This window comes from Pedobacter sp. Leaf170 (assembly GCF_920984665.1).
Classification (GTDB): Bacteria; Bacteroidota; Bacteroidia; order Sphingobacteriales; family Sphingobacteriaceae; genus Pedobacter.
This window is the reverse complement of the sequence record NZ_CAKLBP010000001.1, coordinates 152,858-210,528: the sequence shown is the minus strand read 5'-3', so window position 1 is coordinate 210,528 and position 57,671 is coordinate 152,858. Positions and strand designations below refer to the sequence as shown.

The following is a 57,671-nucleotide window of genomic DNA, read 5'->3' as shown; positions in this document are numbered from 1 at the left end:
TCTACAAAATCATTTTCAGATAGTCTTGAAAATGGTTTTAAATTAATATTGCCTACGCAATAAACAAAGCCATCTAGTTCGTTTGGTAAAAATGAAGCTAAAGCTGATGAAGAATCTAAAACATCCATCTCCAGGTATTTAATGGAATCATGCCAAAGTGTTGAACGATTTCTGCTTACTGCATAAACGTTTGCGCCTTCTAAACTTAAAAAATTAACTAAATCTAATCCGATACCTGAACTAGCGCCAACAACAAGAATATTTTTGTCTTTAAACTTCATAAAAAATTTTCAAATCAATTATGTATTTATAAACTAATATAGCGAAATAAAGTTTATAAATAAACTAAATTTTTATACATTCATTTGTTAAAGGATTTTAAATAGTTTCAGAATTTAAAGATTTAGCGGAACTTATTGGCCATGGCGATGTTCTTTAGATGGGTTTTAGGCTAATCAATCTTAATACTGAGAAGGTTTAGAATTACTGTAAAATATATTGAGTTGAAAAAAATATCAGTTGTAACCATTGTAAAAAACAGGCAGCCAGCGCTAGAAAACGTAATTATTGGACTAAGCCAAAATACTCGACTGCCGAATGAACTCATCGTTATTCACATGAACGAAGAGCCATACAATCTTAAAAATCAGGCTTTTGAAATTGAAGCGATAACAATGTGTGGAAAAGGATTGCCATTGGCTGCGGCTCGAAATTTCGCCATTAAACATGCAACTTTTGAGCACGTTATTTTTCTGGACGCAGATTGTATTCCGGCTGCCGATTTAATAATGCGTTATAGCGAGTTATTTTCTAAGGATATGCTTTTGTGCGGCAGAACTAAGTATTTGCCTAAAAGTGTTATGCAATACCAACAGTTCTGGACAGATTTAAACGAGATTTCTGAACCAGACCCAGTACGAAGTAGTGTTGAGCAATATCCTTATGAACTTTTCTGGTCGCTTAATTTTGCATGTTCCAAAACAGTGTATTCAAAAATCGGAGGTTACGATGAAGGTTACATCGGCTATGGCGCAGAAGATACAGATTTCGCATTTAGTGCCCGTGCCGCTGGTGTGGAAATGCAAACAGTTGATGCTTTTGCTTATCATCAATACCATGCAAGTTATAATCCGCCGCTTAACCATTTAAATGATATTGTTGCTAACGCGATGTATTTTTATCAGAAATGGAAAAAATGGCCTATGGAAGGATGGCTTAAAAGATTTGCCGATATGAAACTGATAAAATGGGAAAATGATAGTATCGAATTGATTAGAAATCCATCAGCTGATGAAATGTTATCAGCGCTTAAATAAATTGAAAAAGTTTTGGTAGCTAACTTTAATGTATTTACCGGCTTTTTCTGCAGCATTTGTATCTATCAAAGGCGCCCAATTTCTTTGGTTTGGCAAAAGATTAAGTAAAATTTTATTCCAGTCTACTTTAAAACACAATTCTGGCAAAACTATCTCTGCTAAACCGAGTTGCTCTACAATCTGCGCCTTTTCTAATTGTTCATCGAAGGGGCGCTTTTCAGGTATAAGTATAAGCCGCTTGTTTAATGCGCCCATTTCCATAACCGTGTTGTGCCCTGCATTTCCAATCACAATGCAGCAACCTCGTAATATAATTCTTGGGTCTAAAACATCACCATGAAAAATTAAGTTTTTACAGTTTATTGCAATGTCTTCTAATTTTCCTAGTACCTGAAAATTCCAATCCGGGCACATATTAGCAATGTGTTTAAGGAGCGCCAAATTAATGCTGGTGCCTCCGCTACCAATTAAAATCCCAACTTTTCTTTCATCATTTATGGATTTATCTGGCTCAGGTTTAAATCTTGATAAACCACCAGCAAAAAACGTTTTGCTGGTTAACCAGGTAGATTCGCTTCCATTCATCTTAACATGATATGGAGCAATTAATCCAAGGGCATTACGATAGGCAATTTCATGCGGCAAATCTGTTCTTTTACCATGCTGGCGAACAATAATAGTTGGCACGCCCGATAAACGAGCCAGCATCACTACCTCCACAGAAACATCAACAATAAGTAAAAGGGGGTAGGTATTGGCAAATAAGTCTGCCATTAAAGCAACCCGGCTTCGCTGGCCATTTATATTTAAGGGCGCATAATGTAATCCATAGATTTCATCTTCCTCTTTAACCTCAGGTTTGTTTTCAAAATCAAACGGTAAATCAACGATGGTTATATGAGTTGGAATGAGCTTCCTTTTTGCAGCCAAGCCGCTACCCATAAAGGTTAAATTGCAATCTTTCAACGTTTCGGCTATAGCTATTGCCCGCATTAAATGCCCCGAACCATGATGATGAACATAAAAGGCAAAGTTATACGGCACGTGGCATAGAATTAGCAATTGTATCCAGTAATAATGCTTCGTAAGCATCTATCATACCTTCAATATTAAGAGATTCTTCAGCCCTTTTTCTAGATTCGATTCTATTTAAAGTGATGGCTTTTTTAATGCACAACGCTAATTCCTCGGGGTCGTTACTTTGTGTTAATGAACCGCAAGAATCATCAATAAGATATGGAAGCGCCCCTTTGGCAATTCCGGCAACTGGTGTGCCACAAGCCAAACTTTCTGCAACAACTAAACCAAATGGTTCTTCCCAGCATGGAGTAATAACAGAGCATTTTGCATTTCCGATAAGTTCATTTAGCTCTTCATGTGTGCAATTGCCAAGCATTTCTACATTATCACTCAGTAATGGTTCAACATAGGTATGGTAGTAATGACTATCTGCGATGGTACCAGCCACTTTAATTTTTACACCGGCAGACTTTGCCGCTTGTATTGCCAAATGTGTGCCCTTATCAGGATGTATTCTTCCAAACCAAATCACATAATCGCCTCTTTGTTCAGGATAAAATTTCCATTGCGTAACATCAACGCCATTCCAGATAACTTCGCAATCGTTAAGATATGGTTGCCAGGCCTTTGCGTTTGAACGTGAAACACTTACATAACGAATTCTACCAGATTTCCGCTCATGCGCCATGGCACGCTTCATCTCAAAAATCGGTGGGGTATGCAATACGGTTATCATGGGTGTTTCGAGGATGGTTGACATGGTAACCGGAACATAATTCAAAGAATTATTGAAGATGATATCATGTCCATTACCATCAATATCTTGCATTAATTCCAGGTAAGCATGGTGTGTGGAAATAAAATCTTCGCTCATTTCATGACTACGAAATCTCGAAAAAGTTTCTCTGTCGTAGTCCAGGTCGCTTAAAATTACCTTTACATTTAACGATGGATCAGATAGTTCGCTTGCATAAAGGGTTACATCATGCCCCCGCATAATAAGCCTTTTGGTAATTTCGTAAGTAAAAGCTTCCAATCCGCCCATGTAAGGTTTGCGGATAGGATGTTTAAGATGTGCTATAATTCCAATGTTCATAATGTAGTTTCCAATATTAGAACTGAATTATAAAGGAATAAGTTTTTAAAAATAATACTCAGTGTTAAGATTGTAGCAAAATCAAATTGTTTTTTTAGTTGTGGCTATAGCTTTTAGCAAAAAAAAAGCCATCGAAATATCGATAGCTTTAAACCAAATATATGATGAATAGGTAAATGTATAATCTAAACAGGCAATGTTGAAGATTGTTTCAAAAAAAAAATTTAATAGCATATAGCTTTAGGAAATTTGCCAAAAAGCTCAAACGATTTAATCATTTATTTGTTAGTTGAAAAAACATCCCATTGGAAAATTCTCGACCAAAAGATCTTGCCGCATTAGTTTATAACAAGCTGAAGCTCAACAAAACATTAAAAGTTTTGCCGGCTATAGAAACGTTGGAACTTTTTTTTGATGTACTTTTTTATTTGAGTATGTGCAAAGAGGAAAGTGATTTGATAAAAGTGACGGTAACCTTTATCGATCCAAACAATCCAGACCCAAATCCTCCGAGAAAAATTGTACCTGAGCGGTGGAGCAGCATAGCCTTTACCAAGCCGATTATGATGAATACTAAATCGCTTGCTAAACTATCTAAAGCAGCCGATCCTACAAGTTCATCTCTAGCCGTATACTTTGATGAAAAAGGCGATTTATTTGTTTGGGGATTGATTGATCAGGCAATGCATTACCAGGATTTTTTAAATTACGAATCTGATACCCATTCAGAACAACCCGGGCTTTTTCAGGTTGCAGTAAGCGATATTGGTACCTTACATGTGCTTTTTGATTATGAGTTACTCGCTACCCTTAAGCAAAATTTATTGGTTAAAAGATACCTTGATGTACTTACAATTGGGCCAATTGCAAAAATTTTAAGAGGCAACGCGACTTTTCTTAAGGCCGAAATTAAGGCATATTTAGAAAAAATGCATCCTGATGAAAACTTTACAGATTGGGAAGAATTTTTAGATAATTTATGGATACAAACCTTTTCGAGGTTGCTGCTTAAAATTCAGAATTACCAGCATGGCGGCGCTATTTTAATCACTTCACCTTCAAAAGACCTTGATGTTAAATATGAAATTCATTACGATCGTTTAACAATGGCGATGATTGCCCATGCAAAATCATCCATAGCAAATTATCTTTCTGAAGAAGCCATACAGCAAGAAATTTCCGGAGGTAAACGTTCAATACATAAAAAATTATATCAACAGGAATGCATTTCTTTTTATGATAAAAAAGGAACATCAGACGAGATAAAAGGTGCTATCAGTTTTATAGCTTCTCAAAGTTGTGTTGATGGTGTGGTATTATTTGATACAAAAATGGTTGCCAATGGATTTGGAGCCGTACTTCGTGCTAAAAAAATGCCCAAAAAGATTTATGTTTCTGCAACTGCTACAGCCACTGCAAAATCTCTGGTATCACACGAGCCAAGGCATTATGGCACCCGCCATCGCTCAATGATTGCTTATTGCTATAATCATCCATCGGCACTCGGAGTGGTTATCTCTCAAGATGGAGAAATAAGGGCTTTTGCTAAAATAGATGAGAAATTAATTATGTGGGAAAACATAAAAACACAACAGTACAGGCGCAACGCTACCCAGAAGAGCATTCATAAAACCAGCCCCTGATAGTTGCTTTATTGTCTGGAACTATATCAAGCTAACTTCAAATTATTACGCAAAGCGATGTACGCCCAAATTAATTTAAAATTTGAATACCTCAGCATTAATTAATTCCCACCAGGATAAAATAATTTTGATTTTTCTTTTTAACTAAAATATCCAAATGTTCTTCAAAATCGACCAGATTGTTCACCTCATTTTTGAAAAATGTTGCGAACACTTCTAAATCTGTTTGTTCATTAAGTTCAATTTCCAGGGTTTCATTACCGCTCCATTTGGCGCTTACAATTTCAGGATAGGTGCCTTTTAAAATGGCCGAAAAGCCTTTTCTGGTAAAAACCTTAGCAATATTGTTGGCAATTTGAGAAGCGAGTGGAATTAGTATTTTACTATCTGTACTCCATTGTAGTGCATGTTCATCTTGCCACATTTTCCCAATAAATTTGTTGCCCAGGTACACATTATAATATTTTCCATTGGATGCCACAAAAGCTTCAATCTCTCTGGAACCTTTTAAAAGCGTAAATACATAACCATTTATGGCAGGCTTGCGAAATTTTTGAAACGCCAGATTTGTTATACGTTTGCGGTTATAAAAAAAAGCAATACCCGATAATGCTAAAATCACACCCGTAGCTAAAAGCAATTGCTTTTCATTCGTTTTAAAATCTTTCTTAAATATTGTAATCATCTTAATTTAAAAAACATCAAATACTAAAATTAGTTTTTTGAATGAACAATTCATTATGCAGTTTTTTTTAAAAATGATGATACCATTCTGCCGCGTATTTATTGCTTTAAATTGTAACAATTTATCAAGAAAGGGTATAAAACCCCAATATTCTGATTAATACGGTATCTCACATTTTATTAAGCGACTTGAATTAAATGCTGTTGTAAAAGAGTAGTTGTGATATTAAGCCCAATAACAACTGCCATTTTAAATGGGTATCAACAAGCATTAAAATTATAAAATATGAAAGCAGCAGTATTCCACAAACCTGGCGATATCCGGGTAGACACAGTACCGGATCCGGAAATTTTAGATCCCAGAGATGTTATTTTAAGGGTTACCGCAACTGCTATTTGCGGTTCAGATCTTCACATTTTGAGCGGTGCAGTTCCGCAGAAAGATCCATTGGTAATGGGGCATGAATTTATGGGGATTGTAGAAGAAACCGGTTCGGCTATTATTAATCTTAAAAAGGGCGATAGGGTTGTAGTGCCATTCCCGATTGCTTGTGGCGAGTGTTTCTTTTGCAAGCATGAAGCCAGCCCCGCATGCGAAAACAGTAACTACAAAAATTATGGTCCAAACGGAGATGTTGCCAGTCAAAAAGGTGGTGCGCTATTTGGCTACACTGATTTATACGGTGGCTATAGTGGTGGTCAGGCGCAATACGTAAGAGTGCCTTATGCAGATATAAGTCCGAGGATTGTTCCTGAACATTTAACAGATGAGCAAGCTCTTTTTCTAACAGATATTTTCCCAACGGGATGGTCGGCGATAGATTGGGCACAACTAAAGGGCGGAGAAGTTGTGGCAATATTTGGCTGCGGCCCGGTTGGTTTAATGGCACAGAAAGCCGCCTGGATTAATGGTGCGAGCAGAGTTATTGCTATCGATCCGTTAGATTACCGATTGGAAAAAGCAAAGGCAGTAAATAATGTAGAAATCTTAAATCCACACAAAGTTGATGTTGTTGAAGCCATAAGAGCTATGACGGGAGGGAGAGGTGCAGATGTTTGTGTAGATGCAGTAGGCTTTGAACCCGAAAGAAATTTTATGGATAAAGTAAAGGCAACTTTTAATTTTGAGAAAGGATCTATGAAAGTATTGGATATGTGCTTTGAAGCCGTTAGGCGAATGGGTACAGTATCTATTGTTGGTGTTTATGGTTCACCTTATGATAATTTCCCTTTGTTCAGGATTTTTGATAAAGGTATAACCATTAAACAAGGGCAGGCTCCTGTAATTAATTACATCGATAAATTAATTGGCTTGGTTAACGATGGTAAAGTGGTTCTTGATGATATAATTACACATACTTTGCCACTGGAAGATGCTGCACATGGTTATAAAATCTTCGATGAAAAAGAAGATGATTGTGTTAAAGTGGTATTAAAACCATAACAGCAATTTAAGCAACATCCCGTCAATAATTTATTGGCGGGTTTGTTATTAATCGCCGGGCTCAGATAAAGCAATTAATATGGCGCCACTTACCATTACCACGCCACCCACAACAAGTTGCCAGGTAAGCTTTTCTTTCAGAAATATAACAGAAAGTACAATTGCAACTACCAGAGATAACCGTTCGATTGGTACAACATAAGATGCAGGACCTGATGAAAGCGCCTTATAGGAGAAGAGTGTTGATAATGTGGTAAAAATTCCTGCTGCTATTAAAAATATCCAGGCATTTTTTTCAATGCTTTTTACTTCACTAAAATTACCTTGAAACAATACAACCATCCAGGTAATGGCCAGAATTAAAACAGCTTGAATAGCAAAAGCTAAGCTCGAATCTACATTTTTTAAACCCGCTTTTGTTAAAACTACAACCAGAGCGGCTGATAAGGCTGCAAGTAATGCCCAGATAATCCACATATTTTTTTGTTTAAGTTATTGATTGAAGTTTTTCGCTTTGCGGAATTTGTTTGGTTGCATTTGCAGCTGATTCACTGTTATCAATTGCTATAAATAGCCCTGTAATAAAAGCTGCAACAATCAGACAAACTAAGAGCCATTCGAAGGAATCGAGTTTTTTCATAATTTTTCAACATTACAACAGCTTAAAAGTTTTTACTTAAATAAAAAGTATAAGGTAATGCCCAGGCATAATGTAATTAGCACAACCATCAAAATAAAAATTAAGACTAGTTTTTCGAATGAATCAATTGGTCTCATATCAAAATAAGCTTTAATACAATAGAAAAGTTTTACGCTCAATTGTTTTTTTATAAATCATAAGTTCTATCCATATTTAAATGACTTTCCTGGTAGTATAGGCAAATGGACATACTGGTTTTTATTTTGTAAAACAGATGTTTAATTATTTAAAAACAGATAGTTTACAGCCTTAAATGAGAATAATAAATGCTTTATTTTTATTTGTGGTTAGGGGTTTTCTGATTGGTTAATAGCATTTTACTCAATTTGTTTAAAAAAAATAAAATTTTAGGTTAATTGGCAAAACAAAATACTGCATAATAAGTTATTACATTTGCTTTGGTTGTTTTAGCATAACGATGAAGGAAAAGATTATAGTGCAAAAAATATAAACCTAACAACCGCTTTTTTTTACCTTAAATGTGAATCCTTGAATGCATTTTTAGACGGGAAGTTTAACTTCTCCGGAGACTCCCTTAAATATAACTTCGATTTGTTGACGCAAGCGCTCAATGCTTCGATTTCTGGCATTATCATAACAGATAATATGCAGCCAGATAATCCCATCGTATTCTGTAATTTGGCTTTCGAACACATGACCGGTTATACCAGAGCAGAAATAATTGGTCACAACTGTCGTTTTTTGCAAGCTCAGGATAGAAACCAAAAGCAAAGAGAAATTCTTGCCAATTGCGTTAAAGAAGGAAAAGAATGTGTAGTAGAAATTCGGAATTATCGCAAAAACGGCGATTTATTTTGGAATGAGCTTTACATGTCGCCGGTTAAAAATGATAAAGGTGAGGTAACACACTTCATCGGTGTTCAAAATGATGTAACTTCCCGAAAAAATGCAGAACATGATCTTCGTCAGCAAAAAACGCTTATGGAGAAACAAGTGCAGGAACGCACCATTGCGCTTAAAGAAAGTGAGGCATTTCTTACCAGTATAATCGAAACCGTTAGAGAGGGATTGCTTGTTTTAGATCCTGAATTTAACGTACTAAGCGCCAACTATCATTTTTTAAAAACATTTAAAGTTAGTATCGAAGAAACTGTAGGTAAGCAACTTTACGAATTGGGAAATAACCAATGGAATATTCCAAAACTGAAAGAACTGCTGATTAAAATTTTACCTACCAATAATCCTGTTGTAGATTTTGAAGTTGAACACGATTTTCCGCATATAGGCAAGAAATTGATGCTACTTAACGCTTATCGGGTAGAACTTGAAGGCCAGTTCAAAGATCAGATATTATTAGCTATAGAAGACATTACCGACCGAAAAGAAATTGAACGTCGTAAAGATGATTTCCTTTCTATAGCAAGCCATGAGTTAAAAACGCCATTAACGACCATAAAAGGATACATACAAGTTTTGGAGCGCATCATTCCAAAAGATGCATCAGAGAAATTTGTAAATACTTTTTCAAAAGTTTCATTATATGTTGAGCGCCTTAACACTTTAATAAGCGAACTGCTCGATGTATCGAAAATACAAACCGGAAACATAGAACTTCACATGTCTGAATTTGATTTTGATCATTTGATACGTGAAACGGTTGATGGCATTCAGGCTACTTTTCCTGGTCATAAAATAATACTTCAAGGAGAAACAAAAGCCAAAGTAATGGGCGATGAATCGCATATCATACAAGTGATTAATAACTTACTCTCAAATGCAATTAAATATTCGCCAGATGCTAAAACAATTGAAGTGAATATTGCAAATGTGAGTGAATATGTTAAGGTTTCTGTAAGAGATTTCGGCATTGGTATTAGTCCGGAAGATACCGCTAAAGTGTTTGAACGCTTTTATCGCGGAAGCGAGATTCAGAAAAAATTCCCGGGTATGGGAATTGGTTTATACATCTGCGATCAGATTGTTAAAAATCATCAGGGTACACTTTGGGTAGAAAGTGAAAAAAATAAGGGTTCTGTATTCAGTTTTACCTTACCAAAACATAGAAAGGATAATGATGCTGAATAAGAAAATTATAATATGTGATGATGATGAAGGCATCTTAGATATGATGGAAATGATTCTGGATGATGAAGGATACCAGATTATAGCCGAATCAAATAGCCTTAATTTACGTTCAATCATAGAAAGGGAATCGCCAGATTTAATTATATTGGATTTATGGATGCCTATGCTATCCGGAGATCAACTATTACGCATGATTAGGGATACTGAGGCATACAAACATTTGCCTGTTCTTGTTATTTCTGCAAGTAGAGATGGCGAAACCATTGCAATGGATGCTGGTGCATCTGGATTTTTAGCCAAACCTTTTGATATTGATGGTTTGTTGGGTAAAATAGAATTGCAGCTTAGTGCAACGAATTGGCAGGCCTGATAATTTTAGGCTAAACAAAGAGGTTGTTATTTTAAGCGAACAAATTTTTAATTTATAGTGTTGAATTATTAAACGATAACAAATGTTATCATGTTTAATGCTGGAGTGTAACCTTATTACTCCGGATAAAATATCAACCTATGAAAGATAATCATGCAATTAAAAATCCGCTAGAACAATACCCTCAACCCCCTTTTTCTAAACAACCACAACCTGTTCCAGGTTTAGCATCCAAAATGGACCCAGTACCAGATCATGGTGAAAAAACTTACGTAGGCAGTAATAGGCTTTTGGGTAGAAAGGCACTCATTACCGGAGGAGACTCTGGTATTGGAAGGGCAGCAGCTATTGCTTATGCCCGCGAAGGTGCTGATGTAGTTATCAATTATTTGCCTCAGGAACAATCTGATGCTGATGAGGTGATAGCCTTAATTGAAGCGGCCGGACGTAAAGGCTATGGTATTGCCGGAGACATTACCTCAAAAACATTTTGTGATGAGCTGGTTAAGCAAGCTTCAGAAAAATTGGGTGGTTTAGATATCCTGGTCAATAATGCAGGGCATCAGCAGGCAGTAGAATCTTTACTCGATATTACTGATGAACAGTTTGATGCAACCATGAAAACTAACATCTATGCACCGTTTTGGATAACAAAAGCGGCTTTGCCAATTCTTCCTGCTGGTTCAGTAATCATTGCAACGAGTTCTGTGCAGGCCTACGACCCATCCGAAAACCTTTTTGATTATGCTCAAACTAAAGCCGCAAATGTAGCTTTTGTTAAGTCTCTTGCAAAACAGTTAGGCCCAAAAGGCATTCGAGTTAATGGTGTGGCACCTGGCCCCGTATGGACACCATTGCAAACCAGCGGTGGGCAACCGCAAGATGCCATTACTGAATTTGGAAAAAAGACACCACTTGGGCGTCCTGGTCAGCCAGCAGAATTGGCCTCAATATATGTACAACTGGCAGACCCGCAGGCTAGTTATGCTAACGGACAAATTTATGGCGCTGCAGGTGGCAGTGGTCATCCATAATTACAATTTCATAAGTAATCAAGAATCATTACAGATTTTGATGAATAAAATTTGTTGTAAAATAGAACAGGCTTCCAAGAAATTGGAAGCCTGTTTATTATTGTTCTACAATGATTTTAACCAATCAGCAACTTGCTCACGGGTTTTACCGGTTTTCTGTTGTAATTTGCCGTAAAGCTCATCTTCTTTACCATCCTCGTACTTCAAATCATCATCAGTTAAATCTGCATAAGCCTGTTTAACTTTTCCTTTAAGTTCATTCCAGGCGCCTTTTAATTCTAATTTGTCCATTGTTTTTGTATTTAGGGTGAATTTATTTTGGTTAATTATTAAATTTTATAAGTATCACTTTGGGATATCTTTCGAAGCATACACGCTGTCTACAACATATCTGCTGAAACCTCGCCAAGGCAGGTTATTTTTATATTCTTTATAGTGCAGTTCATAAAATTTTCCGCTATTACCCATCATCTGCTTTGCTATAGTTTCATCCGATACGGAAAATTCAAATTCATTGTTTTGTAAAGTTCCCGTTTGCCTAGAGCGTATACCACTTTGAATCAGCTTTCCTTCGTTGGTTTTGAAAATGTAACCCTTTTTTACAATGTAGTTGAGCTCGCCGGCTTTTACACCTTCGCCAAAAACAAAAAAGTAATTATAATAGATTAAGCCTCCAATTACCAGAAGAGCTAGAACGGCGATTACGCCTCCAATTTTTTTTCCTTTGGTCATAAACTAAAATTTAAGATTTGGAATTTTATATGCTGCTTTCAGATGGTATTTCCTGAACAATTGTAAGCCTTTTTTTGGAGGCGATAATTGCGCCAAAACCTGCACTTACAGCGCCTAAAATCATTCCAAAGAAAGAGAATAAGGCAAATTTTGAAAGTGCTGATGCCATTTCATCACCAACTTCTCTTGCTTTCGCTTCTGCCTGTACTTTAACTTCTTTAACTTTTTCTTTGGCAGTTTTAATTGTATTTATCCAATTATCTACAATTTGCTCAGACTCAGCTTCACTTTTTCCGGTTCTATTTTTAACAACATTTACCAAAGCTTCTTTATCTGCTGCTTCAAAAGTTGAATCATTTTGCGAGAAAAGTTTTGAAATTAAAGCATCAATTCGCTGTTGCGCTTCCTGTGGGTTTTCTAAAATTTCTTTACCGGTAGATTTCCCTTGTCCGGATGCCTGGTCTATTTTTTTATCCAGATTGCCAGGTTGTAATTCTTTCTTCTCTGTCTGCTTTAATAAAAGTTCAGCTTCCTTTTTCATTTTCCCGAAAGTATTCTCATCTACACCTAACTCGTCTTTAATCATATCTCCGGCTTCAGGTGCAACTGCTTTTATGCCTTCTCCTGCAAGCGAAAATCCTTTAGTAATTACTGTACCAGCACCGCCTATAATTTTTCCGACTGATGATGTAATTAAGTACATGTTAAGGAAAGTAAGCAAGCACCATGTTAATAATCCATGAAGCACTAAATCAGTTTTTTGTATATGATTTGAAAACCATCCTACAACCCATCCGCCACTAAAAACAGATATTAACATGCTTACAATCCACCAAACTAAAGCGCCCATGCCTAATCCACTAAAAGGTTTTGCCTCATCCAGAGGATTAATACTGCCAAAGCCAATGCCAAGGCCTAAAAAGCTTAATAAAAGTTGTACAGCAATGGCGATGAATACGCCTGCAATTATTGCTCCCCATGATAGGCGATTAATAAATCCCAATACAGATTTATCTCCTGTAGTACGAATTTTGTGTTCCATTTTATGATAATTGAGTAGGTAATGATTATTGTGATATTTTCTTAAAAAAGCTGCTCTCAGAGAAAGCAGCTTTTAAAATTTATATTAATTAGTGATGTCTCTTTTAACTTTGCTAGCCGTTCTTTGGCCTGGTAAGTAAATCTGGAACCCGAAAGATAGGTTAAGATTATTTTGAGTAGTTGAACTACCAAAGCCTACCAAACCATTGTATTTTAACAAGGTTTCTAAACCGATATTTGGCGTGATGAAATATGCAAAACCTGGTCCAACGCTTATATTTAAGCCATTCGTGTTGCCACCACCTTTGCTTACGTTAACGCCGCCAATACCTACTGTTGCTTCTCCAAACAGGCGACCGTGACGAAGCACCTCAACATCTTTGCCGGTGTAATAACGACCTAATGCGCCTACACCATAACTGGTTGTTGTGTTAGAGTTTTTTGCAGTTTCTAAGCCGAAGTTTACGTAACCACCTAAGGCCACATTATCTTGAATAAACCAGGCAGCTTTTGGGGTTATGTCCACACTGAAAATTTTAGGATCATCTAATCCTAGATTAATATTGGTCAGGTTTCCACCCACCATTACGTTGCCTTTTTGTATCTGGGCATTGGCTGCAAGAATTGTTGTTGCAGAAATGATAACTGTTGCTAAAAATTTTTTCATGATTGATGTTTTATTGATTAATATAAAGTGAATTCTACACGGCGATTTTCTTGTCTACCTGCCGCTGTTTTATTTGTAGAAATTGGTTGGTCTGGTCCGTAACCGGTTGCTTCAACTCTCGATGCATTTACACCTTGTGATACCAGATATGATTTTACAGATTCTGCTCTTTCTTTCGATAAACGTAGATTCAATTCTCTACCACCAGTATTATCTGTGTGGCCAGCCAATTTAAGACTGAAGTTTTTCTCGATTAATAGCGTTGCAACTCTGTTTAATGTTGTATAAGATTTAGCACGGATTGTAGATTTACCCAAATCAAATTCCAGATTGGAAATTGCATCTCTAACAATTTTACGGTCTGCCTCAGTTACAACAGTGGTTTCTTTAACAATGGTTTGCGTAATGGTTAATGGGCAGCCAGAACCATCTACAATAGTTGCAGCCGGTGTTCCAGCACATTTATCAAACTTATTTGCTACACCATCATTATCGTCATCGGCAAGGTCTTTAGCATATTGTTCGCGGTCTCTTGCTGCATTTTGTTCGGCTGTAGATAATGCATTTCTCAACTCAGCACTTTCTGCAGCACTTTGTTTACGCAAATCTGCAACGGCACTGTAGTTTTGCAGCTGAGAATTTTCTTTATTTCCAAGAGAAAACTCAAGTCCTGCGTGTGCGTAAGAGAATCTACTTTCCTGATAAACATTTTTAACAGTTGGCGAAGATTTAATAAAATTGATATCATAACCTAAATCGATATTGATACCTTTTGCTACGCCAAATTTAAATCCAACGCCTGTTGGGATAAACCAGCCTTCTCTGTCTGTAAAAACATCTACGTTAGCAAATTTTGAATCTGATGACATGTAACCTGCACCAGCTTTTAAATAGGGGATAAGCACGGCATTTTCTGTGTTTAAACTAAAGTTTGCAATGTTTAATACGGCAGTTAATGAACCCGACCAATTAATTTTATTTATTTGTTCAATAGTGCTTGTTGTGTTTAGTGTTTTGATTTCTCCGCGAAGAAAATCTGCCTGAAGCCCTAAGGCTGGTAAAATTTGCTTTTTAATAAAGCCGCCGTATCCAATACTTTTAAATTCGTTGGCTTTAACGCTTCCACCACCTAAAAAAGTGTTTTGGCTTAATATGCCACCATGAGCACCAATACTCCATGTTCTTAAAGATTGCTTGCCAAATCTGCCTGCTGCGTTAGGCTCATCTTGAGCAAACAACTGCGTTGAAAGACTCAATAGGCTAATCGCCATCATTGATTTCGTAAAATTCATATTCATTTTATTTATCTGTTTTTAATTAATTATTTAATCTAAAACTTAAAGCTTGTATGCCTTATAAATAAAAATTGCCAATTAAATAGTCCGCATCTAGCAGGATTCAATCGCCTTTTTTATTTTTGAATTACTGTTGCAAAAGATTACTCATCAAAGTTTTCAGTTTTGATAAGCCATCGCATTGCTAAATAATTACAACCAAAGAAAAGGAGATGAATTTTGCTACAGAAATCGGTTCGACAGAAAGCCCAAACCATCCGACAGAAGGTCGATTTTAATCGTTAAGAAAAAAACTAAATTAGCTTAAAGCCAGGATTTGAAATGAGATCTAAATTGCGGTCTGTATTGGCTGGATACCGGAATAACCGCTTTTCCGATTTTAACGGTGTAGTTTTGGATGGCATCAATTTTATCTAATGCTACAATAAAAGACCGATGAATACGCATGAAACGACTGGCCGGTAAAAGACTTTCCATTGTTTTCATGGTAGATAAAGCGGTAATCATTTTGCCTTCTTTTGTATAAATCTTAATGTAATCTTTTTGACTCTCGCCATAAAGAATTTCACTAAAAGGAACCCGAATAAGTTCATGTTCTACTTTAAGAAAAACAAATTCTTCTGTATCGTGCTTTTGAGCAATTGCAGATGAATGATTTTTAGCTTTGAAAGCAGCCTTAAAAAAATCTTCGTAAGTAAAAGGCTTTAACAGATAATCGATAGCATCAACTTTATAACCTTCGGATGCATAATCTCCGGAGCCGCTGATAAAGATTATTCGTGGCATATCTCTTCCATATTGGTCGTAAAGAGATTTGGCGAAACTCATTCCATCAATACCAGGCAGATTAATATCTAATATGATTAAATCTATACCTAATTTACCAATTAAATCAATGGTTTCTACCGGATTACTGTGGACAGATATCAGCTCAAGAAAAGAGGTTTCCCGAACAAAATCAGCTACATAATTACTAACTTCCTGATCATCATCAATAATTATACAATTTAACTTTGTCTTCATTGTATAGCCAGACTAGATGAAATTATTCGGATTGGTTCGTAAATGAGCATTAAGGGATTTATTACGCCTCAAAGGTAACTTTATCTTTGGAAATTAAAAATCATAATGCCTGTTTTACGGATTTCTATATATAGATTAATGATGGAATAATTACATATTAAATTTAAAGCCGATATAATTTTTCTAATAGGATTAGCTCCGGAATCTATTTATAAGGAATAGAAAAACTGACTGTACAGCCTTGTCCTTCATCACTCTGTAATTCGATACGGCCACCTTGCTGATTAATTAGTTGACGGCAAAGATATAAACCTAAGCCTGTGCCCGGCTTTTTACCACCAGCCTGATAAAAAGGTGTAAATAATTTTCCTTGCTTGCTTTTAGCTATTCCTGAGCCGGTATCTTTAACAATTACACTTAACAGCGGATGGTTATCTTCTTGCTGAATCTTTGCCAATAAGTTAATAGAACCCTTATCTGTATATTTTATGGCGTTACTTAAAAGATTAATAAGCACTTGCTTAAGTCGTAAACTATCTCCCTGAACCTGCAATATATCGTTTCCTTCAAATTTGAAATTAAATTCAAGATTTTTTCGCTCTGCCATAAAGCGCATGGCTTCTACAGAATCGTTGATAGCTTCGTATGGAGAAAAGATTGAGATGTTAGCTTCATCCGGATTCTGCTCCAATTTGCTCACATCAAGTACATTGTTAACTGTTTCTAATAACAACGATGAAGCTAAATTAATCGAAGTAACTTTGCTCGCCTGGTCCTCTTGTAGTTGTGTTCTTTTAAGCATAAAAACAGCACCGTTTATGGCCATGAGTTTGTTTCGTATTTCATGACTCATAATTGCTAATATTTCCGAACGTTGGCCAGCTAATCTAACCGCTCTCAAATTTTCTCTGATGTATCTTCTTTCTGCTAATGCAGCTTTGCGAATATAAACAAGCAATAAAATGATAAACAACAATACGAAAGCTGTTGCAACTGCGGTGTAAATATTTAAATCTTTTGAAGTTGATTTATATTCTTCGAGAATTTTTTCACGACTTTGTTCAAAAGCCATTTTATCTATGGCCTGTAAATCCAGTAACACTTGTCGTAATTGCGTTAAAAGGCTCAGGTTAGCCAGAATTAATTCCTGATTTGAATTCATCAAGCGGCTGTATTGTTGGCCAAGCTGCTTCACCAAAGCCGGATCTTGCTCGTAAATTTTATTCTGCTCCTTTTTAGTTCGGATGGTAACCACTTTTACTTCTGATTTATTCTGCACAGCATCTTTGAGCCGATCTATAAGACCTCTGTTTGCAGATTCTTTACGCACAGATACGGCCGTATCTGCAGGTATAGTGGCAGTAGGATTAGTAGCATAATCTCTTATCGTGTTAACAGTTGTTTTATCGAGTAAAAATGTAAACCTTTTTTGCAGATCGAACAATTGCTGAGAAACTTTTAACTTTTGTTGTAATGCATAAGCGATTTGCGCTTTATTTTGCGAAGTATCTTTATTATCGGTGGGTTTGTAATGTTTTATAATTGCGCCCATTTTGGAAAAAATAGAGTCAAGCTGTTGCTTGTAAGCAATTAACTCCTCTTCATTTCCATTAGAACTGGCTTGCCTGAAGCTGTTTTCTGATACATTTAAATCAAATAACAATTCGCTTATCTCAGGCTGGTGACTGGTGCTGCTTAACTGTTCGCTAAGTCGGTTTAATTTAACATTTATCGTATGACGTAAGATGTATGAACCGCCAGCGATGATAAATGTGAAAACCAGAAAGATGATAAGTAATTTTCTAATTATTCGAGTAAAACTATTTGATTTTCGGTAGTCAACCATACGATATTGTGCTTCATTTAATTAGCCTTTGTAACAATTATCTATCAAAAATAGTTTGTTAAAATGATGTTTTAATTGATTAGCCGAATTTCCCGTTTTGCATCAATATTTTTATTTGCAAAACCTTTACCTTTTGATTATGTCTCTATTATAAACAATGGTTATGGATAACAAGAGAAGTGAAAAATCAGAAAAGGAAATAGTTAAAGATTTAGGTGAGGTTGGTAATAATGCTGATAAACAGTATGATGCGGAAGAATTAGATGAAACTATTGGGGATTTGGGTGAACAAATTAAAGGTAGTGATGCAGACAGCGACCAATCTTTGGCAAATGATGTAAAGGAAACAAGAAAGCAAGAGCAAGTTAAAGGCAGTGATGCAGGTAAAGGTTAAGTTTTATGATTTTTTGATTAACTAAATTAATACAGTGAATTCTAAATTTATACTAAAAAACAAATTATACTTTCGTTTTCACCGTTCATCAAATTCAAATCAACATTACTAAAATCTCTACTATATTTACCAAATGGAAAATACGGTACTGATTATAGATGACGAACCAAAAATACTTGGGCTATTATCTAGAATTATCGAACTGGAAGGCTTTAAAGTTCTTCAGGCCGAAAATGGTAAGGCAGGTCTTAAAATAATTAGTACCAAAGATGTTCAGGTAGTAATTAGCGATGTGAAACTGCCAGATTATAACGGTGTTGAATTGGTTGCGGCCATTAAAGAAATCAAACCATTTATAGAAGTTATAAATCTTACCGCTTTTGGAACCATTTCTGATGGAGTACAAGCCATGCGAAACGGTGCATTTGATTACATTGTGAAGGGTGATGATAACGATAAAATTATTCCGCTACTTTACAAAGCAATGGATAAAGTGAAACTTCAAATCAAGGTAGCTGATTTAGAAAAAAAGGTAGGTTTGAGCCTTAGTTTTGATAATATTATTGGTAGTTCTCCGGCAATTCTGCATTCAATTTCCATGGCAAAAAAGGTTGCCCTTACCGATGCTACCGTATTATTGCTCGGCGAAACAGGTACGGGAAAAGAAGTTTTTGCACAAGCCATACATCAAGAAAGTACAAGAAAAAATAAGCCATTTGTTGCCTTGAATTGCAGTGGCTTTAATCCTGAACTTCTGGAAAGTGAACTCTTTGGCTACCGTCAAGGCGCTTTTACCGGTGCATCGAAAGATAAAAAAGGTTTATTAGAGGAAGCCAACGATGGCACGCTTTTTCTAGATGAAATAGGCGAGATGAACGTGGATTTGCAGGCAAAACTTTTACGGGTACTTGAAAGCCAGACTTTTATAAAAGTTGGTGATACGAAAACGAGTAAGGTTAATGTTAGAATCATCGCTGCAACCAACAGAGATTTAAAGGAAGAGGCTGAAAGTGGGCGGTTTCGTTCAGATTTATATTATCGTTTATCTGTTTTCCTGATTCAGTTACCTTCACTTTTAGAAAGAAAAACAGACATTTTTCCGCTTGCGAAACACTATTTAGAAGAGTTTTCATTAAAGGTTAATCGTTCTGATATGGAAATGGATCAGGCTTTCATTAACCTGTTAACAAATTACAGCTGGAAAGGTAACATCAGAGAGTTGAAAAATGTAATTGAACGTGCCGTTATTCTTTCAGATAGCAGCTTAATTACGGCAGACCTTTTGCCATTCGAGTTTCATGAAAATCCTGCCCAACCTAATGGCATGCGTATGGAAGCCATCGAAAAACAACATATTAAAAAAGTATTGGCTTACACCGGCGGCAATAAAACAGAAACATCAAGGCTGCTCGGTATTGGCCTAACAACACTTTACCGCAAACTCGAAGAATACGGCATTAGCTAAATTTTTTCCAAAATGAAAATCAACCCTTCCAAAATGGAAGGGTTTTTTTATGCCTAAATTTTTGGTATGTGCATTTTATCTATTCAATAAATTGATTTATAGGTGTTTATGTTTTATTGGCTTTTTGTGGTATGTGAGTTGAACCATGGCATGAAAAAACAATACAGCTATGCTAATACTTCTTTTTATTCTTCTGATTGTGCTCTGGTGGGCCTCTTATAAATCAATTAACTGGTTCGATAAAATCTAAAAATTATGATCGCCTTATTTCTAATCGCTATTGCCGTATTCATTTACATGGTTTACGTGCTAATTAACCCCGAAAAATTTTAACATCTCTTATATTAACAATTCAAAAAAATGAACACAGAATTACTTGGAATAATCGCAACCTACCTACTTACAGTGGTAATTGCTATTCCGCTTGGCCGGTACCTGGCTAAGGTATTTGCAGGTGAAAAAGTCTGGACAGACTTTTTAAAGCCTTTAGAATCTGGTATTTATAAATTGTCAGGTATCAATCCAAAAGAAGAAATGGACTGGAAACAGCATTTAAAAGCTTTGATGATGATTAACCTGGTTTGGCTGGTTTATGGTTTCTTCGTATTGATTTTTCAAGACAAACTTCCTTGGAATCCAGACGGAAATCCGGGAATGTCTCCTGATTTATCTTTTAATACCATCATTAGTTTTGTAGTGAATTGTAATTTGCAACACTATTCTGGCGAAACTGGTGTAAGTTATCTATCACAACATTATGTTTTGATGTTTTTGCAATTTGTAAGTTGTGCTACAGGTATTGCCGCTGCGGTTGTATTGTTTAAGGCCTTTAGAGATAAAACCGCCACTAAACTGGGTAATTTTTGGGAATTCTTTGTAAAATCAATCACCAGATTGTTGCTGCCAATGTCTCTTATTATAGCAATTATCTTAGCTTTTAATGGTACACCGGCAAGTTATGAAGGCAAAGACCAGTTTATTTCATTGCAAGGCGATACCGTCCATGTATCAAGAGGTCCGGCTGCACAGTTTATTGCCATAAAACACCTTGGAACAAATGGTGGAGGCTGGTTCGGTGCCAATTCTGCGCATCCGTTTGAGAATCCAAATTATGTAACAAACACAGTTGAGTTGGTTGCCCAGGTAATTATTCCAATTGCAATGGTTATCGCCTTTGGTATTTTTATTAGAAGAAGAAAACTTGCCTGGACAATTTTTGGAGTTATGACTATCGGAATGTTGCTCTTGCTTGTACCAACCATAAGCTCGGAGTTAGGTGGTAATCCAGCTTTAGCAAAAATGGGTATAGGCCAATCAACCGGAGCAATGGAAGGTAAAGAAGTTAGGTTTGGACCAGCTATTTCTGCCTACTGGAGTACCGTAACAACAATTATTTCTACAGGTTCTGTAAATAGTATGCATGATTCTACAATGCCACTTACCGGACTTTGGCAACTCCTTGCCATGATGATAAATTCGTTTTATGGCGGTTGCGGTGTAGGTTTATTAAATTATTTTATCTATCTAATTATTGCAGTATTTATATCGGGTTTAATGGTTGGTAGAACTCCCGAGTTTCTTGGCCATAAAGTAGAGGCAAGAGAGATTAAGATTGCAGCCGTTATTACACTATTAAGCCCCTTTTTAATATTAGCCGGAACAGCTATTGCGAGTTATACCTTTAATAATTATGGCGATGCTACATGGTCGGTACAACCCAAAAACTGGCTAAATAATCCTGGTTTCCATGGTTTTTCTGAAATGCTTTACGAAGTAACCTCATCAAACGCAAATAATGGTTCTGGCTTTGAAGGCTTAGGAGATAACAATGTTTTTTGGAACGTGCTTACCGGAATTATTTTAATGTTTGGTCGATTTTTACCGATAATAGGTCCGATAGCAATTGCAGGGCTTTTAGGCGCTAAGAAATTCATACCAGAATCTGCCGGAACGTTAAAAACAGACACCAAAACCTTTGCGCTAATGACTTTCGCCGTGATTTTGGTATTAAACGCACTTTCTTATTTCCCGGCGTTGGCTTTAGGTCCGATAGCTGAATATTTTACCATCATCAAATAATAAATGTAAGATGTAAAGGGATTGCTAAAGATTTTAAAAAACATCAACACATCCCACAAAACATCAAACGCTACATAAATAAAATGGAATCTAACACTAAATTATTCGATTCTGCCTTGGTGCAGACCGCAATAAAACAATCTTTTATAAAATTAGACCCTCGGGTAATGGTTCGCAATCCGGTAATGTTTACGGTAGAAATTGGAACCTTGGTAATGGCTTATGTCACTATTTACTCCATTAGTAATCCGGGTCAGGGCTCTGCAGTTTATAACTTTGTAATTTTTCTTATCCTCTTGCTAACGGTTTTGTTTGCAAACTTTGCAGAGGCAATTGCCGAAGCCAGAGGTAAAGCACAGGCAGATAGTTTACGTAAAACGAGGTCGGAAACACCTGCTAAAGTTTTATTGCAGAACGGTACTGTTGAAATTAGATCTTCTAATCAACTACAAAAAGGCGATGTATTTTTATGCGAACCTGGTGACATTATCCCTACAGATGGTGAAATTATTGAAGGCATTGCTACCATCGATGAATCTGCAATTACAGGAGAATCTGCTCCGGTTATCCGAGAATCTGGTGGTGATAAATCTTCTGTAACAGGTGGCACTAAAGTACTTTCTGACGAAATAAAAGTAAAAGTGAGCACCGCTCCGGGCGAAAGTTTTTTAGATAAAATGATTGCCTTAGTTGAAGGTGCTTCCCGCCAGAAAACACCGAATGAAATTGCATTAACCATTTTACTTGCAAGTTTTACTTTGGTGTTTATTATTGTTTGCGTTACGCTGAAACCATTTGCAGATTACGCCAACACACCAATTACAATTGCTGCGCTGATTTCATTATTTGTTTGCCTTATTCCAACAACAATCGGGGGCTTGTTATCAGCCATTGGAATTGCCGGAATGGATAGAGCTTTGAGGGCAAACGTAATTACAAAATCTGGTAAGGCAGTAGAAACCGCAGGCGATATTGATGTTTTACTTTTGGATAAAACCGGAACGATAACTATTGGAAATCGTAAAGCAACTAATTTCTATCCTACGGCTGGAGTTGTGATTAAAGATTTTACAAATGCCTGCATATTAAGTTCATTAGCGGATGAAACACCAGAAGGAAAATCCATCATCGAACTTGCAGCCGAACAAGGTTACAAATCTTCTGGTACCCCAGCCAATTCAACATTTATCAAGTTCACTGCAGAAACCCGTTCTAGCGGTTTGGATACTGTTGACGGCAGAAGAATTAGAAAAGGTGCTTTCGATTCTATACGCAACATTGTCGAAAAAGCTGGTCATATTTTCCCTTCGGATATTGAAAACCATGTTAAAAATATTGCTACTAATGGCGGAACGCCTTTAGTGGTGTGTGAGAACGAGCAGGCATTAGGGGTGATAGAACTTCAGGATATTATAAAACCTGGCATAAGCGAGCGATTTGAACGCCTTAGAAAAATGGGTGTAAAAACGGTAATGGTTACGGGTGATAATCCTTTAACCGCCAAATATATTGCCGAAAAAGCCGGTGTTGATGATTTTATTGCCGAAGCCAAACCTGAAGATAAAATGAATTACATTAAAGATGAGCAGGCTTTGGGTAAGTTGGTTGCCATGATGGGAGATGGTACAAATGACGCACCTGCACTAGCGCAGGCAGATGTTGGTGTAGCCATGAACAGCGGAACACAGGCAGCCAAAGAAGCCGGTAACATGGTCGATTTGGATAACGACCCAACAAAACTGATAGAGATTGTAGAAATTGGAAAGCAACTTTTAATTACCCGAGGAACCTTAACAACTTTTTCTATCGCTAATGATGTTGCCAAGTATTTTGCAATCGTTCCTGCTTTATTTATCGCATCTATTCCGGCGCTTCAAAGCTTAAACATTATGGGCTTGCATACGCCAGAATCAGCCATTCTTTCTGCAGTGATTTTTAACGCAATTATTATCCCAATCCTGATTCCACTTGCTTTAAAAGGTGTTGCTTACAAGCCGATTGGCGCAACAGCTCTTTTACGTAGAAACCTATTTATTTACGGGATAGGAGGTGTGGTTGCACCATTTATCGGCATTAAAATAATTGATTTATTAGTTGGCCTTTTTGTATAGGCTTTAAAGAAAAATATCATGAAAAAATACATCATTCAATCCATTCGCTTAACTGCTATATTAATCGTTCTGTTATGCGTTGTTTATCCAATTAGTGTGGCATTTGTAGCTAAGTTTTCAAAAGGAAACGGTGGAGGAGAAAAAATTACCAGAAACGGTAAAACTGTCGGTTACGCTTTATTAGGTCAGTCGTTTAACAAGCCTGAATATTTTTGGGGCAGGCCATCAGCTAATGGCTACAACGCTGCAGGTTCAGGTGGTTCCAACAAAGGTCCTTCTAATCCAGATTACTTAAAAGAAGTTCAATCACGCATCGATACACTTTTAGAATACAATCCTTCAATTAAAAAATCTCAAATTCCTGCAGATATGGTTACCGCCTCAGGAAGTGGTTTAGACCCAAATATATCTGAACAAGGTGCTGCAATTCAGGTAGCCAGGGTGGCAAGCGTAAGAAAAATAAGCATTGAAAAAGTAAAAGAATTAGTTGCAATGAATACGCAAAAACCATTAATGGGACTATTCGGACCATCATCAGTTGATGTACTGAAACTAAATCTGGCATTAGATAAACTATAATATTCAAGGCACTGCAAGCCTAACCGAAAAATCGGTATAGGTTCGGCCGCACAACTACCTTAAATAAAATATATCGGGCAAGGCCCAAAAAAATAAAAACATGAAAATAATTTTAATATTTGCCGCTACATTATCAGCAAGCATGTACGTACATGCTCAGGAAACGCCAAAAATAAAAGTTTCAGGTTATCTTGAAACTTACTACGGATATGATTTTAACAAACCTGCCGACCATAATCGTCCAGGATTTATCTATTCACATAACCGTGCAAATGAAGTAAACCTGAATTTAGGTTTCATCAAAGCCGCTTACGATAGTGGAAACATCAGAGCAAATCTTGCCGTAATGGCGGGTACTTATGCTAATGCTAACCTGTCTGCAGAACCTGGTGTGCTTAAAAATATTTTTGAAGCGAATGCGGGTGTAAAACTCTCTAAAACCGCTAATCTATGGATTGATGCTGGTATTTTTTCCTCGCATATCGGCTTTGAGAGTGCCATTTCTAAAGATTGCTGGGTGCTTACCAGAAATATTTCATCAGAAAACACTCCCTATTATGAGTCAGGTGCCAAAATAACTTATGGTACCGAAGATGGCAAATTTACAGCTACAGCGCTGTATTTAAATGGATGGCAAAGAATAACCAGAATAAATGGTAACAATAAACCTGCAGGTGGTTTACAATTAACCTGGAAACCGAGTTCAAAAATTACCCTAAACTATAGCAACTATTTAGGAACCGAAGGTGCCGATTCTGTATTGGTAAATAGGTTTTATCATAATTTATATGGAGTTTTTCAGCTAACAGAGCAGTTAGGTTTAACGGTTGGCTTTGATTATGGAACGCAACAGAAACAAAAAGATAGCAACGAACATAACGAAGTGATTTCTCCGGTAGCCATTGTACAATATAAGTTTGCACCAAAATGGGCTGCCGCCGGAAGATTTGAATATTATGATGATAAAAACGGAATGTTGATTGCCACAGGTTCACCAAATGGTTTTAAAACCAAAGGTTATTCATTAAATGTCGATTATGCTCCAATCAGCAATGCTGTGTTAAGATTAGAAGGCAAGGTTTACGATAGCAAGGATAAAATTTTTATGCGTGATGTAGCGGCAGTAAATGCTAATGCAAGTTTAACGGCAAGTATTGCAGTTTCATTTTAAAAAGAATATTATCGGTCAATGATGGAAGAGCAGCAAAAAGACGATTCGGTTAAGTATTTCCTAAATCTGGTTAAAAAATCCAGAAGGGGAAAGCTTAAAATCTACATTGGCATGAGTGCCGGTGTGGGTAAAACCTATCGTATGCTGCAAGAAGCTCAGGCTTTACTTCGTAATGGAATTGATGTTTGCATCGGTTATGTGGAAACGCATAACCGTGTAGAAACCCATGCACTTTTGAATGAACTTCCAATTATCGAGCGGCGCAAAATATTTTATCGCGGTAAAGAGATGGAAGAAATGGATCTGAAAGCTATTGTAAATCGTCATCCAGAAATTGTAATTGTTGACGAACTGGCGCATACAAATATTGAGGGAAGCAAAAACGCAAAGCGATGGCAGGATGTTTTCGATTTACTGGAAGCCGGAATAAGTGTAATTTCGGCGGTTAACATTCAGCATTTAGAAAGCATTAACGAAGAAGTAGAAAGAATTACCGGCATTAGCATAACAGAGCGTATTCCTGATAAAATATTAGAGTTAGCCGATGAAATTGTAAATATTGATTTAACTGCTGATGAACTTGTAAATCGCCTTAAAGAAGGTAAAATTTACGATAAAAGTAAAATAGAAAGCGCACTTAAAAATTTCTTTCAGGCTGATAGGATTTTGCAACTGCGAGAATTAGCTTTAAAAGAAGTGGTGCATCAGGTTGAGCGTAAGATACTTACTGAAATACCAAAATCGGTTAAATTAAGGCCAGAACGCTTTTTGGCCTGTATTTCATCAAATGCCGAAACTGCCGGTGTTGTGATACGGAAAACGGCGAGATTGGCTTCTTATTACCGCTCGCCATGGATTGTGCTTTACGTACAAAGTGATAACGAAAGTTTAGAACGGATAAAACTGGATAAACAACGCCACTTAATTAATCACTTTAAATTAGCAACTGAGCTTGGGGCAGAAGTAATCAAAATAAAAAGTAACCAGGTTACCCAAACCATTATGGATATAGCTGCAGAGAAAGACGTAACAACCATTTGTATCGGGAAGCCGCATTTAAATATTTTCCAGGTAATATTGCGCACAGCAGTATTTAACGGACTTTTAAAAAACCTTGCAAAGAAGGATATCGATTTGGTTATCCTTTCCTAATTTAGCACTAATATAACAGCCAACATGAAAATCAAAACGAAACTCCGCCTTGGCTTCGGCTTCCTCTTTTTTATCGTTCTATCTTTCGGTTTAACAGCCCTTTTTTTTCTGAATGAATTATCTGATAAATCTAAACTCATTTTGAAGGATAACTACGAGAGTTTAAAATACGTTACCCAAATGCGCAATGTGCTCGATGCAAATGAATTCCCATTATCAAAAGAAGCGCAAAAAACTTTCGAATCCAGTTTATCAAAAGAAGAAAAAAATATAACTGAAAAAGGAGAAAAAAAGGCTGTAGAACAATTAGGCGAAAGCTACAGGAAGCTAGTTGAAAATGGCGCTGTATTAAATAAATCAAGTTATTTAAAAGATGTACGTGCCCAGTTGCAAACCATTGAAGCACTTAACATGACCGCTATTTTTAATAAAAATGAACAAGCCAATGCAGCCTCAGGAAGAGCGAATATTTATATTGCTGTCGCTGCCTCCGTATGTTTTTTGGTTTTGTTTACTTTCATTGTTAATTTTCCAGGTTTCGTAGCCAATCCACTAGCCGAGTTTAGCAAAGCCATTCGCGAAATTGCCAACAAAAATTACAAGCAACGCCTTCATTTTGATAATAATGATGAATTTACAGCTTTGGCATCGTCATTTAATGCAATGGCAAGCAAACTTAACGACTGGGAAAATAGCAACCTTTCAAAGTTAAAAAGCGAGAAATTACGCATAGAAGCCATTATTGCGCAAATGCAAGATGCGATTATAGGCCTGAATGAGAAAGGAGAGGTATTGTTTTTAAATACCCTGGCTTCAAAAATTATGAATCTCGATGCAACCCAAACAATCGGACAAAATGTTTCCTCCTTGGAGAAAAAAAATGAATTGCTTAAAAGAATCGTCAATCCTCAGCAAGATAATAAGCCTTTAAAAATTTATGCTGATGAGCGTGAATCATATTTCCAGCTGGAAAGTCGTGAAATTATTATCCCAAATTTAGAATTTAATAATGACGATACCCTTCTTGAATCCACCAAATCGGCCGGTAGTGTGTACGTTTTGAAAAACATTACGCAATTTAAGGAGTTAGATGAAGCTAAAACTAATTTTATTGCCACGGTTTCTCATGAGCTTAAAACGCCATTATCCTCTATAAAAATGAGTTTAAAATTATTGAAAGATAACCGCGTTGGCGATATGAATGATGAGCAGAAAGCCTTAATAGAACATATTGGAGAAGATTCTGAAAGGCTTTTAAAAATCACCAGCGAACTATTGGATTTATCTCAGGTAGAAACCGGAAACCTAAAGTTGAATTTTGCTTCAACAAAGCCGATTGATATTGTAAATTATGCGATTGATGCTGTACGTTTTCAAGCCAATCAAAAAAACATTCTATTAGAAATCAATTGTATAGAAACTTTACCTCAAGTTTTGGTCGATATGCAAAAAACGGCCTGGGTATTAGTTAATTTTCTGTCAAATGCCCTCCGCTACAGTGCAGAAAAATCAACCATCAAACTAGATGTTTTCTTAATTAATGATGAAATCAGATTTTCTGTAAAAGATTTTGGTAAAGGGATTGATGAACGCTACCAGAAAAGACTTTTCGATCGTTATTTTCAAGTACCAACGGATGGGCAGAATAAATCAGGCTCGGGCTTAGGTTTAGCCATTTCAAAAGACTTTATAGAAGCAGAAAAAGGCAAAATCTGGTTAGAAAGTGCTATAGGTGAAGGAAGCACTTTCTATTTTTCTTTGCCAAAAGCATAAAGCTTAAAAAATACATATCTGCTAACATTTGCCAGGATTTTTTGCTTTTGACTGGCATTTGTTTAATTTTATAGCCTTGAAGAAATTCCTACACATATTGCTCCTTGGTTTTTACTTGTTTTCTACAACAGAGTTGCAAGAAATAGCGAAAGTTCCGGTATTGTTTCAGCATTTTTTTGAGCATAAGGGTTTGGATAGCAATGTTACATTTTTAGGCTATTTGGAACACCATTACAGCAATATACCACATACAGATAATGATGAAGAAAGAGATAATCAACTCCCTTTCAAAAACCATAATTTCTGCACGGCTAATTTTTTAAGTCCGGCTTTGCCAACATCTTCTGGCATAACTTTTAAAAAAGTTTATCAGGTTATTCCACAGCTTAAAGTTATTTTAAATAACGATATCCTCTTATATTCGGCCTATGCCGGAAAAATTTGGCAACCGCCAAAGTCTTCAATCCTTTCTTAATTTTAGCTTTTTGGTCGTTTAGGTTTTAATGTTTTTATTTCATATTTTGTTATTAACTATATAATAATCAGAGATAAAAATCAATTTTAATTATCTAGATCCAACCAACAAACCACGCATTTTTAGAAACGATTAGATCCTAGTTTTTCATGTTAAATAAAATTATTGAGTTTTCCATCAGGAATAAACTCATTATTGGGCTTTTTACCATCAGCCTTATTATATACGGAGGTTTTGAATTAACAAAATTGCCAATTGATGCCGTACCAGACATCACTAATAACCAGGTACAAATTATTACTACTGCTCCATCTTATGGCGCAACAGATATCGAACGATTAGTAACTTTTCCGGTTGAGCAGGCCAATAGTAACATTGCAGGCATTAAGGAAATTAGAAGTTACAGCCGTTTTGGTTTATCATTAGTTACGCTTGTTTTTAATGATGATGTTGATGTGTATTGGGCTCGCCAACAAGTTGCAGAAAGGCTTCTTGTAGTTCAGGAACAAATTCCTCAGGGCATTGGTAAACCCGAAATGGGACCAATTTCTACCGGTTTAGGAGAAATTTATCAGTATGCTGTAAAACCTAAAAAAGGTTATGAGCATCGATACGATATTACCGAACTGCGTACCATTCAGGATTGGATTGTAAGGCGCCAGCTTTTGGGCGTAAAAGGCGTTGCAGAGGTTAGCAGTTTTGGCGGCAAGCTTAAGCAATACCAGGTTACCGTAAATCCGAACAAACTTTTGGCACATAAAGTTACCATTACTGATGTTTTTAATGCTTTAGAAAGTAATAACCAAAATACAGGTGGCGCCTATATCGAAAAACAATCAACAGTTCAATACATCAAAACAGAAGGATTAATTGGAAACAAGGCTGACATAGAAAGTATAGTTGTAAAAAATAATCCCGAAGGAACGCCTTTATTAATTCGTGATGTTGCAAACGTAGAAATTGGTTTTGCAACCAGGTACGGTGCTTTAACTTTTAATAACGAAGGCGAAGTTTCTGGGGCAATCGTAATGATGCTTAAAGGTGCCAACAGTAATGTGGTGGTTAAAGACATCAAAGAAAAGATTAAACAAATCAGCCAAAGTTTGCCCGAAGGGGTGGAGATAGTACCTTTCTTAGACCGAACCAGTATGGTAAATAATGCCATTAGTACCGTAGAAACCAATCTTTTAGAAGGCGCATTGATTGTGATTTTTGTTTTGGTTGTTTTCCTGGGCAATTTAAGGGCAGGTTTAATTGTTGCTTCTGTAATTCCGCTATCAATGCTTTTTGCCATAATTATGATGAATATTTTTGGCGTAAGTGGAAACCTGATGAGTTTAGGTGCGCTTGATTTTGGCTTAATTGTAGATGGTGCTGTAATTATAGTAGAGGCCGTTATGCATCAGCTTGCGCATAGTAAAAAGTTTGCAGGCGTATCCAATTTAAAACAAAATGAAATGGATGCTGAAGTGAAAAGCGCATCATCAAAAATGATGAATAGTGCCGTTTTCGGACAAATTATTATCCTTATCGTTTATCTCCCAATATTTAGCTTGCAGGGCATTGAAGGTAAAATGTTTAAACCAATGGCGCAAACTGTAGCTTTTGCACTATTAGGTGCTTTCATTTTATCTTTAACCTACATACCCATGATAAGCAGTTTGCTTTTGAGTAAGAAAATTAAAACCAAAGCAAACATTGCTGATAAAGGAATGGAGAAAATAGAAAATAAGTACAGCATCTGGCTGAATAAAATTTTAGCTTTTCCTAAAACAGTTATTGCAGTAGTGGTTGTACTTTTTACCATTTCAATTTTCATACTGACTAATTTAGGTGGCGAATTTATCCCATCAATTGAGGAAGGTGATTACGCTGTAGAAACAAGGGTTTTATCGGGTAGTAGTTTAAGTACATCAATAGAAAACATTCAGAAAGTAGCTGGGATTTTAAAATCTCGTTTTCCGGAGGTAAAAAATATTGTAACCAAGATAGGAAGTAGTGAAGTGCCTACAGAGCCATTACCGATGGATATGGGTGACATGATTATAAACCTGAAACCGAAGAAAGAATGGACCTCGGCAGATAATTTTAAGGATTTAACAGAGAAAATGAGTGAAGCCGCGAGCGAAATTCCGGGCGTTACCACCAGTTTTCAGTTTCCGGTGCAAATGAGGTTTAATGAATTGATGACAGGTGCAAGGCAAGATGTGGTTTGTAAAATTTATGGAGAAGATTTTGATACGCTTGCACATTATTCAAAACAAATAGGCAATCTGCTCAGAAATATTGAGGGTACTTCTGATATTTATGTTGAACAAATTTCCGGAACACCACAAATCGTTATCCAATACAATCGTGATGTTATTGCTCAATACGGTTTAAATATTTCTGACATTAACAGAAATGTAAACACTGCTTTTGCAGGCCAAAGTACGGGTTTGGTTTTTGAAGGCGAGAAACGTTTCGATTTGGTTGTAAAACTTCAAAACGACCAAAGGAGAAGCATATCAGATGTTCAGCGCCTGCTTATTCCTACACCTCGGGGTAATCAGATTCCATTGAGTCAGTTAGCCAATGTTTCTTTGGTTAACAGCCCAAGCCAAATACAACGGGAAGATACGAAACGCCGCATATTGGTTGGTTTTAATGTGAAAGGAAGAGATGTAGAAAGCATTGTAAACGAATTGCAGGAAAAAGTAAAGGCCAAAATTAAATTGCCAACTGGTTATATAATGAGTTATGGCGGCTCGTTCCAAAACTTAAACGAGGCCAAATCTCGTTTATCGATAGCTGTACCGGTTTCACTCATTTTAATCTTCCTGTTACTTTATTTTGCATTTGGTTCTATAAAATACGGACTGTTAATTTACACCGCTATACCATTATCAGCCATTGGCGGAATTTTCTTACTGGCATTGAGAGGTTTGCCTTTTAGTATAAGTGCCGGTGTAGGTTTTATTGCACTATTTGGTATTGCCGTGCTCAACGGAATTGTACTGGTAGCAGAATTTAACAACATAAAAAAAACAGGAGAAACCGATATGAAAAAAGTTGTTTTGAAGGGAACAAAAACACGTTTAAGACCAGTATTAATGACTGCTTTTGTAGCATCATTAGGTTTTTTGCCCATGGCACTTAGTAATGGGGCCGGGGCAGCCGTTCAAAGGCCATTAGCCACCGTTGTTATTGGCGGCTTAATCATTGCTACTTTCTTAACCTTATTTGTGTTGCCAATACTTTATGTAGCTTTTGAAAAAGGTATTAAGTTAAATAAAAAAGTTATTCAGGTTTCTTCTGTTATCATAATTTGCATTTTTTCTGTATCGGCTAATGCCCAACAATCCATTACACTACCACAAGCTTTAGATAGTTTGTACCGAAATAATTTAAGTTTAAAAAGCGCTCAGCTGCGGACAACACACAGCCAGGCGCTTACAAAAACCGCTACAACTATTGCTCCTTTAAGCATTAATGGAGAATATGGCAAGTACAATAGCGATTTTACGGATAATAAAATTAGTGTTGTTCAGGGCTTTAATTTGCCTTCGGTTTATGCCCGGCAAAAAGATAAGCTTTTGGCAGAGTGGAAGACTACGGTTTTACAGCAAGATTTAAATAAAGCTGAATTAACCCGATTATGTACCCGGATATTTTACGATTTATTAGTGCTGAAAGAGGTTAAAAAAACCTACAAACAGGCAGATAGTAATTATAAAAAACTGCAGGAGCTGGCAAATTTGCGTTTAAAAACGGGCGAGAGTAACCTGTTGGAGAAAGCTAATGCTGATAATCAATTGATGCAAATTTCGACAAAACTTATGCAGCTTGGGGTAGAAGAAAATTTATTGCAACAGCAATTTTCATTTTTGTTAAACAGCAATCTTATTTTTTCGCCAAAGGCGGATAAACTGAAATCTAACTTGCAATTTGTAGATACATTGGCATTGAAAAATCATCCTGAAATTAAAATTCGTTTACAGGAAGAGCAGACTGCCAATGCGGGTACAAGAGTGGAGCAATCAAAACTTTTGCCTGAAATAAATTTGGGTTATAACTCTACAACATTGCAGGATGGTATAAAATACGGAACAGACAATCGCTTCCAATCAATGCAGGTTGGTTTAAACATTCCATTACTCGGCGGTGCTCAACGCAATCGTGTAAAATCGGCGAAGGTTTACGAAGAGTTTGCCCGGGCAGAAACAAACTTAAAAACCCGGCAATTATCTACCCAGTTAAAGGCTACCTATCAGCAATATCAGCAGCAATTAATTATTGTAGATGAATTAGAAACTAAAGGTTTGGCAACAGCCCGAGATATTAATAAAACTTTGGCCAGTCAGTTTAAAAACGGTGCGATTAATTACTTAGAATACACCTTGTTAAATAACGAAACAATTAGCATTAAAAGCCAATATTTTGAGGCAATTAAACAGTTAAATACAACAATTATTGAATTAAATTATTTGTTAGGACAATAAAAATGAGATTTCAAAAATATATAGTGATGTTAGCGATTTGCGCTACTTACGCCTGTAATAGTAAAACGGAGAAAGCAGAAGTTAAGGAGCTTGCTCAAGAAGATGAAGTTAGCCTAACTGCTGCACAATCGGCTAATATAGGCTTGCAATTAGCAGAACCACAGTGGGGCGAAACCAGCGAAGTTTTAAAATTACAGGGTAAAATAGATGTACCGCCTCAAAACCTAATTTCGATTAGTGTGCCTTTAGGCGGATACCTGAAAACTACTAAACTTTTACCTGGCATGCACGTAACAAAAGGGCAAATTATAGCCATTATGGAAGACCCGCAATACATACAATTGCAACAAGATTATTTAAGTGTAAACAATAAACTGTATTATGCCGAAAAAGAGCTATCGCGACAAAAAGAGCTTAATTTAAACAAAGCGAATAGTGATAAAATATTGCAGTCGGCTGAAATTGAATACAAAAATTTTAAAGTTGAACAGACAGCCTTGTTAGAAAAACTCAAGCTGATAAATGTAAGTCCGGCGAGTTTAAAGAGCGGTAAAATTTCTAAAGCAATAAATATCTATTCACCTATAGATGGTTACGTTAGCAAGGTTAATGTTAACATTGGTAAATACGTTACACCATCTGATGTGTTGTTTGAATTAATAAATCCAAGCGATATTCATTTAAACCTTACTGTTTTTGAAAAAGACTTAAGTAAAATTAGCATGGGGCAAAAAGTAATAACTTTTAACAATGTTAAACCTGAAGGCAAATATGAAGCTGAGGTTATTTTAATTGGGCATAACGTGGCTGAAGGCGGCAGCAGCGAAGTGCATTGCCATTTCGAAAAATACGATAGAAGTCTTGTACCGGGTATGTATATGAATGCTGAATTGAAATTTAAAAATCAGAAAGTGCAATTACTGCCAGAAGAGGCTATTGTTAGTTTTGAGAATAAGGATTTCGTTTTTGAGCAATTAACAAAAGATAAATATAAAATGCTTGCCGTTAATACTGGCGAAACACTTGATGGAAAAACATCGATTCATGGTGATTTGACCGGCAAGAAAATTGTAACAAAGGGAGCTTATTCCCTATTAATGAAGCTCAAAAATACCAGCGATGAAGAATAATTTATCTTGATTTTTATAAAAGCCTTTCAGTTTTATCTCGGCAGAGCATATTACTGAAAAGCTTTAATATAGTTATTTTGATTTTCTGATAATCAAATGACCTGTTTTTTAAAACAAAAGCACCTCTGATTTCCTTTATAAGCCGGTTTAGCATTATATTTGCAACCTCTAATGATGCAAAGGTTAAGAAACAATTTCTTTAAAAGTGCTTTTGGTTTTATGCTTTTAAGCATATTGGCCTTCAAAGTTATCGCCTTTGCAATTTCATGTTTCTCTGATAATGCTAATACGCTTGCCATTGAGAAATCAACACAAGAGAATAAAGATAAAGAGGAAGAAACATTTGAAAAAAATAAGAAAAAACTTGTTTTACATGAGTTTTTGTCATTTTCTAATCAATCTATTTCAGTTTCAAATTTCTTATCTCTAAAAATTTACTCATTAAGAATAAAAATTGGTTTAAAACCATTAAAAACAGTTCCTACACCGCCTCCCAACTATTTCTGCTAATTATTATCCATTAGATTAGTTTGCTTTTCAGCATTGTATAAATTGATCTGCCTTTAGAATGGAATTTTTCGTATATATACGTAATTTATGTATTTAATCTTAAAATCTTGAGGTTAAAAATCTCGTAATCGATTATCAATATCATTTAAATGAAAAATCATCAAATTGCCGTCCCACCAACGCCTTGGCAAAGATTGGTTCGGATGCTTCATCTGGAGCGTAAAACCATCAATTACATATTAGTTTATGCCATGTTAATTGGTTTAATTGGCCTGTCGTTACCTCTTGGTACAAGTGCTGTTTTTAACCTTTTATCTAACGGAGCGATGTACAGTTCCACTTATATTCTCATTGCTGTTATTTTGGCCGGTATTGTAATTGGCGGAACATTACTCATTGGTCAGCTTACTTTGGTAGAGTTTTTAGAGCAAAAAATATTTACCAAAGCAGCTTTGGAATTTGCTTTTCGTTTACCACGAATTAAGAAAAGAGCATTGGAAGGTGAAAACCCATCAGAACTGGTTAACCGATTTTTTGATATCCTTACCATCCAGAAAGGATTAACAAAATTATTGGTAGATATTGTAGCGGCTGCCGTACAAATATTCTTCAGCGTAATTCTTTTATCTTTTTATCACCCTGTGTTTATGGTATTTGGAACCTTTGTACTTTTTGTTATCATCCTTATTTTATTTTTATACTGGCGCCAGGGTGTGCGTACAAGTATAGAAGAATCTGGTTATAAATATGAAGTTGTAGGTTATCTGGAAGAAATAGCGAGCGATTTAGATACTTATCGCAATAATAGTGCAAAGCGTAAAGAGATTGTTAACCGTACTGATGAAATAACTGCAAATTACATCGAAGCACGAAATCAACACTTTGGTGTTTTAAGAAAGTTTTTTATAACGGCTGTGGCAATGCGTACCGTTTTAATGGGTGCATTATTGCTTTTAGGTTCTTATTTTGTTTTCGAACGCCAAATGACGTTTGGGCAATTCGTTGCTGCAGAGGTTATTATTGTTCAGATTAGTTATGCTATTGAAAAATTGATGACCAATCTGAATACTGTGTTTGATATGGTTACCGGCAGCGAAAAATTGGCGGTTGTAACTGATTTAGAATTAGAGGAAGGAGATATAAACCATGGCTAGAATAAGTGATAATCTTTCTCAGATTAAAGATTGGGAAGAACTTTCTGTACACGCAAACAGTAAAATTATAGATGCTAAAGGCCCACAAAGATTAGGAAAAATAATGCTGTTCATCCTTGTTTTTTTTGTGATATTGCTTTTCCTTCCTTATCGTCAAACTATCCCTGGTAAGGGTACTGTAACCGCATTACGGCCTGAAGACAGACCACAAACGGTACAAAATCAAATCGGCGGAAGAATAGAACATTGGGCAGTAATAGAAGGTCAGGAAGTTGAAAAAGGAGATACCATTCTTGTAATTTCCGAAACCAGTCAATCTTACTTTGACCCTGAATTACCTACTCGCTTAAACGAACAACTCGCTGCAAAACGCGGCAGTGAAACAGCAGCAGTTCAGAAAATTGATGCAACTAAATCGCAAATGGACGCCATGACCGATGGATTGCATTTGCAGATGAAAGCTGCTGAGAATAAGGTTCTTCAGGCAGAAAATTATGTGCGTATTGATAGTGCAGAATTATTTGCGGTGCAGAAATTTTACGAAACGGCAAAAGTTCGTTTGGAGCGTTATGAAGTAGGTTATAGAAATGGATTATTTTCTTTAACGGATATTGAAACCCGTAGACTAAAATTACAAGAGGATTATGCTAAAGTTATCAGTCAGCAAAATAAACTGAGCAATGCAAAGCAAAACCTTTTAAATGCTAAAATTGATTTAGGCAACATCAGGGCTAAATATCAGGAATCTATTTCTAAAGCAGAATCTGATTTGAGTTCGGCAATTTCCAGCAAAGCTAGTGCACAAGGTGAAATTGCGAAGTTGAGAAATGATATTGCAAACATCAGTGTAAGACGCGGATTATACGTTGTAAGAGCGCCACAAAGTGGATTTGTGGTTAGAACACTAAAAGCAGGTATAGGGGAAAACATTAAGGAAGGCGAATCTATTGCAACGCTTCAACCAAAATCGCCTATGGTTGCTGTAGAATTATACATAAGTGCAATGGATGTTCCTTTAATATTGGATACGAGCGATGTGCGGTTGCAATTTGAAGGTTGGCCGTCTGTTCAATTTTCTGGTTGGCCATCAGTAGCCGTTGGTACTTTTGCCGGTAAGGTTTATTCTATAGATAAAGTAAGTAGTGCTGGTGGTAATTATCGCTTGTTGGTAAGCCAAACCAAGCCAGTTCCTGCTAATGATGACCCATGGCCGCCACAATTAAGACAAGGTTCTGGTGTTTTTGGACGAATAATTTTAAGGGCAGTGCCTTTATGGTACGAAATCTGGCGACAGCTGAATGGTTTCCCGCCGAGTTTAGAGAAGGAACCTGCGGAGAGTAAGGAAAAAAAATTATGACGGAGGTTATCAAATGAAAATGTATTTAAAGAAATTTTTATTAGCTAATGCTCTAATAATGTTGCTGTTTGCCGATGTAAATGTTGCACAAACAAAGCCAGCAGTTAGTTTAGATACCGCTAAAGTTTTTGCCTTAGATGATTTGCAACTGTTGGTTTTTAGATATCATCCAATAATTAAGCAAGCTGCCTTATTAAGTGAATCTGCGAAGGCAAATGTTTTACAATCCCTTGGTTATTTCGATCCGGAGCTTAAATCAGGCTTTGGGAGAAAGCTTTTTGGAAATACCGAATATTACAATAAATGGAATAACGAACTTAAAATTCCGCTTTGGCTTGCCGGAGCTGATTTAAAAGTTGGTTATGACCGTAACGTAGGTACATACGTAAATCCAGAAACCCGAACTAATGGCGATGGCTTAACTGCTATTGGTTTAAGTATCCCGCTAGGGCAGGGTTTAATTATTGATGCCCGTCGGAATACTTTAAGGCAATCAAAAATTATGGTTCAATATGCCGAAGCAGAGCAATTGAAACAAATTAATAGTGTTTGGTATACAATTGTAAAGGATTATTGGAACTGGTATTATGCTTACAAACAGTATCAACTGGTAAATGAAGGCTTAGATTTGGCGCAGCTCAGGTTCAAAGCATTAAGTGCCCAAACCGTACTAGGAGATAAGCCAACAATTGATTCTGTCGAGGCGTATATCACCGTTCAGGAAAGAATTATCCAAAAGGAAAAGACGGCAATAGAGTTGCAAAATGCCAGGCTTGTTTTGTCAAACCATTTATGGAATGAAGCTGGAAATCCTTTAGAATTACCTGTAGATGCTGTACCACAGAATGTTTCAACGTTGGTTACTCGTCCAAACCCTTTAATTCTGGATACATTACTTGGCCAGGCGGCTAATCAGCATCCCGAACTTGTTAAACTTCGAAGTAAAGGCGCACAGCTTGCTGTAGAGCAAAGTTACCGGCGAGAATTACTCAAGCCTAAATTAAATGTAATCGGGAATTTAATTTCCAGCCGGACCAATTTTAATAGTAATATACCAGGATATTACGATTTTAACTGGAGTAACTACAAGCTTGGTGTTGAGTTTGCATTTCCGCTCTTTTTACGTTCTGAGCGTGGTAAATTGCGTGAAGTTAAAATAAAACAACAAGAGCTTAATTATGATTTGCAGCAATTTGGACGGGAGATAAGAAATAATATTATGGCTTCATATAACGACTTATCTGCTTATTCAGCGCAGCTGAACGTTCAGATAGAGAGTATCAAAAATCAGCAGATTTTAGTTAATGGCGAAAGCCAGAAATTTAACTTAGGCGAAAGCACTTTATTTTTAATAAACAGTAGGGAAACTAAGTTGATTGATATGAAAATAAAGCAGGAAAGTATGGTTGCTGGTTATCAAAAAACCCTGGCCGAATTGTATTATAAAGCCGGAACGCGGCAATTTGCTCAATAAAATTAAACTTTATAAAATCCTTTCGGCAATGTCGGAAGGATTTTTTTTTGAGTTTAAGATTTACAATCCATTTTAATTTTTATGGAGCACAACCAAAAATGAAGCTTATTTTAAAGTCAAAAAAAAAGGTGCTATATGGCTATAGCACCTTAGAATTTTAATTATTAACTATTTGATTATTTTAAATCAAACCTGTCTAAATTCATTACTTTGTTCCAAACCTTCACAAAATCTGTTACAAATTTTGATTTTGCATCGGCACTTCCATAAACTTCTGCAATGGCTCTAAGTTCTGAGTTCGAACCAAATACCAAATCTGCTCGGGTTGCAGTCCATTTTGGTTGCCCGGTTTTACGGTTGGTGCCAATATACAACTCATTATCTTCTGAGGTCGATTTCCATTGAGTATTCATATCAAGCAAATTGACAAAGAAATCATTTGTAAGCTGACCAGGCGTTTCTGTAAAAACTCCGTTTTTAGAACCATCTGCATTGATGTCTAAAACACGTAAACCTCCTAAAAGCACAGTTAACTCTGGTGCGGTTAATGTCAAAAGTTGCGCCTTATCTATCAAAAATTCTTCTGTAGATACCTGAGATTTGGTATTTCTAAAATTTCTAAACCCATCAACATGCGGCTCCAGATAACTAAAAGATTCTACATCTGTTTGGTCTTGCGATGCATCCATACGGCCGGCTGCAAATGGTATATTTACGGAATGACCAGCGTGACTGGCAGCTTGCTCAACGCCAAATGTTCCTGCTAAGACAATTAAATCAGCTACAGAAATTTTCTTGCCATCAAAAGCAGCACTGTTAAATTCTTGCTGAATGCTTTCCAGCTTGCTTAAAACGGTTTGCAGTTGAGCTGGATTATTAACTTTCCAATCTTTTTGAGGCAACAAACGAATTCTAGCGCCGTTAGCACCACCACGTTTATCAGAACCGCGGAATGTTGAAGCAGAAGCCCAAGCTGTTGAAACCAGTTGGCTAATGCTTAATCCTGATTCTGCAATTTTAGATTTTAAAGTATTGATATCATTTTCATCAACTAGCGGATGATTTACTGCTGGAATTACATCTTGCCATAGTAAATCTTCTTGAGGCACATCCGTACCTTGATAACGTGCCTTCGGACCCATATCGCGATGCGTAAGTTTAAACCATGCTCGCGAAAAGGCATCAGCGAAAGCTTCAGGATTTTCTAAAAATTTTCTTGAGATTTTCTCATAAGCCGGGTCAAATCTTAAAGAAAGATCCGTAGTTAACATGGTTGGCTTATGCTTTTTAGTAGCATCAAAAGCATCAGGAATAATAGAATCTGCATCTTTTGCAACCCATTGATGTGCACCTGCCGGGCTTTTGGTTAATTCCCACTCAAAACCAAATAAGTTTTCGAAAAAGTTATTACTCCATTGTGTTGGAGTAGTTGTCCAGGTTACTTCCAAGCCACTGGTTATTGTATCGGCACCAACACCAGAACCATATTTGTTGTTCCAGCCAAATCCTTGCGATGCAATATCTGCTGCCTCTGGTTCTTTTCCAACATTATCTGCCGAAGCCGCACCATGCGTTTTACCAAAGGTATGCCCGCCTGCAATTAAAGCAACTGTTTCTTCATCATCCATAGCCATTCTGCCGAAAGTATCACGAATATCTTTTGCAGCTAAAATTGGGTCAGGGTTTCCGTCTGGTCCTTCTGGGTTTACATATATTAAACCCATTTGAACTGCTGCAAGTGGTTTTTCGAGGTTGCGGGAATGTACATCGCCATCGGCATCATCATCAGTAACTACTACGCCATGATTTTTAGGCGCACCATCAGAACCATGTGCATAACGAACATCGCCACCTAACCATGTAGTTTCCGAACCCCAGTAAACCGATTCGTCTGCTTCCCAAACATCGGCTCTGCCACCTGCAAATCCAAAGGTTTTAAAACCCATTGATTCTAAGGCGATATTTCCGGCTAAAATCATTAAATCGGCCCATGATATTTTCTGTCCGTATTTTTGTTTAATCGGCCAAAGTAATCTACGTGCTTTATCTAAACTAACATTATCGGGCCAACTATTTAATGGTGCAAATCTTTGCAAACCAGCACCGGCGCCGCCGCGTCCATCGCCTACACGATAAGTACCTGCACTGTGCCAAGCCATACGGATAAACAGACCACCGTAATGACCAAAATCTGCCGGCCACCAATCCTGCGAATCCGTCATTAATTCATGTAAATCATTTTTAACAGCTTGTAAATCAAGGCTGTTAAAAGCTTCTACATAATTAAAATTTTCATCCATTGGATTGGAAAGGGATGACTGCTGGCGAAGGATGTTTAATTTTAATTGATTTGGCCACCAGTTATGGTTTCTGGTGCCGCCACCGCCAATATTTTGTTTCATAGAACCATTGTGAAATGGGCATTGGCTGATGTCGTTAGAATCTTTTTCCATATTTTGATTTTTATGTTTTGTTAAATAAAGCCGAGGGATAATCAATCAGCTTTTATAAAATTAGGGTATTCATCGCACTAATCACAATCAATTAATTCTATATATCAATAGTTAAAAGCTATTAACGCTCTTAGTTTATTCTTAAGCGGTTCTATACATTAAGCAAACCATCAAATTAAATAATATCTAATTTAGTTTGATGCATTTTAGCTTTATAGATTATTTTATCAACAAAGTTTTTAGCAATAACTTCCTTAAAAGCTGCGTATGTTTTTCTGTTCTGCTTTGCATCTTCAGCGATTTTGTATTTGAGTTCCTGGTATTCTTTACAATCCAATTCATCAGCCCTCAATTGATTTCTAAATAGTAAATGTTTTTTCAATTCTTTACTGTCTTTTGGGCATACATATAGATGATGAGCGATACCATCAAGTATTTTATCATTAGTGTTAAGATTTCTTTTAAATACTTCTCTATCCACAATGCCTTGATTTCCGTTGTGATAATAACCTATTTTCTCTAACCGCTTTTTATTTGTTCGAATTCTATTTCCTCCCCAAATACTATATCGATATCTATAATTGGTTTAGCTGCCAAATTTATTATTGCAGTACTACCAATGTGTTCGATGGCAATATTTAAACCATTTAAGGCTTGTATGAGCACATTGCTAATTTTATTGAAATCATCAGGCCATGTTTTTTGATATTTTACAATTATCATTTTGTTCAATATGAGTATTCTTTAAACTAGTGCCTTCATCAACTTCATTATAACTTCATAATTCTGTACTTATTTCGTACCAGTATTAAATCAACAGGGTACGTTAATTTAAAGCCGATTTTAAACTTTAAACAGAATTGTCTTAAAAATTGAATACTCCTGAATTTAATCATTAAAAGTTAAATCAGATAAACTATTCGACAAAAAAAGATGAAAAGAAGTGTTTTGTGTTTGGGCGTTTGCGCCTTGCTTTACGTTACCGGTTGCACATCAAAAAAAGAAGAAAAGGAAGAGGTTGTTACCTACACAGCTACTTCGCCAGTTACCATGGATACATCCTTTACAAAGGAATATGTATCACAAATCAGGTCTGTAAGAAATATTGAAATTCGGGCACAAGAAAAAGGCTATTTGCAAAATATTTATGTAGATGAAGGTCAGCGTGTTAAAGCTGGTCAGTTATTGTTTAGGATTATGCCCAGAATGGCGCAGGCAGAATTACTGAAAGCCCAGGCAGAAACCAAAGCAGCAGAAATTGAACTGGAAAATACCAAATTGCTTTCTGATAAAAATGTGGTATCAAAAAACGAATTGGCAATGGCAAAAGCGAAATTGCAACAAGCCAATGCCGAAACATCTGTAGCTAAATTTCATTTATCAAACACAGAAATCCGTGCACCTTTTGATGGTACGATAGACCGTATCCCTTTAAAATTAGGAAGTTTGGTTGATGAAGGCGCACTGTTAACCAGCCTGTCAGATAACAGCAATATATACGCGTACTTCAATGTTTCAGAACCCGAATATTTAAATTATCAAACTACAGATAAGGGAAAAGAGCAACAAGAAGTTAGCCTTTTATTGGCGAATAATCAGCCTTTAAGTTCTAAAGGAAAGGTAGAAGTTATCGAAAGTGAGTTTGATTCTGAAACCGGGAACATTGCTTTCAGGGCTAAATTTCCAAATCCAAATCAATTACTAAAAAATGGCGAGACTGGTAAAATTCAAATGGTTGTGCCTTTAAAAAATGCTTTAATTATCCCTCAAAAAGCAACATACGAATTACAAGATAAGCGATTTGTATTTGTAATTGATGGTAAAAATGTAGTAAGGTCTAAGGAAATCAGCATTGGTGGCGAGCTTCCGGATATATACATCGTATCAAAAGGTCTTACTGCCGGAGACAAAATTTTGCTTGAAGGCGTACAAAAAGTTAAAGACGATGATAAAGTGAAATATACTTTCGTTGCCCCGAAAGAGGTTTTAAAACAATTGCAACTAAAAGCTGAATAATTCTCTCAAAACAAGATCATCATGTTTAGTAAATTTATTAAAAGACCAGTATTATCGATAGTTATATCGCTGGTTATCGTATTTATAGGGGTTTTAGCCTTGGTTGGCCTGCCTGTAACGCAACTTCCGAATATTTCGCCGCCAATGGTAAATATTACGGCAGAATATCCTGGCGCTAACAACGAATTGCTAATAAAAGCAGTTGTTATTCCTTTAGAAAGAGCTTTAAATGGTATTCCTGGAATGAAGTATATGACTTCTGATGCAGGTAATGATGGTGAAGCATCTGTACAGCTTGTTTTTAATTTAGGCACCGACCCTGATCAAGCTACTATTAACGTTCAGAATCGCGTTGCAGCGGTTACTAACAAATTGCCGCCATTAGTCATTCGTGAAGGTATAAAAATAAGTCGCGAGCAGCCGAATATGCTGATGTACATCAACGTGTACAGTAAAGACCCGCACATGAATGAAAATTTCCTTTACAATTATTCGGATATCAATCTACTTCCGGAATTGAAAAGGGTAGATGGTGTAGGTTTTGCAGATATTTTGGGTAACCGAGAATATGCCATGCGTATCTGGTTAAAGCCCGATAAAATGTTGGCTTACAAAATTTCTTCTGAAGAAGTTCTTGAATCTCTAAATAATCAAAGTTTAGAGGCATCTCCAGGTAAAACCGGAGAAAGTTCTGGTAAACGCTCAGCATCTTTTGAATATGTGTTAAAGTACTCAGGACGTTTTACAACTGAAGATGGCTACAAAAATATTGTTTTAAGAGCAAGTCCGAATGGTGAATTATTAAGATTGAAAGATGTTGCCGATGTAGAATTTGGCAGCTCGATGTATGATTTATATTCTCACCTAAATGGCAAACCATCTGCGGCGATAGTTTTAAAGCAATCTTATGGCAGTAATGCACAGGATGTAATTAAGAATGTAAAAGCCAGGATGGAAGAAATTAAAGCTTCTTCTTTTCCCAAAGGGATGGATTATGAAATAAGTTATGATGTTTCTAAGTTCTTGGATGCCTCAATTGAAAAGGTAGTTCATACACTTGTTGAAGCCTTTATTTTAGTGGGTTTAGTGGTATTTATTTTCTTAGGAGATTGGAGATCTACCTTAATTCCTGCAATTGCAGTTCCGGTATCATTAATCGGATCGTTCATCTTTATGCAGTTTTTTGGCATCACGCTTAATTTAATTACACTCTTTGCTTTAGTTTTAGCAATCGGTATCGTAGTAGATGATGCGATTGTGGTAATTGAAGCCGTGCATGCTAAAATGGAAGCCGACCGGCAACTTTCCGTTTTAAAGGCTACACAACTAGCTTTGGGTGAAATTGGCGGTGCAATTGTTGCAATTACCTTTTTAATGGCATCGGTATTTATTCCGGTAGCATTTATGTCGGGTCCGGTTGGTGTATTTTATCGGCAGTTCTCTATAACAATGGCTACTTCAATCATTTTATCTGGTGTGGTTGCACTTACATTAACACCGGCTTTATGTGCCATCATGCTTAAAAAACACAGCGGGCATCACAAGAAAAAAGCCTTAATAGATAAAGCTTTGGATGGCTTTAATGCATGGTTTTTTAGGTTAACTGGTCGTTATCAAAGGGTAATGGATAAAGTGATTACTCGTAGATTGTTATTATTTGGAATATTGGGCGCATTTTGTGTGGGTACTTATTTTTTAAGTAATAGCGTTCCGTCAGGTTTTATCCCAAATGAAGACCAGGGGATGATTTACGCGATTATTCAAACGCCTCCAGGCTCAACTTTGGAAAGAACAAATCAGATTTCTGAAAAACTCGAGAAAATTTGTGAGGATATTGAGGGTGTAAAATCTGTTTCAGCATTGGCTGGATATGAAGTGCTTACAGAAGGCACAGGTTCAAACTCCGGAACTTGTTTAATTAACCTTAAAGACTGGAAAGACCGTAAAAATTCTGCTCAGGACGTAATCAAAGAGCTAGAAGAAAAATCTAAAGATTTGCCAGGTGCAACTGTAGAATTTTTCCAACCGCCTGCAGTACCAGGATATGGAGCCGCTGGTGGTTTCGAGCTACGTTTGGTAGATAAGGCTGGTAACAACGATTATGTTCAGATGGAAAAAGTGAGTAAAGATTTTGTGAAAGAGTTGAATAAGCGGCCAGAACTGCAATCTGTATTTACATTTTACAGCGCAAGTTTTCCGCAATACATGGTGAATATTGATAACGATAAAGCACAGCAAAAAGGTGTTACACCAGAAAAAGCTTTAGAAACTTTATCAGATTTAATTGGCAGTAATTACGAAACCAACTTCATTAAATTCGGCAGGCAATACAAAGTTATTGTGCAGGCTTTGCCACAATACCGGGCGCTACCGCAAGATGTTATGAAATTGTACGTGAAAAATAACAAAGACCAAATGGTGCCATTTTCATCTTTTATGACGATGGATAAAGTTTACGGACTTTCGGAAATTACCCGTCATAATATGTATAACTCTGCAGAGATAAACGGTTCTCAGGCAATAGGCTATAGTTCTGGAGAAGCTTTAAAAGCAGTTGAAGAAGTGGCAAAGAAATCTTTACCCCGAGGTTATGGCATCGATTGGGCAGGTATTTCAAAAGACCAGGCCACCAGAGGAAATGAGGCAATTTACATTTTCTTAATCTGTTTAGGCTTCGTATATCTGGTGCTATCCGCTCAATACGAAAGTTTTATATTGCCTTTGGCTGTAATTGTTTCCCTTCCGGCGGGTATTTTCGGAGCATTTTTATTCCTTCAGCTTTTTGGTTTAGAGAATAATATTTATGCGCAGGTTTCCATGGTTATGCTAATCGGCTTACTTGGTAAAAACGCCGTTTTAATTGTGGAGTTTGCTGCATTGAAACATGCGGAAGGAAAAACAATACTGGCCGCTGCAATGGAAGGTGCAATTGTAAGGTTCCGACCTATTTTAATGACATCATTTGCCTTTATTGCAGGTTTGATACCATTGGTTTTTGCAACTGGCCCGGGTGCAATTGGTAACCGCACAATTGGAACTGCAGCTGCAGGAGGTATGTTGTTCGGAACTGTATTCGGGGTTATTGTAATTCCTGGATTGTATTACGTTTTTGGAACAATTGCCGACAAACGCAAGCTTATCAAAATTGAAGAAGAACATCCGTTAACCGAAGATTTAGAAAACAATGTTTAATAATAAATATAAAATAGTTGGGTTGGCTTTTATTTGCGCTATTTATAGCGCATGTAAGGTGCCAGATTTTGCTCAACGCGATGAAAATAAAAATGTGCCTTTGAGCTTTAATAATTCGCAAGATACTTTGAGTAGCGGTAAAGTGCAATGGCGCCAGTTTTTTACCGACCCAAATTTGGTGAGTTTAATTGATACGGCGTTAAAAAATAATCAGGAGCTAAACATTACACTACAGGAAATAGAAATCGCTAAAAACGAAATTAATGCTAAAAAAGGCGAACTTTTACCAACTGTAGGCTATAGGGTAGGTGCAGGTATAGATAAGGTTGGCCGTTATACAAGTTCTGGAGCGGGTGATGCATCTACAGATATTACGCCAGGTAAAGGTGTTCCGGAAATTTTACCCGATTATGCTTTTGGTTTACAGGCGAACTGGGAAGCTGATATTTGGCATAAACTTCGAAATTCAAAAAAGGCAGCATTAACACGTTATTTATCAACCGTTGAAGGTAAAAACTTCGTGATAACAAACCTGGTTGCAGAAATTGCAAATACCTATTACGAATTATTAGCTCAAGACAACCAGCTGGAAATTGTAAAGCAAAATATTGCCCTTCAAAGTAGTGCGCTTGAGTTAATGAAAATTCAGAAGCAGGCAACCAGGGTTACTGAATTAGCAGTTCGTAAATTTGAAGCGGAGGTTTTAAGTTCGAAAAGTTTAGAATTTGAAATTCAACAGCAGATTACAGAATCAGAAAATAAAATTAATTTTCTGTTAGGCCGGTTCCCACAGCTAGTTATTCGTGATAAAAATAACTTTACAATGCTTGTTCCAGCAAATATTCAGGCTGGTATTCCTTCACAATTGTTGGCTAACCGTCCGGATATTAAACAGGCCGAATATGATTTGGAAGCAGCTAAATTAGATGTTAAGGTAGCAAAAGCTCAATTTTATCCTTCTTTGGGTATTTCCGCAACTTTAGGCTATCAGGCCTTTAATCCATCTTACTTATTAAAAACTCCAGAATCATTAATCTATTCTTTAGCGGGAGATTTAGCCGGACCACTTATCAACAGAAATGCAATTAAAGCAGAATATTTAACTGCTAATGCCAAGCAATTACAAGCCGTTTTTAATTATGAAAAAACCATTTTAAACGGATATATTGATGTGGCAAACCAGTTGTCAAATATCGGTAACCTCCAAAAAAGTTACGATTTAAAATCTAAACAAGTAGAAGCGCTTACACAATCAATTGATATTTCAAATGATTTATTTAGAGCGGCAAGAGCAGATTATTTTGAGGTTTTAATGACTCAGAGAGATGCATTGCAATCTAAGCTGGAACTTATCGAAACTAAAAAACAACAATTAAATGCAGTGGTTAATGTATACCATGCCTTAGGTGGTGGTTGGAATTAAAAAATACTGAAATACATAAATCATTAAAAGGCTTCCACATTTTGGAAGCCTTTTTAGTTTTACCAACTTGTAATTTTAATGTAACTGAGTTATAATAAGCATTTACGTATTAACGTTATCATCTTGTAAGTACTTATAACAAGGAAGTTATAAAACATTAGTTGCACTTTTGGTGTTACATTGTTATAAAGGAGGTCGGAGATAATGATAAATATTTCGAAAGATACAAAATCGACTGTTTTAGACAGAGTGAAGAAAGGCGATATTATTAGATACGATAAGAAATTTGGCGAGGTTATTGCCATTCAGGTCCTTAAACACAGTACTCAAAACGAATATTATTATAAAATTAAAAACGACGGCGTGGTATTGGTTATCAAATAAATAACCAAATTATCCAATAAATTTTTTGCAAAGAAAGTTTAGCCATTAAAAATTGCGCAATTACTCCTTAATTGCAAGAACATCAAAAAAAATCTTACTAAAATTGCTCGTAGTCTCTTGGCATTGGCTCAGCTGAATAATAGCTGTACATTGTCGATAAAAGTGAGATTACATAGAAGGTACCAATAATTAAAAGAAATGTGCTCATAATTGGGATAATTATCTGGTTAAAATAAGTATAACGTTAAGTTAATAATAAATATTTTATAAGCAATTATATATTTTATTTTAACAATAAATTATAGCGTAAAATCACCCTTTTTTATGATATAAATCAATAATTTATTTTGTTACAGCCAAAATGTGACAATTTGATTATTAAGTTTATCTTTTAACATTTAGTTTAAATTTCTAATTTCAATAAACACTAAACAGAAAACGATATGAAAATTGCAATAATTATTGTGAGGGTACTTTTAGGTGCAATGTATTTGTTTGCATCGGTAAGCTATTTTTTAAAACTCATGCCTGAGGCACCTCAAATGTCGGCAGACCAAACCACATTTATGGCTGGCGTAATGATTTCTGGCTATTTAATGCCTTTAATTAAAATTACTGAACTGGTTGGTGGTATTCTTCTAATTTTTGGTAGAACAGCGCCCCTTGCAGCAATTCTTGTTTTTCCGGTAACGTTAAATATATTTCTGTATCATGCATTTCTAGGTCCTAAAGATTTACCAATGGTTTCAGTAATGCTTCTGTTTAACCTATTCCTGTTTTACGCTTATCGCCATAAATATTTGCCTATCGTTTCAAAATAATTTTATTCAAAGTAAAACTTTTCTTATACTTTTTTGCTCTATTAATTGTTTGTATCAAAACGTCAAATTACTATCTTTAAAAACACTAAATAGAAATCATTATGAGAAAGTTCCCAATATTAATGCTGCTTTTTGTAGCCATGGCTTCAACTGCATTTGCGCAAAGTAAAGATGCTGTTGTTGGCAAATGGTTAAATCCATCGGGTGAAGGACAAATTGAAATTTACAAAAAGGCTGATAAATATTACGGAAAATTAGCCTGGTTAAAGGAACCTAACACCAATGGTAAGCCAAAGGTTGATGCAAAAAACCCCAACACCAATCTACAGAACAGACCTCTCCTAAATTTAGAAATTTTAAAAGATTTTGTTTATGAAGATGGAAAATGGACCAACGGAACAATCTATGATCCTAAAAGCGGTAAAACATACAGTTGCAATATCTCGCTAAAGGGCAATGATGTGATGACCGTTAGAGGATACATTGGAATCTCATTGTTAGGTCGTTCAGAAAATTTTAAACGAGTGAAATAATCAAAACATGAAGAATTTAATATGGTGCCTAGTTTTGGCACCTTTTTTTTGCACCGCACAAAATTATAGGCTTAAGCCATTAAATGAAAACACTAAAACAAGCATAAGGGGTTTAAGTGTGGTTGATGATAAAATTATTTGGATAAGCGGCAGTAATGGCACTGTAGGTAAGAGTACAGATGGTGGCTCTAATTGGGAATGGATTGTTCCAAAGGGCTATGAAAAGCTCGACTTTAGAGATATAGAAGCTTTTAATGAATCTGAAGCAGTAATTGTAAATGCAGGTAGTCCGGCATATATTTTAAAAACTATTGATGGAGGGAAAAGCTGGACTGAAACTTATAAAAATACGGACACAGCCATTTTTTTGGATGGCTTAGGCTTTTGGGATAAAAACAAAGCCATAATTTTTGGAGATCCAATACAGAATAAAATGCAGCTATTAAAATCTTCAAATGGAGGTAAATCATGGAAAAACATATCCTCCAAAATGAATCCATCACTCGTTATTGGTGAGGCTGGCTTTGCAGCAAGTGGCACAACAATTAAAACACTTCCTGATGGTAAAGTTTGGATTGCAACGGGAGGATCAATTTCACATATTTATTACTCCAAAAACTACGGTGCAAACTGGGAGGTATATAAATGTCCGATTTTGCAGGGAGCATCTACTACAGGACCATTTTCTATTGATTTTTATGATTCAAAAACCGGTGTTGCTGTAGGTGGAAATTATGTTAAAGACAAAGATAATAGCAATAGCATTGTGTTAACATCTGACGGAGGGAAAAGCTGGCGCAAGCCCAAAACTCCGGTATTTGGATTTCGTTCTGCTGTAGCTTACCTAAATGCAAACACATTAATTGCTACCGGAACATCTGGTACAGACATTTCGAATGATGCAGGAGAAACCTGGTTACATATTTCAGACATTAGCTTTAACTCCGTACAAAAAGCTAAAAATGGTAATGCAGTAATTTTGGCTGGTAATAAAGGATTTATCTATAAACTTGATTTATAAACAGACCTAGATTTTTTCAATAAAAATTGGAGTTTCGGTTACATTAACATTAAGTTTTCCGTTAACTACGTCTACCGTTTGATGTTGCATCTCATTTTTTCCAACTTGTAAACTATGTATTATAGCTTTTTTAGCATCACCTAAGTTTAGTTCATAGTTGGTTGTGCGGCCTTTTTGGTCGGGTATTGTGAGTACAAAAATCTGCTTTGAACCATTTTTATATAAGTCAACAATCGGGTCGTTGTTTAAAGTTGAGGTGTAAAAATATTCACCAATAAGTTTCTTTGTTTGCAACAGATAATCTGCCGATGGCCTTGGCTTAAAATCATCATGGAAGCCAGATGAGCTGTATTGCGTTTTGTTTTCGATACCGCCTGCATCATCCAGCATATAAAACATACATCTCGATATTCCATGTCGGGCGTAAAGTAACGCCGTTCTTAAATTCCAATCGGCTTGCGTAATATATGAGGTTTTGTTGCCAATAGGAATTGCCCGCTGCGGCGTTTTGCCTACATCGTAACCTGTTTCCGTAAGCCAAACTTGCAAACCCGGAGCCTCTGCTTTGGCCATTTTAAGAAATTTGTCGGCAATGGTGCCGATATCTGATAATTCTGGAGCGTAACCAACTGTAGCATTGCCGCCATTTAAGAAGCTATCATTAGAATATAAGTGATAATTAATAACATCAAAACACAGGTTAACAGTACCGTTTGCATTTAAGCCTCTGTTTTTCTTGCACCAGTTTATCATCTTGACAACAAAATCAGGATTTGCAGCTCCCAAACCACCCATAACAACCTGCATATTAGGGTCAGCATTTTTAACGCCAACATTTTTACCTAGAGTACCTTTATGTCCATCATAAAAAGCAGACATATTCGCAGCAAACTCTTCTGCAGATTGCTGCGCTTGTTTCCCCCGCCACCATTTGTCAGGTTCGTTACTGCATTCTACATATTTAATAAGGTTTAAGGCTATTTTTGCTTCATTTTTGGTATCGCCATTCCAACGCAAACTTGGATCAACTGAAACTAAAGCAGGATCTAAATTTTTATTTGAACCGTACCTTGCTGCAAATTGAAATGCCATTCTAGCCTGGCTGATGTAAGATTGTGGACTGCTTTTATCAAGGCCAAAAGGTATTGGACTATTATCAGTCGCTCTCTCGTTTTCCGGAAAATCTTTTACCAACCATTTTGGTACGTTCTTTATGCAAGCCAATACCTCAATATCTTCAGCTTTAAGCCTTTGATAAATAACATCGTAATAGGAACCGCCATTATGAGTTGGATTAAAAGTATATTTTCCTTCAGCGGCTTCCATTCTTTCCCAATCGAGATAATGTCTGATACCGCCAAAAGATTTTATTAGCGCCATTCGTTGCTCATCAATTACACTAGCCGAAACTTGCTCATTCACAAAATCCCATTCAAATGCATTTACACCCAAATATTTTTTAAATGGAATACTAGAAGGTGTATTATCTGAGTTTGTAATTTCTACATTGTCTGGCTGTTGGCTCTTTGTGCAAGCGCAAAAGAGTAATAATATTAGGGAAGCCTTAATTATTTTTTTCATGATTAATAGCAAAACCGGTTTTAAGAAAGTTTACGTTTAAATAAATCAAATGTTCTTTGCCACGCTAGTTTTGCTGCGGCTTCATTGTATCTGGTAGGCGATGTATCATTATTAAATGCATGATTTACATTTTCGTAAATGTAAATTTTATAATCGATGTTAGCTTCTTTCAAGGCAGCCTCATAAGTGGGTATCCCTGCATTTATGCGTTCATCTAAACCACCATAATGCATCATTACGCTAGCTTTTATTTTTGAGACATCAGCCGCATTTGGTTGAGAACCGTAGTAAGCAACTGCCGCTTGAAGCTGAGGATCGTTAACCGCTAATTTATTCGCCATTCCACCGCCCCAACAGAAGCCCATGCAACCAACTTTTCCATTTCCGGCTTTATTTTTTCTTAAATAATCTAAACCATTTAAATAGTTCTGAAGATTTTTTGCCGGGTCAAGTTTTCCAATCAACTCACGGCCTTTATCTTCATCGGCAGGAGTGCCACCAAATGGCGAAAGCGCATCAACACCTAAAGCAATGTAGCCTTCTGCGGCAACACGCTTTGTAACATCAATAATGTGTGGGTTTAAGCCTCTGTTTTCGTGTATCACCAAAACCGAACCTAATTTTTTCTTGCCTTTTGGCTTGGCAAGAATTGCTCTCATCTCACCATCAACCCCTGGAAAAGTAATTTCTTCAGACGTTATATCATCACTTTCAAAAGTTGAAGCCGATGCATAATTGTTTTCCAGTAGGGGTAAAACTGTAAGTGCCAAAGCTGTGCTTCCCGTTAGGATAGCTAACTTTTTCATAAACTCTTTTCTACTTAATTGGCTGTGTGTGTATTTATCGTAAAGAGTGATAATTTTCTGATCCATAACGTTTTGGTTTGTGATGATTAGCTAAGATAACATTCTAAAAACTAATTTGAACACATAATTTTAATTTACTTCTGTATTGCTGATTTTATATTTATTTAAAATAAAAAAAAAGGCTATCAACTTAAATTTTAAGTTAATAGCCTTGATAAATAAAAGAGTTATTAAAATCTCTTGGCGACTAATTTTCCTCGGTATATTTTTTAAAATTATCTAATATAGATTGCCATCCGCCACGTTGCATTTCAATCGGGTTTTGTGTTTCAGGGTCGAAAGTTTCAACAACTCTGGTTGTATCGCCTTCGGTTTCAAAACCAATTTGAACAGTTCTACCATCTCCTAATACATACTCAATTTTTTTATGTACATCAACATTAGTATAAGTTCCTTCAAAATCAAAACTGAAACTACCATCTTTGGCGGCCATAGTCGTTTTAAATTTTCCGTCTTTTTTTAAATCATTATCAGCATAAGGTGCATGCCAATCGCTTGATGCGAAAGCCCAATTTTTAATGTGCTCGGGTACATTCCAATAAGTCCAAACTTTTTCAACGGGAGCATTAACCACCGTTTCTACGGTTATCTTTTCCATATATCAAACTTTTTAATGAGATAAAGTTATATTAAGATTTTGTATTTGGAAAAGATTAAATTAAACAATTTTTAGCTTTCGGTTAAATTAATTCTGGCTCAGGGGAATTTCAAAATAGAAAGTAGAACCTTTACCGATTTCGCTTTTTACACCAATTTTTCCGTTATGGCGCTCAATTATTTCTGCACTTAAATACAAACCAATGCCAAAACCCGAAATTGTGTGGTGCTTACCAACCCTGTAATATCTGTTAAATAACTTTTCTATATCCTCGGTATCAATCCCAATCCCATCATCGGTAATACTAACCAAAGCACTGTTATCTAAAATTTCACATCGCACATCAACATCAGTTCCTGATGGGGAATATTTTACAGCATTACTAAGTAAATTTGAAATTACACTGCCTATTTTATCTCTATCTGCGTGAATTTTAACTGGCGTTGCAACTGATAAGTTTACCTTATGAGAAAATTGAACTAAATCTGTTTCTTCAACAAGTTCCTTTAATAGCTCTTCTAATTGGAAATCGCTTTTTTCAATCAAAAGTTTTCCAGATTCTAAGCGGGAAACATTTAAAAACCCATTAATCATTACAGTCATTTTCTTTACCTGATTGTAAGCTCTGTTTAGCGCCATTAATGTATAGTCGTCGTTATTTTTCTTAGCCCTGGCCTGCAAAACTTGTACAAAACCACTAATAGCTGTAAGTGGTGTTTTTAATTCATGACTAACCATACCGATAAAATCATTTTTCCTGATTTCATCTTTCTTCAATTCTGATATATCTACACTTGAGGTAATGTATCCTACAAAATCACCATTTTTATTTAAACGTGGGTTGCCTTTAGATAATAACCAACTATAATTACCGGCACTATCTAAAATTCTGAATTCGGTTGTAAATGGGATTTTTTCTGCAAAGGCATCAGAAAATGATGTTTTATATTTTTCCAAATCATCCTGATGGATTAAATCTAACCAGCCAGATTTTAATAGCTTATCAATACTTCTTCCCGTTAGTTTACTCCAGGAATTGTTTAGATAAGTAATTTCGCTGTTTTCATTACCAACTGCAATGAAAATATCTGTGGCCTCTGCCATATTTCTAAAACGAGATTCACTTTCTTCTATAGTATGAATGTACTCTATTTCAGGTGTTATATCTAAAATTACCCCTAAAAAACGACCAGGGCGATTATTGGTTTTCGGAATGCTTTTACCTACCACACGAATCCATTTAATGGAATTTGTAGATTGCTGGTGAATAGGATATTGAACATCAAATGGCTTTTTTGTAAGTAGAGCATTACTTCTGGCTTCTTCAATAACCGATAAATATTCCGGAACTACCGTAGCTGTAACGTCTGCCCAGGTGATAATTCCTTTTTCGGGTAAGCCATAAAATTCTCTGGCTTTTGCCGAAATATCAAATCTTCCGGTTTCGGGTTCTATACTGTAAATACCTAAATTGCCAGATGCTAAGGCTAATCGTAAACTTTCTTCTGTTTCAAGTAGCTCTTCATTTTTTAAAAACAGATTTTTTTGCGCCTCCTGTAATTCCTCGTTTGTTGCAGCTAATTCTTCGTTAGTAGCAGAAAGTTCTTCGTTTGATGCAGCAAGTTCTTCGGATGTGGCTTGCAATTCTGCCTGGCTTTCCTCTAATTTCAGTCTATTTTTAACTTCATCAGTAATATCTTTAACCGATGCTAAAATATATTCTACGTTTCCGTTTTTATCGAAAATAGGGTCGTACGAGAAGTCAACATAAATCATTTCCAATACGCCATCTTCAGTAGCTATATCAACCGCAACCTCAGGCATCGCAATACGATTACCTGTTTCATAAACCTCGGCCAGTAACTTCGGAAATCTTTGTTGAGCCAGTTCAGGGAATACATCAATAAGCTTTCTTCCAATTACAGCTTCAAATTTTCGCTGCCAGATTTTTAGCATTTGAGGATTTGGCTGCTCTATCACTAAATCCCTGCCTTTTAGCAGCGTCATTGCAATATTTGCGGTTTGAATGATATTCTGAAGCAATAATCTGCTCGACTGTAAATCTGCAGTCCGTTCATCAATTCTTAATTCCAGCTCATCATTTAAATGCTGAAGTGCTTTACGAGATGTAAGCAATTCCTCATTCGTACTTAATAAATCCTCCAAATTGGCTTGTAGCTCCTCGTTAGATGCAGCCAATTCTTCGTGGCTTTCTTCTAATGCTTTGTTAAGCTTATTTTCTCGCTCTATAGATTCATCAAGCGCACTTATACTTAACATTTTTTCGGTAATGTTATAAACGGTAATAAGCAAGCATTGCACCTCGTTATTATCCATTACCGGAACAATTTCCGATTGCCACCATCTAACTTCTGAAGTTTGTAAATCAGCAGATGGTATATTATATTGAAAAGATGGCAAATTGATAGACTGCTTCGTTTCTAAAGCTACAGATAACGCGTTGAGTAGAGCCTTGTTGTCTGGATTATTTTCATCCAGAGGAAAAGCTTCTGTTATATTGAGCCCTTTAATGTTTCTACTTAAGGTGTAAGTAGCTTTTTTAAATTCCTCATTATAATCAACAACAGAAAAGTCGGGAGCGTTGCATGCAAGTATTATTCTGGGTACCGAATTATTAAATATAGTCTGAAAAAGTGGAGAATTAATCTGGTTCATTAAGGTATGATTCTTCTGCTTATATGCACGAATATAACAGCATAAAGCATTATTTGTTTAAGTGTACCCCTAATTGTTGTGAAAAATCATGTTAAATTTTTTAAATTAACTTATTTTTTAAAACGGATGACATTCAAAATACATACTATAAGAATGTACACCTATTATAAAAGTTTATACATCTATTTTTTATCTGATTTTTCCAAAAGATTTAAAACTTCAGTCTCGGCTATCAACTTAACAAAATAATATTCTATGAAAATGCTATAAAAGCAAAAAAGCCATCATTTTTGATGGCTTTAATTCGATTTTTTTTTGAAGTACTCGGGGCGGGAATCGAACCCGCACGCCTTTGAAAGCACAGGATTTTAAGTCCTGCGTGTCTACCAGTTCCACCACCCGAGCAGGCGATTAACCTTTTAAAATAAATGCCTCCTGGTAAGAAGGCATTTAGAGCGAAAGACGAGATTCGAACTCGCGACCCCGACCTTGGCAAGGTCGTGCTCTACCAACTGAGCTACTTTCGCTTAATAATACAATCGCTGTATTCCCATTGGGGTTGCAAATATAGAAATATAATTATTGTTTTAAAATAAATTTTTAAAATATTTTAAATTATGTTTTAGTAGGCGAGGAGATAAAAGTGATTTGTTAAGATATGAGGTAAATAAATTTTTGTTTAATAAAAAAGCCATCTTTTTTGATGGCTTTAATTCGATTTTTTTTGAAGTACTCGGGGCGGGAATCGAACCCGCACGCCTTTGAAAGCACAGGATTTTAAGTCCTGCGTGTCTACCAGTTCCACCACCCGAGCAGGCGATTAACCTTTTAAAATAAATGCCTCC

The 57,671-nt window shown here is 36.3% G+C and carries 47 protein-coding genes, 3 tRNA genes and 1 pseudogene (1 of these 51 cut by a window edge); 29 read left to right on the top strand and 22 right to left on the bottom strand.

Features of this window, described 5'->3' with window-relative positions:
- Positions 1-281, bottom strand: partial view of an SDR family NAD(P)-dependent oxidoreductase gene (locus LUA90_RS00880; RefSeq protein ID WP_231489795.1) — the 5' portion only. Its footprint begins 439 nt before the window's first position; only the first 281 of its 720 coding nucleotides appear in the window; the start codon lies at positions 279-281; its stop codon lies beyond the left edge, outside the window.
- Positions 282-503: 222 nt separating this feature from the next.
- Here LUA90_RS00880 and LUA90_RS00875 point away from each other — a divergent pair, with 222 nt between their 5' ends.
- Positions 504-1,316, top strand: coding sequence for a glycosyltransferase family 2 protein (locus LUA90_RS00875; RefSeq protein WP_231489794.1), 813 nt, complete (start codon positions 504-506; stop codon positions 1,314-1,316).
- On the opposite strand, the gene LUA90_RS00870 is transcribed toward LUA90_RS00875, so the two are convergent.
- Together LUA90_RS00870 and LUA90_RS00865 are read right to left on the bottom strand one after the other, a co-directional pair.
- Entirely contained in the window at positions 1,302-2,360 is a 1,059-nt protein-coding gene (locus LUA90_RS00870; RefSeq protein WP_231489793.1) for a glycosyltransferase, read from the bottom strand. The genes LUA90_RS00875 and LUA90_RS00870 overlap by 15 nt on opposite strands.
- Positions 2,350-3,432, bottom strand: coding sequence for a glycosyltransferase family 4 protein (locus tag LUA90_RS00865; RefSeq protein WP_231489792.1), 1,083 nt, complete (start codon positions 3,430-3,432; stop codon positions 2,350-2,352). Before LUA90_RS00865 ends, LUA90_RS00870 begins: the two co-directional genes overlap by 11 nt.
- Before the next feature lie 305 nt (positions 3,433-3,737).
- Between LUA90_RS00865 and LUA90_RS00860 the strand changes: the two genes are divergently transcribed.
- Positions 3,738-5,075 carry a putative sensor domain DACNV-containing protein gene (locus tag LUA90_RS00860; RefSeq protein WP_231489791.1) on the top strand — a complete coding sequence of 446 codons (1,338 nt, stop codon included), beginning with the start codon at positions 3,738-3,740 and terminating at the stop codon, positions 5,073-5,075.
- 97 nt (positions 5,076-5,172) lie between these two features.
- On the opposite strand, the gene LUA90_RS00855 is transcribed toward LUA90_RS00860, so the two are convergent.
- On the bottom strand, positions 5,173-5,760 hold the full coding sequence (locus LUA90_RS00855) for a hypothetical protein (protein ID WP_231489790.1): 588 nt from the start codon (positions 5,758-5,760) through the stop codon (positions 5,173-5,175).
- Between the two features lie 285 nt (positions 5,761-6,045).
- On the opposite strand from LUA90_RS00855, the gene LUA90_RS00850 reads away from it, so the two are divergent.
- Positions 6,046-7,203: a zinc-dependent alcohol dehydrogenase gene (locus LUA90_RS00850; RefSeq protein ID WP_231489789.1), complete on the top strand. Its 1,158-nt coding sequence runs from the start codon at positions 6,046-6,048 to the stop codon at positions 7,201-7,203.
- A gap of 48 nt (positions 7,204-7,251) precedes the next feature.
- Here the strand turns inward: LUA90_RS00850 and LUA90_RS00845 are convergent, their stop codons facing one another.
- On the bottom strand, positions 7,252-7,680 hold the full coding sequence (locus tag LUA90_RS00845) for an EamA family transporter (protein ID WP_231489788.1): 429 nt from the start codon (positions 7,678-7,680) through the stop codon (positions 7,252-7,254).
- Positions 7,681-7,690: 10 nt separating this feature from the next.
- On the bottom strand, positions 7,691-7,843 hold the full coding sequence (locus tag LUA90_RS00840; RefSeq protein WP_231489787.1) for a hypothetical protein: 153 nt from the start codon (positions 7,841-7,843) through the stop codon (positions 7,691-7,693).
- A gap of 549 nt (positions 7,844-8,392) precedes the next feature.
- Here LUA90_RS00840 and LUA90_RS00835 point away from each other — a divergent pair.
- The 3 genes from LUA90_RS00835 to LUA90_RS00825 all read left to right on the top strand — a co-directional run bounded on the left by LUA90_RS00835 (position 8,393) and on the right by LUA90_RS00825 (position 11,353).
- Positions 8,393-9,949: a PAS domain-containing sensor histidine kinase gene (locus tag LUA90_RS00835; protein WP_231489786.1), complete on the top strand. Its 1,557-nt coding sequence runs from the start codon at positions 8,393-8,395 to the stop codon at positions 9,947-9,949.
- Positions 9,936-10,319 (top strand): response regulator, encoded by a 384-nt coding sequence (locus LUA90_RS00830; RefSeq protein WP_231460173.1) that lies wholly within the window; start codon positions 9,936-9,938, stop codon positions 10,317-10,319. The genes LUA90_RS00835 and LUA90_RS00830 overlap by 14 nt, the downstream gene beginning before the upstream one ends.
- 140 nt (positions 10,320-10,459) lie before the next feature.
- A complete protein-coding gene (locus tag LUA90_RS00825) occupies positions 10,460-11,353 on the top strand; it encodes an SDR family oxidoreductase (RefSeq protein WP_231489785.1) in 894 nt (297 codons plus the stop codon).
- A gap of 105 nt (positions 11,354-11,458) precedes the next feature.
- Here LUA90_RS00825 and LUA90_RS00820 read toward each other — a convergent pair whose 3' ends face one another.
- From LUA90_RS00820 to LUA90_RS00790, 7 genes are all read right to left on the bottom strand, one after another.
- Positions 11,459-11,644, bottom strand: coding sequence for a CsbD family protein (locus tag LUA90_RS00820; RefSeq protein ID WP_231460177.1), 186 nt, complete (start codon positions 11,642-11,644; stop codon positions 11,459-11,461).
- 54 nt (positions 11,645-11,698) lie between these two features.
- A complete protein-coding gene (locus LUA90_RS00815) occupies positions 11,699-12,085 on the bottom strand; it encodes a hypothetical protein (RefSeq protein WP_231460178.1) in 387 nt (128 codons plus the stop codon).
- A gap of 25 nt (positions 12,086-12,110) precedes the next feature.
- Positions 12,111-13,127, bottom strand: a complete 1,017-nt coding sequence (locus LUA90_RS00810) for a hypothetical protein (RefSeq protein ID WP_231489784.1) — start codon at positions 13,125-13,127, stop codon at positions 12,111-12,113.
- An 84-nt stretch (positions 13,128-13,211) separates the two neighbouring features.
- Positions 13,212-13,793, bottom strand: a complete 582-nt coding sequence (locus tag LUA90_RS00805; protein ID WP_231489783.1) for a hypothetical protein — start codon at positions 13,791-13,793, stop codon at positions 13,212-13,214.
- A gap of 17 nt (positions 13,794-13,810) precedes the next feature.
- Positions 13,811-15,085: an OmpA family protein gene (locus LUA90_RS00800; protein ID WP_231460181.1), complete on the bottom strand. Its 1,275-nt coding sequence runs from the start codon at positions 15,083-15,085 to the stop codon at positions 13,811-13,813.
- A 306-nt stretch (positions 15,086-15,391) separates the two neighbouring features.
- The gene (locus tag LUA90_RS00795) at positions 15,392-16,111 is read right to left on the bottom strand and encodes a LytTR family DNA-binding domain-containing protein (RefSeq protein ID WP_231489782.1); all 720 of its coding nucleotides are present in this window, start codon (positions 16,109-16,111) and stop codon (positions 15,392-15,394) included.
- 205 nt (positions 16,112-16,316) lie between these two features.
- The gene (locus LUA90_RS00790) at positions 16,317-17,957 is read right to left on the bottom strand and encodes a HAMP domain-containing sensor histidine kinase (protein WP_231489781.1); all 1,641 of its coding nucleotides are present in this window, start codon (positions 17,955-17,957) and stop codon (positions 16,317-16,319) included.
- A gap of 163 nt (positions 17,958-18,120) precedes the next feature.
- On the opposite strand from LUA90_RS00790, the gene LUA90_RS00785 reads away from it, so the two are divergent.
- From LUA90_RS00785 to LUA90_RS00715, 16 genes are all read left to right on the top strand, one after another.
- Complete coding sequence (locus LUA90_RS00785; RefSeq protein WP_231489780.1) at positions 18,121-18,351, top strand: hypothetical protein; 231 nt, start codon at positions 18,121-18,123, stop codon at positions 18,349-18,351.
- 133 nt (positions 18,352-18,484) lie between these two features.
- Complete coding sequence (locus LUA90_RS00780; protein WP_231489779.1) at positions 18,485-19,816, top strand: sigma-54 dependent transcriptional regulator; 1,332 nt, start codon at positions 18,485-18,487, stop codon at positions 19,814-19,816.
- Between the two features lie 255 nt (positions 19,817-20,071).
- The gene (gene kdpF, locus LUA90_RS19535) at positions 20,072-20,149 is read left to right on the top strand and encodes a K(+)-transporting ATPase subunit F (protein ID WP_370634344.1); all 78 of its coding nucleotides are present in this window, start codon (positions 20,072-20,074) and stop codon (positions 20,147-20,149) included.
- Positions 20,150-20,176: 27 nt separating this feature from the next.
- Positions 20,177-21,895, top strand: coding sequence for a potassium-transporting ATPase subunit KdpA (gene kdpA / locus LUA90_RS00775; protein WP_231489778.1), 1,719 nt, complete (start codon positions 20,177-20,179; stop codon positions 21,893-21,895).
- A gap of 83 nt (positions 21,896-21,978) precedes the next feature.
- Positions 21,979-24,006: a potassium-transporting ATPase subunit KdpB gene (gene kdpB / locus LUA90_RS00770; protein ID WP_231489777.1), complete on the top strand. Its 2,028-nt coding sequence runs from the start codon at positions 21,979-21,981 to the stop codon at positions 24,004-24,006.
- Between the two features lie 18 nt (positions 24,007-24,024).
- The gene (gene kdpC, locus LUA90_RS00765; RefSeq protein WP_231489776.1) at positions 24,025-24,585 is read left to right on the top strand and encodes a potassium-transporting ATPase subunit KdpC; all 561 of its coding nucleotides are present in this window, start codon (positions 24,025-24,027) and stop codon (positions 24,583-24,585) included.
- Between the two features lie 100 nt (positions 24,586-24,685).
- Positions 24,686-25,756: a porin gene (locus LUA90_RS00760; RefSeq protein WP_231489775.1), complete on the top strand. Its 1,071-nt coding sequence runs from the start codon at positions 24,686-24,688 to the stop codon at positions 25,754-25,756.
- Between the two features lie 21 nt (positions 25,757-25,777).
- Entirely contained in the window at positions 25,778-26,908 is a 1,131-nt protein-coding gene (locus LUA90_RS00755; protein ID WP_231460322.1) for a sensor protein KdpD, read from the top strand.
- Positions 26,909-26,932: 24 nt separating this feature from the next.
- Positions 26,933-28,681: an ATP-binding protein gene (locus LUA90_RS00750; protein ID WP_231489774.1), complete on the top strand. Its 1,749-nt coding sequence runs from the start codon at positions 26,933-26,935 to the stop codon at positions 28,679-28,681.
- 76 nt (positions 28,682-28,757) lie between these two features.
- Positions 28,758-29,156 (top strand): hypothetical protein, encoded by a 399-nt coding sequence (locus LUA90_RS00745; RefSeq protein ID WP_231460195.1) that lies wholly within the window; start codon positions 28,758-28,760, stop codon positions 29,154-29,156.
- 149 nt (positions 29,157-29,305) lie between these two features.
- Positions 29,306-33,637 carry a CusA/CzcA family heavy metal efflux RND transporter gene (locus LUA90_RS00740; RefSeq protein ID WP_231489773.1) on the top strand — a complete coding sequence of 1,444 codons (4,332 nt, stop codon included), beginning with the start codon at positions 29,306-29,308 and terminating at the stop codon, positions 33,635-33,637.
- A 2-nt stretch (positions 33,638-33,639) separates the two neighbouring features.
- Complete coding sequence (locus LUA90_RS00735) at positions 33,640-34,767, top strand: efflux RND transporter periplasmic adaptor subunit (RefSeq protein ID WP_231460198.1); 1,128 nt, start codon at positions 33,640-33,642, stop codon at positions 34,765-34,767.
- A gap of 219 nt (positions 34,768-34,986) precedes the next feature.
- The gene (locus LUA90_RS00730) at positions 34,987-35,277 is read left to right on the top strand and encodes a hypothetical protein (RefSeq protein ID WP_231460200.1); all 291 of its coding nucleotides are present in this window, start codon (positions 34,987-34,989) and stop codon (positions 35,275-35,277) included.
- 149 nt (positions 35,278-35,426) lie between these two features.
- On the top strand, positions 35,427-36,431 hold the full coding sequence (locus LUA90_RS00725; RefSeq protein ID WP_231460201.1) for an ABC transporter transmembrane domain-containing protein: 1,005 nt from the start codon (positions 35,427-35,429) through the stop codon (positions 36,429-36,431).
- Positions 36,424-37,788, top strand: coding sequence for an HlyD family secretion protein (locus tag LUA90_RS00720; RefSeq protein WP_231460202.1), 1,365 nt, complete (start codon positions 36,424-36,426; stop codon positions 37,786-37,788). The genes LUA90_RS00725 and LUA90_RS00720 overlap by 8 nt, the downstream gene beginning before the upstream one ends.
- Before the next feature lie 19 nt (positions 37,789-37,807).
- A complete protein-coding gene (locus tag LUA90_RS00715) occupies positions 37,808-39,262 on the top strand; it encodes a TolC family protein (RefSeq protein WP_231460204.1) in 1,455 nt (484 codons plus the stop codon).
- A gap of 176 nt (positions 39,263-39,438) precedes the next feature.
- Here LUA90_RS00715 and katG read toward each other — a convergent pair whose 3' ends face one another.
- Both katG and LUA90_RS19530 read right to left on the bottom strand, forming a co-directional pair.
- Positions 39,439-41,715 carry a catalase/peroxidase HPI gene (katG, locus tag LUA90_RS00710; protein ID WP_231460205.1) on the bottom strand — a complete coding sequence of 759 codons (2,277 nt, stop codon included), beginning with the start codon at positions 41,713-41,715 and terminating at the stop codon, positions 39,439-39,441.
- Between the two features lie 175 nt (positions 41,716-41,890).
- A pseudogene (locus LUA90_RS19530) lies at positions 41,891-42,438 on the bottom strand (GrpB family protein).
- A 210-nt stretch (positions 42,439-42,648) separates the two neighbouring features.
- Between LUA90_RS19530 and LUA90_RS00700 the strand changes: the two are divergent.
- The 7 genes from LUA90_RS00700 to LUA90_RS00670 all read left to right on the top strand — a co-directional run bounded on the left by LUA90_RS00700 (position 42,649) and on the right by LUA90_RS00670 (position 51,105).
- Positions 42,649-43,731, top strand: coding sequence for an efflux RND transporter periplasmic adaptor subunit (locus tag LUA90_RS00700; RefSeq protein ID WP_231460208.1), 1,083 nt, complete (start codon positions 42,649-42,651; stop codon positions 43,729-43,731).
- 21 nt (positions 43,732-43,752) lie between these two features.
- Positions 43,753-46,923 (top strand): efflux RND transporter permease subunit, encoded by a 3,171-nt coding sequence (locus LUA90_RS00695; protein WP_231460210.1) that lies wholly within the window; start codon positions 43,753-43,755, stop codon positions 46,921-46,923.
- Positions 46,916-48,346: a TolC family protein gene (locus LUA90_RS00690; protein WP_231489772.1), complete on the top strand. Its 1,431-nt coding sequence runs from the start codon at positions 46,916-46,918 to the stop codon at positions 48,344-48,346. The genes LUA90_RS00695 and LUA90_RS00690 overlap by 8 nt, the downstream gene beginning before the upstream one ends.
- 204 nt (positions 48,347-48,550) lie before the next feature.
- Positions 48,551-48,730, top strand: a complete 180-nt coding sequence (locus tag LUA90_RS00685) for a hypothetical protein (protein WP_231460213.1) — start codon at positions 48,551-48,553, stop codon at positions 48,728-48,730.
- A gap of 443 nt (positions 48,731-49,173) precedes the next feature.
- Complete coding sequence (locus tag LUA90_RS00680; protein ID WP_231460215.1) at positions 49,174-49,551, top strand: DoxX family membrane protein; 378 nt, start codon at positions 49,174-49,176, stop codon at positions 49,549-49,551.
- Between the two features lie 101 nt (positions 49,552-49,652).
- Complete coding sequence (locus LUA90_RS00675) at positions 49,653-50,084, top strand: DUF2147 domain-containing protein (RefSeq protein WP_231460217.1); 432 nt, start codon at positions 49,653-49,655, stop codon at positions 50,082-50,084.
- 7 nt (positions 50,085-50,091) lie between these two features.
- Entirely contained in the window at positions 50,092-51,105 is a 1,014-nt protein-coding gene (locus LUA90_RS00670) for an oxidoreductase (RefSeq protein ID WP_231460219.1), read from the top strand.
- A 6-nt stretch (positions 51,106-51,111) separates the two neighbouring features.
- Here the strand turns inward: LUA90_RS00670 and LUA90_RS00665 are convergent, their stop codons facing one another.
- From LUA90_RS00665 to LUA90_RS00635, 7 genes are all read right to left on the bottom strand, one after another.
- On the bottom strand, positions 51,112-52,686 hold the full coding sequence (locus LUA90_RS00665; protein WP_231460220.1) for a hypothetical protein: 1,575 nt from the start codon (positions 52,684-52,686) through the stop codon (positions 51,112-51,114).
- Positions 52,687-52,706: 20 nt separating this feature from the next.
- Entirely contained in the window at positions 52,707-53,558 is an 852-nt protein-coding gene (locus LUA90_RS00660; RefSeq protein WP_231460222.1) for a dienelactone hydrolase family protein, read from the bottom strand.
- A gap of 181 nt (positions 53,559-53,739) precedes the next feature.
- Positions 53,740-54,150 (bottom strand): SRPBCC family protein, encoded by a 411-nt coding sequence (locus tag LUA90_RS00655; RefSeq protein ID WP_231489771.1) that lies wholly within the window; start codon positions 54,148-54,150, stop codon positions 53,740-53,742.
- An 87-nt stretch (positions 54,151-54,237) separates the two neighbouring features.
- Positions 54,238-56,826 (bottom strand): PAS domain S-box protein, encoded by a 2,589-nt coding sequence (locus LUA90_RS00650; RefSeq protein WP_231489770.1) that lies wholly within the window; start codon positions 56,824-56,826, stop codon positions 54,238-54,240.
- 321 nt (positions 56,827-57,147) lie between these two features.
- Positions 57,148-57,231: transfer RNA gene (locus LUA90_RS00645), tRNA-Leu, on the bottom strand.
- 49 nt (positions 57,232-57,280) lie between these two features.
- Positions 57,281-57,353: transfer RNA gene (locus LUA90_RS00640), tRNA-Gly, on the bottom strand.
- A gap of 203 nt (positions 57,354-57,556) precedes the next feature.
- Positions 57,557-57,640 (bottom strand) — tRNA-Leu (locus LUA90_RS00635).
- Positions 57,641-57,671 lie beyond the last annotated feature (31 nt).

Coding starts and splice junctions, on each gene's coding strand:
- LUA90_RS00865 (WP_231489792.1), bottom strand. CDS start 3,432: ATGAACATTGGAATTATAGCACATCTTAAACATCCTATCCGCAAACCT.
- LUA90_RS00855 (WP_231489790.1), bottom strand. CDS start 5,760: ATGATTACAATATTTAAGAAAGATTTTAAAACGAATGAAAAGCAATTG.
- LUA90_RS00850 (WP_231489789.1), top strand. CDS start 6,046: ATGAAAGCAGCAGTATTCCACAAACCTGGCGATATCCGGGTAGACACA.
- LUA90_RS00845 (WP_231489788.1), bottom strand. CDS start 7,680: ATGTGGATTATCTGGGCATTACTTGCAGCCTTATCAGCCGCTCTGGTT.
- LUA90_RS00840 (WP_231489787.1), bottom strand. CDS start 7,843: ATGAAAAAACTCGATTCCTTCGAATGGCTCTTAGTTTGTCTGATTGTT.
- LUA90_RS00830 (WP_231460173.1), top strand. CDS start 9,936: ATGATGCTGAATAAGAAAATTATAATATGTGATGATGATGAAGGCATC.
- LUA90_RS00825 (WP_231489785.1), top strand. CDS start 10,460: ATGAAAGATAATCATGCAATTAAAAATCCGCTAGAACAATACCCTCAA.
- LUA90_RS00820 (WP_231460177.1), bottom strand. CDS start 11,644: ATGGACAAATTAGAATTAAAAGGCGCCTGGAATGAACTTAAAGGAAAA.
- LUA90_RS00815 (WP_231460178.1), bottom strand. CDS start 12,085: ATGACCAAAGGAAAAAAAATTGGAGGCGTAATCGCCGTTCTAGCTCTT.
- LUA90_RS00810 (WP_231489784.1), bottom strand. CDS start 13,127: ATGGAACACAAAATTCGTACTACAGGAGATAAATCTGTATTGGGATTT.
- LUA90_RS00805 (WP_231489783.1), bottom strand. CDS start 13,793: ATGAAAAAATTTTTAGCAACAGTTATCATTTCTGCAACAACAATTCTT.
- LUA90_RS00800 (WP_231460181.1), bottom strand. CDS start 15,085: ATGAATTTTACGAAATCAATGATGGCGATTAGCCTATTGAGTCTTTCA.
- LUA90_RS00795 (WP_231489782.1), bottom strand. CDS start 16,111: ATGAAGACAAAGTTAAATTGTATAATTATTGATGATGATCAGGAAGTT.
- LUA90_RS00790 (WP_231489781.1), bottom strand. CDS start 17,957: ATGGTTGACTACCGAAAATCAAATAGTTTTACTCGAATAATTAGAAAA.
- LUA90_RS00785 (WP_231489780.1), top strand. CDS start 18,121: ATGGATAACAAGAGAAGTGAAAAATCAGAAAAGGAAATAGTTAAAGAT.
- LUA90_RS00780 (WP_231489779.1), top strand. CDS start 18,485: ATGGAAAATACGGTACTGATTATAGATGACGAACCAAAAATACTTGGG.
- kdpF (WP_370634344.1), top strand. CDS start 20,072: ATGATCGCCTTATTTCTAATCGCTATTGCCGTATTCATTTACATGGTT.
- kdpA (WP_231489778.1), top strand. CDS start 20,177: ATGAACACAGAATTACTTGGAATAATCGCAACCTACCTACTTACAGTG.
- kdpB (WP_231489777.1), top strand. CDS start 21,979: ATGGAATCTAACACTAAATTATTCGATTCTGCCTTGGTGCAGACCGCA.
- kdpC (WP_231489776.1), top strand. CDS start 24,025: ATGAAAAAATACATCATTCAATCCATTCGCTTAACTGCTATATTAATC.
- LUA90_RS00760 (WP_231489775.1), top strand. CDS start 24,686: ATGAAAATAATTTTAATATTTGCCGCTACATTATCAGCAAGCATGTAC.
- LUA90_RS00755 (WP_231460322.1), top strand. CDS start 25,778: ATGGAAGAGCAGCAAAAAGACGATTCGGTTAAGTATTTCCTAAATCTG.
- LUA90_RS00750 (WP_231489774.1), top strand. CDS start 26,933: ATGAAAATCAAAACGAAACTCCGCCTTGGCTTCGGCTTCCTCTTTTTT.
- LUA90_RS00740 (WP_231489773.1), top strand. CDS start 29,306: ATGTTAAATAAAATTATTGAGTTTTCCATCAGGAATAAACTCATTATT.
- LUA90_RS00735 (WP_231460198.1), top strand. CDS start 33,640: ATGAGATTTCAAAAATATATAGTGATGTTAGCGATTTGCGCTACTTAC.
- LUA90_RS00730 (WP_231460200.1), top strand. CDS start 34,987: ATGCTTTTAAGCATATTGGCCTTCAAAGTTATCGCCTTTGCAATTTCA.
- LUA90_RS00725 (WP_231460201.1), top strand. CDS start 35,427: ATGAAAAATCATCAAATTGCCGTCCCACCAACGCCTTGGCAAAGATTG.
- LUA90_RS00720 (WP_231460202.1), top strand. CDS start 36,424: ATGGCTAGAATAAGTGATAATCTTTCTCAGATTAAAGATTGGGAAGAA.
- LUA90_RS00715 (WP_231460204.1), top strand. CDS start 37,808: ATGTATTTAAAGAAATTTTTATTAGCTAATGCTCTAATAATGTTGCTG.
- katG (WP_231460205.1), bottom strand. CDS start 41,715: ATGGAAAAAGATTCTAACGACATCAGCCAATGCCCATTTCACAATGGT.
- LUA90_RS00700 (WP_231460208.1), top strand. CDS start 42,649: ATGAAAAGAAGTGTTTTGTGTTTGGGCGTTTGCGCCTTGCTTTACGTT.
- LUA90_RS00695 (WP_231460210.1), top strand. CDS start 43,753: ATGTTTAGTAAATTTATTAAAAGACCAGTATTATCGATAGTTATATCG.
- LUA90_RS00690 (WP_231489772.1), top strand. CDS start 46,916: ATGTTTAATAATAAATATAAAATAGTTGGGTTGGCTTTTATTTGCGCT.
- LUA90_RS00685 (WP_231460213.1), top strand. CDS start 48,551: ATGATAAATATTTCGAAAGATACAAAATCGACTGTTTTAGACAGAGTG.
- LUA90_RS00680 (WP_231460215.1), top strand. CDS start 49,174: ATGAAAATTGCAATAATTATTGTGAGGGTACTTTTAGGTGCAATGTAT.
- LUA90_RS00675 (WP_231460217.1), top strand. CDS start 49,653: ATGAGAAAGTTCCCAATATTAATGCTGCTTTTTGTAGCCATGGCTTCA.
- LUA90_RS00670 (WP_231460219.1), top strand. CDS start 50,092: ATGAAGAATTTAATATGGTGCCTAGTTTTGGCACCTTTTTTTTGCACC.
- LUA90_RS00665 (WP_231460220.1), bottom strand. CDS start 52,686: ATGAAAAAAATAATTAAGGCTTCCCTAATATTATTACTCTTTTGCGCT.
- LUA90_RS00660 (WP_231460222.1), bottom strand. CDS start 53,558: ATGGATCAGAAAATTATCACTCTTTACGATAAATACACACACAGCCAA.
- LUA90_RS00655 (WP_231489771.1), bottom strand. CDS start 54,150: ATGGAAAAGATAACCGTAGAAACGGTGGTTAATGCTCCCGTTGAAAAA.
- LUA90_RS00650 (WP_231489770.1), bottom strand. CDS start 56,826: ATGAACCAGATTAATTCTCCACTTTTTCAGACTATATTTAATAATTCG.